Source organism: Streptomyces sp. NPDC087787 (genome assembly GCF_044743035.1).
Classification (GTDB): Bacteria; Actinomycetota; Actinomycetes; order Streptomycetales; family Streptomycetaceae; genus Streptomyces.
This window is the reverse complement of record NZ_JBIUVQ010000004.1, coordinates 57,672-114,283: the sequence shown is the minus strand read 5'-3', so window position 1 is coordinate 114,283 and position 56,612 is coordinate 57,672. Positions and strand designations below refer to the sequence as shown.

Genomic DNA, 56,612 nt, shown 5'->3' with positions numbered 1-56,612 from the left:
ACGCACGTGCGGCACAATGGCCGTGCCCGAAGAAGGTCCAACTCACAAGTGACGGAATCGGCGTGATGAGCAAGACGACAGTCAAACACGTCTCCGCGGAGCCCGAGCCGGAGCGCGCGGTGACCGCGCCGCGGACCGTGGGCGGCAGCCGCGCCTTCGCCCTGCTGCTGGTGATCACCGGAGCGGCCGGTCTGCTCGCCGCGTGGATCATCACGATCGACAAGCAGAAGATCCTCGAGGGCAAGCTCAGCGGCAAGACCTTCACCCCCAGCTGCAGCCTCAACCCGATCGTCTCCTGCGGCAGCGTCATGGAGAGCAAGCAGGCCACCGTCTTCGGGTTCCCCAACCCGCTGCTCGGCCTGGTCGCGTACGGCATCGTCATCTGCGTCGGCATGAGCCTGCTCGGCCGCGCCACCTTCCCGCGCTGGTACTGGCTGACGTTCAACTTCGGCACGCTCTTCGGTGTCTGCTTCGTCACCTGGCTCCAGTTCCAGTCGCTGTACCGCATCAACGCGCTGTGCCTGTGGTGCTCGCTGGCCTGGGCGGCCACGATCGTCATGTTCTGGTACGTGACCTCCTTCAACATCCGCAACGGCTTCCTGCCCGCACCGCGCCCGGTGAAGAACTTCCTCGCCGAGTTCACCTGGGTGCTGCCCGTCACGCACTGCGGTGTCATCGTCATGCTGATCCTGACCCGCTGGGGCAGCAGCCTCTGGGCCTGAGCCGGAGCCGGTGATCCACCGTCCGGCCGCGTTGTCGGCGGTGTGCCATAGGGTTTCAGCGTGGAGCCCGACCTGTTCACCGCCGCAAGTGAAGAACGCCAGGAGAAGGACCCGGCCGCGAGTCCCCTGGCGGTACGGATGCGCCCGCGCACCCTCGACGAGGTCGTGGGCCAGCAGCACCTGCTCAAGCCCGGCTCGCCGCTGCGCCGGCTGGTCGGCGAGAGCGCGGGCGGCCCCGCGGGACCCTCCTCGGTGATCCTGTGGGGCCCGCCCGGCACCGGCAAGACCACCCTGGCGTACGTGGTCTCCAAGGCCACCAACAAGCGGTTCGTGGAGCTGTCGGCCATCACCGCGGGCGTCAAGGAGGTCCGCGCGGTCATCGACGGCGCCCGCCGCGCCTCCGGCGGGTACGGCCAGGAGACCGTCCTCTTCCTGGACGAGATCCACCGTTTCAGCAAGGCGCAGCAGGACTCCCTGCTCCCGGCGGTCGAGAACCGCTGGGTGACGCTGATCGCGGCCACCACGGAGAACCCGTACTTCTCGGTGATCTCCCCGCTGCTCTCCCGTTCGCTCCTGCTCACCCTCGAACCGCTCAGCGACGACGACGTACGCGGTCTGCTGCGCCGCGCGCTCACCGACGAGCGCGGACTGAGGTCGGCCGTCGGCCTCCCCGAGGACACCGAGAACCATCTGCTGCGCATCGCCGGCGGCGACGCCCGCCGCGCCCTGACCGCCCTCGAGGCCGCCGCGGGGGCCGCCCTCGACAAGGGCGAGAGCGAGATCGGCCTGACCACGCTCGAGGAGACCGTCGACCGGGCCGCGGTGAAGTACGACCGTGACGGCGACCAGCACTACGACGTCGCCAGCGCCCTGATCAAGTCCATTCGCGGCTCCGACGTCGACGCCGCCCTGCACTACCTGGCGCGGATGATCGAGGCCGGCGAGGACCCCCGGTTCATCGCCCGCCGCCTGATGATCTCCGCCAGTGAGGACATCGGTCTGGCCGACCCGCACGCGCTGCCCACCGCGGTCGCCGCCGCCCAGGCCGTCGCCATGATCGGTTTCCCCGAGGCAGCCCTCACCCTCAGCCACGCCACCATCGCCCTGGCCCTCGCCCCCAAGTCCAACTCGGCGACGACGGCGATCGGGGCGGCCCTCGACGACGTGCGCAAGGGACTGGCCGGAGCGGTCCCGCCCCATCTGCGGGACGGGCACTACAAGGGCGCGGCCAAGCTCGGGCACGCACAGGGGTACGTCTACCCGCACGACCTGCCCGAGGGCATCGCCGCCCAGCAGTACGCGCCGGACGCCCTGAAGGACCGCGAGTACTACGCCCCGGGCCGGCACGGCGCCGAGGCGCGGTACGCGGACGCGGTGGAGTGGACCCGCAAGCACCTGGGTCGGAAGCGGTCCTGAGCGCCCTGTAGACTGCCTCGAAGCGCTGAGTTCCGTGTCCGGAACCCCGAAAGGGGAACCGGCGCCACCAGAGCGGGACATTCAGCCGGAACTCCGCCGTTCGCAGAGCGGCGGGGATCCAGGAGCGTCGCGCACCGTCGAACGGTGTCGCGGGCAGCCCACCACCACCCGGAGCTCCGGGAACGGCCGGTGGGCCACTCGCGTGCTGCACGTATGTGCCCAGACCAGGGGAGCGGCTGCCCTCCGGCCCGGCAGGGTTCCGGCGGGTTTCCCCGGCTGCGGATGCGACCTCCCCTAACCCTGGTGAAGCCGTATTCGTACAGAAGACAAGAGGTGTTTGGTTCATGGCGAACCAGTCCCGCCCCAAGGTCAAGAAGTCGCGTGCCCTCGGCATCGCGCTGACCCCGAAGGCCGTCAAGTACTTCGAGGCGCGCCCCTACCCGCCGGGTGAGCACGGTCGTGGCCGCAAGCAGAACTCGGACTACAAGGTCCGTCTGCTGGAGAAGCAGCGTCTGCGCGCGCAGTACGACGTCAGCGAGCGTCAGCTCGTCCGCGCCTACGAGCGTGCCGCCAAGACGTCGATGAAGACCGGTGAAGCCCTGGTCATCGACCTCGAGAAGCGTCTTGACGCCCTGGTGCTGCGTTCGGGCATCGCCCGCACGATCTACCAGGCCCGCCAGATGGTCGTCCACGGCCACATCCAGGTCAACGGCAAGAAGGTCGACAAGCCGTCCTTCCAGGTCCGTCCCGACGACGTGGTCCAGGTCCGCGAGCGCAGCCGCGAGAAGACCCTCTTCCAGGTCTCCCGCGAGGGTGGCTTCGCCCCCGACGGCGAGACCCCCCGCTACCTCCAGGTGAACCTCAAGGCCCTGGCGTTCCGCCTGGACCGCGAGCCGAACCGCAAGGAGATCCCGGTGATCTGCGACGAGCAGCTCGTCGTCGAGTACTACGCCCGCTGATCACCGGCAGGCCGTAGCACCGCAGCACCACCCGGCCCGTCGTCTCCCCGCCCTCTCAGGCGGGCGGGACGGCGGGCTCGCTCGTGCCACCGGCACACGGGCGCAAATCCGGTACGGAGCCGCACCCTCGGCGCGATAGGCTCGGTGCACGACTTTCTCGATGTACAGGCACGTTTCAGGGAGCGGGTGCGCACAGTGTCCGGTGGAGAGGTGGCCGGGATCCTGGTGGCCGTCTTCTGGGCGATCCTGGTCTCCTTCCTCGCCGTCGCACTGGCGAGGCTGGCCCAGACGCTCAAGGCGACCACCCGACTCGTCGCGGACGTGACCGACCAGGCCGTCCCGCTGCTGGCCGAGGCCTCCCAGGCGGTGCGTTCCGCGCAGACCCAGATCGACCGCGTCGACGCGATCGCCTCCGACGTCCAGGAGGTCACGTCCAACGCCTCCGCGCTGTCGACCACCGTCGCCTCCACCTTCGGCGGCCCGCTGGTCAAGGTCGCGGCCTTCGGCTACGGCGTGCGCAGGGCACTGGGCGGCCGCAAGGAGGACGCGCCCGGCAAGGCGCCGAGGCGTACCGTGATCGTGGGCCGCACCGTCCCGGCCGCGCGGCGGGGAAAGCGGAACAACCGGGAGAAGTAAGGACTAGCGATGTTCCGCCGTACGTTCTGGTTCACCACCGGTGTCGCCGCCGGAGTGTGGGCCACCACCAAGGTCAACCGCAAACTCAAGCAGCTGACCCCCGAGAGCCTCGCCGTGACCGCGGCGGCCAAGGCGGTCGATGCCGGCCACCGGCTCAAGGACCGCGCCCTCGGCTTCGCGCTCGACGTCCGCGACAACATGGCCCAGCGGGAGGCCGAACTCGGCGAGGCACTGGGCATGAACGCCCCCGTCGGCCCGGAACTGCCCCCGTCCAGGCGGTACACCGCCATCGAGAACCGCAACCACCCGAAGTACGTCGAGGGCCCGGCGTCCTCGGAACACCCGCACACGACGTACTCGTACAACCGGAATGAGGACCACTGATGGAGTCGGCTGAGATCCGCCGCCGCTGGCTGAGCTTCTTCGAGGAGCGCGGGCACACCGTCGTCCCTTCGGCGTCGCTCATCGCGGACGACCCGACTCTGCTCCTCGTCCCGGCCGGCATGGTGCCCTTCAAGCCCTACTTCCTCGGCGAGGTCAAGCCGCCCTTCCCGCGCGCCACCAGCGTGCAGAAGTGCGTGCGCACCCCCGACATCGAAGAGGTCGGCAAGACCACCCGGCACGGCACCTTCTTCCAGATGTGCGGCAACTTCTCCTTCGGCGACTACTTCAAGGAAGGCGCCGTCAAGCTCGCCTGGGAGCTGCTCACCGCGCCCCAGGACAAGGGCGGTTACGGCCTGGAGCCGGAGAAGCTCTGGATCACCGTCTACCAGGACGACGACGAGGCCGAGCGGATCTGGCACGAGGTCGTCGGCGTGCCCAAGGAGCGCATCCAGCGCCTGGGCAAGAAGGACAACTTCTGGTCCATGGGCGTGCCCGGCCCGTGCGGCCCCTGCTCCGAGATCAACTACGACCGCGGTCCCGAGTTCGGCGTCGAGGGCGGCCCCGCCGTCAACGACGAGCGGTACGTGGAGATCTGGAACCTCGTCTTCATGCAGTACGAGCGCGGCGAGGGCACCGGCAAGGACAACTTCGAGATCCTCGGCGACCTGCCGAGCAAGAACATCGACACCGGGCTCGGCCTGGAGCGGCTCGCCATGATTCTGCAGGGCGTGCAGAACATGTACGAGATCGACACGTCCATGGCCGTCATCGACAAGGCCACCGAGCTCACCGGTGTCGCCTACGGCGACGCCCACGACTCCGACGTGTCGCTGCGCGTGGTCACCGACCACATGCGCACCGCCACCATGCTCATCGGTGACGGCGTCACCCCCGGCAACGAGGGCCGCGGCTACGTGCTGCGCCGCATCATGCGCCGCGCGATCCGCAACATGCGCCTGCTCGGCGCCACCGGTCCGGTCGTCAAGGACCTGATCGACGTGGTGATCGGAATGATGGGGCAGCAGTACCCGGAGCTGGTCACCGACCGCGAGCGGATCGAGAAGGTCGCCCTCGCCGAGGAGGCCGCCTTCCTCAAGACGCTGAAGGCCGGCACCAACATCCTCGACACCGCCGTCACCGAGACCAAGCGGGCCGGTGGCAAGGTCCTCTCCGGCGACAAGGCCTTCCTGCTCCACGACACCTGGGGCTTCCCGATCGACCTCACCCTGGAGATGGCCGGCGAACAGGGCCTTTCCGTGGACGAGGAGGGCTTCCGCCGCCTGATGAAGGAGCAGCGGGAGCGCGCCAAGGCCGACGCCCAGGCCAAGAAGACAGGCCACGCCGACCTCGGCGCCTACCGGGAGATCGCCGACTCCGCCGGCGAGACCGACTTCATCGGCTACAGCGACACCGAGGGCGAGTCCACGATCGTCGGCATCCTCGTCGACGGCGCCTCCTCCCCGGCCGCCACCGAGGGCGACGAGGTCGAGATCGTCCTCGACCGCACCCCCTTCTACGCAGAGGGCGGCGGCCAGATCGGCGACACCGGCCGGATCAAGGTGGACTCCGGCGCCGTCATCGAGGTCCGCGACTGCCAGAAGCCGGTCCCGGGCGTGTACGTCCACAAGGGCGTCGTCCAGGTCGGCGAGGTCACCGTCGGCGCCAGGGCCCACGCCTCGATCGACTCGCGCCGCCGCAAGGCCATCGCCCGCGCCCACTCCGCCACGCACCTGACCCACCAGGCGCTGCGCGACGCCCTCGGCCCGACGGCCGCCCAGGCCGGCTCCGAGAACCAGCCCGGCCGGTTCCGTTTCGACTTCGGCTCCCCGTCCGCCGTCCCGACGGCGGTCATGACCGACGTGGAGCAGAAGATCAACGAGGTGCTCGCCCGCGACCTTGACGTGCACGCCGAGGTCATGGGCATCGACGACGCCAAGAAGCAGGGCGCCATCGCCGAGTTCGGCGAGAAGTACGGCGAGCGCGTGCGCGTGGTGACCATCGGCGACTTCTCCAAGGAGCTGTGCGGCGGCACCCACGTCCACAACACCGCCCAGCTCGGCCTGGTGAAGCTGCTCGGCGAGTCGTCGATCGGCTCCGGTGTGCGCCGTATCGAGGCCCTGGTCGGAGTGGACGCCTACAACTTCCTGGCCCGTGAGCACACGGTCGTCGCCCAGCTCCAGGAGCTGGTCAAGGGCCGCCCCGAGGAGCTGCCGGAGAAGATCTCCGCCATGCTCGGCAAGCTGAAGGACGCCGAGAAGGAGATCGAGAAGTTCCGCGCCGAGAAGGTGCTCCAGGCCGCCGCCGGTCTCGCCGAGTCCGCCAAGGACGTCCGCGGTGTGGCCGTCGTCACGGGGCAGGTCCCGGACGGCACCACACCGGACGACCTGCGCAAGCTCGTGCTCGACGTGCGCGGCCGGATCCAGGGCGGCCGGGCCGCCGTGGTCGCCCTGTTCACCGTGAACAACGGCAAGCCGCTCACGGTGATCGCCACCAACGAGGCCGCCCGCGAGCGCGGTCTGAAGGCCGGTGACCTGGTCCGCACGGCCGCCAAGACCCTCGGCGGCGGCGGTGGCGGCAAGCCGGACGTCGCCCAGGGCGGCGGGCAGAACCCGGCCGCCGTGGGCGAGGCCGTGGACGCCGTGGAGCGGCTCGTGGCGGAAACGGCCAAGTGATGCGAAGAGGACGTCGGCTCGCGATCGACGTCGGGGACGCCCGGATCGGGGTCGCCTCGTGCGACCCCGACGGGATCCTCGCCACCCCGGTGGAGACGGTTCCTGGCCGTGACGTTCCCGCGGCCCACCGCCGGCTCCGGCAGCTCGTCGAGGAGTACGAGCCGATCGAGGTCGTCGTCGGGCTCCCGCGTTCCCTCAAGGGGGGCGAGGGCCCGGCCGCGGTCAAGGTCCGCGCCTTCGCCGGCGAGCTGGCCAAGGGCATCGCCCCGGTCCCGGTCCGCCTGGTGGACGAGCGGATGACCACGGTGACGGCCAGTCAGGGGCTGCGGGCCTCGGGCGTGAAGTCCAGGAAGGGACGCTCCGTGATCGACCAGGCCGCGGCCGTCATCATCCTGCAGCAGGCCCTCGAATCCGAACGGGTGTCAGGGAAAGCACCCGGTGAGGGCGTCGAAGTGGTCATCTGATCGCGATACGGTAACGTTCCGCGCGATGCGCCTGTGTTCGAACAGACGACGCAGAGAAAGAGGCGGAACGGAAGCCGGGGCACACGGCCGTGTGACCGCCGCCTCGCGGCTCTAGGGGATCGATGACTGAGTATGGCCGGGACCCAGGTCCCGAACCGTGGCATCCGGAGGACCCGTTGTACGGGGACGGCGGATGGGGAGGACAGCAGGCCCAGGCGGGCCCGCAGTCCCCCTACGGCGGTGGGCCGCAGCACCACCCGCAGCAGTCGCAGCAGGCGCAGTACGGGGACTGGGGTCAGGGTCAGCAGGACGGCTACGGCGGCCAGTACCAGCAGCAGCACTACGACCCGCAGGGTCAGCAGCAGTACGACCAGCAGGGCCAGCAGCAGTACGGGCAGCAAGGTCAGCAACAGTACGGGCAGCAAGGTCAGCAGCAGCACGGCCAGCAGCAGTACGACCAGCAGGGCCAGCAGCAGTACGACCAGCAGTACGCGGGGCACCTTCAGCAGCAGGGCCACGACCAGGGCGGCTGGGACGGCGCCGGCGGACAGCAGCAGCCCGCCTACCCCGCCGACCCGGCGGACCCGTACGGCCAGCAGACCGCGGCCTACGGCGCTGAGCAGCCCGATCTCTACGGCACTCCCGAGGCCTACCCGCCGCCGGAGCCGCCGAGCCGTCGGCGCGCCGAGCCGGAGCCGCGGCCGGACTGGGACCCGGATCCCGAACCCGAGCAGGACGATCACGCGTTCTTCGCGGGCGGAGGCGGCGACGACGAGGACGCCGACGCCGACAGCGACGATCCGAAGGAAGGCCGGGGGCGCGGCGACCGCAAGGGCCGCGGCGGCAAGGGCAAGAGCAAGAAGCGCCGTAGCGGCTGCGCCTGCCTGATCGTCGCCCTGGTGCTCGGCGGTGGCACGGTCGGAGTCGTCTGGTACGGCTACCAGTTCTACGAGAACCGTTTCGGCGCCGCGCCGGACTTCGCGGGCGACGGCAATGCCGAGCAGGTCACGGTCGTCATCCCCAAGGGGGCCGGCGGCTATGTGATCGGGCAGGAGCTGAAGAAGGCGGGCGTCGTCGCGAGCGTGGACGCGTTCGTCTCCGCGCAGGGTGCGAACCCCAACGGCAAGCAGATCCAGGACGGCGTCTACACGCTGAAGAAGCACATGTCGGCCGCGAGCGCGGTCCGGTTGATGCTCAGCCCCGAGAGCCGCAGCAACCTGATCATCGCCGAGGGCCTGCGCAACGCCGACATCTACCAGCTCATCGACAAGCGCCTGGAACTGGACGAGGGCACCACGGCCAAGGTCGCCAAGAGCGAATGGAAGAGCCTCGGTCTGCCCGCTTGGGCGGTGAATCAGAAGAACGTCAAGGATCCGCTGGAGGGCTTCCTCTACCCGTCCAGCTATTCGGCCGCCAAGGGGCAGAAGCCCAAGGACGTTCTGAAGCAGATGGTGGCGCGGGCCGGCGCGGAGTACACGAGCATGGGCCTCGAGAAGGAGTCCAAACGCCTCGGGCTCGACGGCCCGTGGCAACTCCTCACGGTGGCGAGCATCGTCCAGGTGGAAGGCAAGTACCAGCACGACTTCACGAAGGTCGCCCGTGTCATCTACAACCGCCTCAAGCCGGACAATGTCGAGACGGCCGGCCGACTGGAGATGGACTCCACCGTCAACTACCTCAAGGGCCAGAGCACCTTGGACGTCGGCCAGGTGAAGGACCTGCGGCAGATCGACGATCCGTACAATACGTACAACATAAAGGGACTTCCGCCGGGGCCCATCAGCAACCCCGGCAAGGTGGCCGTCGAAGCCGCGATGAAACCGACGCCGGGCCCCTGGTACTACTTCGTGTCGATCAACGAGGACAAGACGGTGTTCTCGGTGACCAACGAAGAGCACAACAGGAACGTGGAAGAATACAAGAAGGAACGGGAAAAATCAGGTCAATGAACACGGCCAAGCGTGCCGCGGTTCTCGGCTCGCCCATCGCGCACTCCTTGTCCCCTGTGCTGCACAGGGCTGCTTACGCGGAGTTGGGTCTCACCGACTGGACGTATGGCCGCTTCGACGTGGACGAGGCGGCGCTGCCCGGTTTCTTCAAGGGACTCGACGCGTCATGGGCGGGGCTGTCCCTCACCATGCCGCTGAAACGAGCGGTCATTCCGCTGCTCGACGAGATCAGTGCGACCGCCCGCTCCGTCGAAGCCGTCAACACGGTCGTCATCACGGATGGCGGGCGCCGCATCGGTGACAACACCGACATCCCCGGCGTGGTCGCCGCGCTGCGGGAGCGGGGTCTGGAAGAGGTGGGGACCGCGGCGATCCTCGGCGCCGGCGCCACGGCATCGTCGGCGCTCGCCGCGCTGGCCGGCATCTGCTCGGGGCCTGTGACCGTCTTCGTCCGGAGCGAGGCGCGCGCCGGCGAGATGCGGGACTGGGGCGGACGTCTCGGCGTGGAGGTGCGGATCGCGGACTGGGCCGATGCGGACCGCGCCCTCGAGGCCCCCCTGGTCATCGCGACCACTCCGGCGGGGGCCACCGATTTCCTGGCTCCGCGTGTGCCCGACCGGCCCGGCACTCTCTTCGACGTGCTGTACGCGCCGTGGCCGACATCCTTGGCTGCAGCCTGGGGGAAACACGGGGGCGCGGTCGTGAGCGGTTTGGATCTCCTGCTCCACCAGGCCGTGCTCCAAGTGGAGCGGATGACAGGGTGTGCACCCGCGCCGCTCGGCGCCATGAGGGCGGCGGGTGAACGGGCACTGAAGGAGACAGGCGTCTGATTTTAGCCATGATCTGACCGGATCTGATGCAGAGCCTGTCAGAAGACGATCTTGCGCGGCTACATTCCCACTCGGCGGTGTCGAGGGACACCGGTGAGGGGAGAGCCATGCGTAAGTCGGTCAGTCGTGTCTGTGCTCTGATGGCGGCAGCTTTCGGGATGTTGCTGGCCGGGTCCGGTGTGGCCCACGCGGCGACACCCGCGGAGCGGGCGGTGGCCGCCTGCGGTTCGAGCTATTACGTGCAGCACAGCTACACCATGGGGTTGGGGCAGAACGTCACCGTCTACCAGCTCTACAGCTCCTCGACGAAGAACAACTGCGTTGTCACCGTCAAGCACGAGAACTCCGGGGCCTACTACGGCACGGCCACCGGCCTCGGTGCCGGAATCCAGGCCGAGGGCGACGTGTGGCACAAGGACGACAAGGACTACAAGTACTACGCGGGTCCCGTGTATCTCTACGCGCCCGGCAAGTGCGTGCGGTTCTGGGCTCACTACGAGGAGATCGGCGCATCCAGCATTCGTGACTGGTACCACACCAGCGCCTTCGCGAACTGCGGCTGACGCGGAGGGCCGGCGGACTCGTGCTCGCCGGTCACCGGGCCCGTCCGTCAGATGGACTGGTGACAGGGCCCGGTTGCCGGACGTGGGAGGATCGGAGGTGGCGGGCCAGGGCCGCGCACCCGGTCGCGTCGTCGCAGTTCCAGGCGCGAGCATGAGGAGCACCGTTGAGCAGGTTGCGCTGGCTGACCGCGGGGGAGTCCCACGGACCCGCACTCGTCGCCACGCTGGAGGGCCTTCCCGCCGGCGTGCCCGTCACCACGGAGATGGTGGCGGACCACCTCGCACGGCGGCGTCTGGGCTATGGGCGCGGCGCCCGGATGAAGTTCGAGCGGGACGAGGTCACCTTCCTCGGCGGCGTCCGGCACGGCCTCACCCTGGGCTCGCCGCTGGCGATCATGGTGGGCAACACCGAGTGGCCCAAGTGGGAGAAGGTCATGGCCGCCGACCCGGTGGATCCGGCGGAGCTGGCCGAGGTGGCGCGCAACGCGCCGCTGACCCGGCCCCGGCCCGGACACGCCGATCTCGCGGGCATGCAGAAATACGGCTTCGACGAGGCCCGGCCGGTGCTGGAGCGGGCCTCCGCGCGGGAGACCGCGGCCCGGGTGGCGCTGGGCGCCGTGGCCCGGTCGTACCTGAAGGAGACGGCCGGCATCGAGATCGTCAGCCATGTCGTCGAGCTGGCCGCGGCCAAGGCGCCCTACGGCGTGTACCCGACCCCGGCGGACGTGGAGAAGCTGGACGCGGACCCGGTGCGCTGCCTGGACGCCGACGCCTCCAAGGCGATGGTCGCGGAGATCGACCAGGCCCACAAGGACGGCGACACGCTCGGCGGCGTGGTGGAGGTGCTGGCCTACGGCGTGCCGGTGGGCCTCGGCTCCCACGTGCACTGGGACCGGAGGCTGGACGCCCGGCTCGCGGCCGCGCTCATGGGCATCCAGGCGATCAAGGGCGTCGAGGTCGGCGACGGCTTCGACCTGGCGCGGGTGCCCGGCTCCAAGGCGCACGACGAGATCGTCACCACCGACGAGGGCATCCGGCGTGCCACGGGCCGCTCCGGCGGCACCGAGGGCGGCCTGACCACGGGTGAGCTGCTGCGGGTGCGGGCCGCGATGAAGCCGATCGCGACCGTGCCGCGGGCCCTGCGGACCGTGGACGTGGCCACCGGCGAGGCCGCGCAGGCCCACCACCAGCGCTCCGACGTGTGCGCGGTGCCGGCCGCCGGCATCGTGGCCGAGGCCATGGTGGCCCTCGTCCTCGCCGACGCCGTCGCGGAGAAGTTCGGCGGCGACAGCGTGCCGGAGACCCGCCGGAACGTGCGGTCCTACCTCGAGAACCTGGCGATCCGGTGAGCGCCGAACCGGTCGTCGTCCTGGTCGGGCCCATGGGCGTCGGCAAGTCCACCGTCGGGCGGATGCTGGCCGACCGCCTCGGGCTCGCCTACCGGGACGTCGACGACGACATCGTCGCGGAGCAGGGCCGCAGCATCGCCGAGATCTTCGTCGACGAGGGCGAGCCGTTCTTCCGCGCCGCGGAGAAGGATGCGGTGCGCCGGGCGCTCGCCGAGCACGACGGCGTACTGGCCCTCGGCGGTGGCGCGATCCTGGATTCGGACACGCGGGCGCTGATCTCCTCGCTGCCGGTCCTGTACCTGTCGATGGACGTCGAGGAGGCCGTCCGGCGCACCGGCCTGAACGTGGCCCGCCCGCTGCTCGCCGTGAACCCGCGCAAGCAGTGGCGCGAGCTGATGGAGGCCCGGCGGCACCTGTACGAGGAGGTGGCCACCGCGGTCGTGCCGACCGATGGGCGCAGCCCCGAAGAGGTCACCCAAGCCGCCCTGGACGCACTGGAGTTGAAGGAAGCATGAGCGAGCCGGTCACGCGGATCCACATCGCCGGCACGGCCGGCACCGAGGCGTACGACGTGCTGGTCGGCCGTCAGCTCCTCGGCGAACTCACGGGTCTGGTCGGTGAGAAGGCCCACCCGTCGCCCACCGCCACCCTCAAGGGAGGCGCTTCGCGCCCAGGCCCTGTTCAAAGGGTCGCCGTGATCCACCCCGAGGCACTCGCCGAGACCGGGGACGCGCTCCGCGCCGACCTGGCCGAGCAGGGCTACGAGGCCGTCGCCATCCAGGTGCCGAACGCGGAGGAGGCCAAGACCGCGGAGGTCGCCGCCTACTGCTGGAAGGCGCTGGGCCAGTGCGGGTTCACCCGCACCGACGTCATCGTGGGCGTGGGCGGCGGCGCCACCACCGACCTGGCCGGATTCGTGGCCGCGACCTGGCTGCGCGGCGTGCGCTGGATCGCCGTCCCGACCACCGTGCTGGCGATGGTGGACGCGGCCGTAGGCGGCAAGACCGGCATCAACACCGCCGAGGGCAAGAACCTCGTGGGCGCCTTCCACCCGCCCGCGGGCGTGCTGTGCGACCTGGCGGCGCTGGACTCCCTCCCGGTCAACGACTACGTCTCCGGGCTCGCGGAGGTCATCAAGGCCGGCTTCATCGCCGACCCGGTGATCCTGGACCTGATCGAGTCCGATCCCGAGGCCGCCCGGACCCCGGCCGGCCCGCACACCGCCGAACTCATCGAGCGGTCCATCAGGGTCAAGGCGGAGGTCGTCTCCGCCGACCTGAAGGAGTCGGGCCTGCGGGAGATCCTCAACTACGGCCACACCCTGGGCCACGCGATCGAGAAGAACGAGCGGTACAAGTGGCGGCACGGCGCGGCGGTCGCCGTCGGCATGCACTTCGCCGCCGAACTCGGTCGCCTGGCCGGGCGGTTGGACGACGCCACGGCCGACCGCCACCGCACGGTCCTGGAATCGGTGGGCCTGCCGCTGCACTACCGCTACGACCAGTGGCCCAAGCTGCTGGAGACGATGAAGGTCGACAAGAAGTCCCGCGGCGACCTGTTGCGCTTCATCGTCCTGGACGGCCTCGCCAAGCCCACCGTCCTGGAGGGACCCGACCCGGCCGTGCTGCTCGGCGCGTACGGCGAGGTCGGACAGTAAGTACCACCGCGCCGGATCCGCCCCGCTCCGCCTGTCGCGCCGGGCACGTCGGACCGTGCCCGGCCGTTCACCAAATGGCGGCCGAGGACGGTACCGTTCGGTAGGCGGCGGGCTCGGGCCCGCCGTCGGCGCCATTTGCCCCGTACGAGACGGAGTCGCACCGGATGCAGGACGCAGTGGGTTCACCGCTGCCGCCGCCCCACCAGCCGGGGCACGGACCGGCCGCCGGCTGGGCGCCGGCCGCGCAACACCCGGACCCGCGGCACCCGAACGCCCCCCAGGGCCCGCCCGCCGCACGGCCCCAGGGCTACCCCGGTCCCCCGAACCACCAGCCGCCGGGCCCGCCTTCCCAGAGTCGGCACCTCCAGGGCCCAACCGCATCGGCACCGCACACACCGGTCGCGCATCCGTCTGCTCCGCATGCCCAGAACCCGCACCTTCAGGGTCCGCCTTCGTCTGCTCCACATGCCCAGAACCCGCGCCTTCAGGGTCCGCCTTCGTCGGCTCCGCATGCCGAGAGCCCGCGCCTTCAGGGCCCACCCGCGGCGGCACCGCAACCGCCGGGACCGCGTGTCCAGAACCCGCGTCCCGAGGCTCCGTCCTCCGCTGCGCCGCCTTCCCTGAGTCAGCACCCTCAGGGTCCGCATCCGTCGGCTCCGCATGTCCAGAACCCGCGCCCGCAGGGCCCGCCCCCAGTGGCGCCGCATGTCCAGGGCCCGCGCCCGCAGGGCCCGCCCCGAGTGGCGCCGCATGTCCAGGGCCCGCGCCCGCAGGGCCCGCCCCCCTCCGCGCCGCATCCCCAAGCCTCGCATTCCCAGGGACCGCCCCCCTCCGTGCCGCACCCCCAGGTTCCCCGACAGCCGGCTCCCGCCGTGCCGCCGCCCGGGGTGCCGTCCGGGGTTGCGCCCGTGCCGGACGGGACCGGGCATGTCCGGCTGCCGCCCGGGGGACCCGTCGGGATGCCCAGTGCGCCACCCGCTCAGAGTGCGCCCGATCCGTCGGCCACCACGCTGGCGGTGCTGTTGATCGGGCCGGCGGGGGCGGGCAAGACGAGCGTCGCCAAGTACTGGGCCGACCACCGCCGCGTGCCCACCGCGCACATCAGCCTCGACGACGTCCGCGAGTGGGTCCGCTCCGGCTTCGCCGACCCGCAGTCGGGATGGAACGACCACTCCGAGGCCCAGTACCGGCTCGCCCGCCGCACCTGCGGCTTCGCCGCCCGCAACTTCCTCGCCAACGGCATCTCGTGCATCCTCGACGACGCCGTCTTCCCCGACCGCCCGGTGGTCGGACTCGGCGGCTGGAAGCGCCATGTCGGCCCCGGCCTGCTCCCGGTCGTGCTGCTGCCCGGCCTCGACATCGTCCTGGAGCGCAACGCCGAGCGCTCCGGCAACCGCCGACTGACCGACGAGGAAGTCGCCCGCATCCACGGCCGCATGGCCGGCTGGTACGGCTCCGGGCTGCCCATCATCGACAACTCCCAGCTCGACGTCCCGGCCACGGCCCGCGTCCTGGACGAGGTCCTGTCCCGGGCCATCGCAAGCCCCCCGAACTGGTAGGACGCGGCCGCGCCCGGCAGCCCCGAGCGGGCCGGGACGGGCCGCGGCCGGGATCCGGCAGACCCACTCGGACCTCTCGAACGGCGATATTGAGCCATGACTCTTACGCTCGGTTCATGTCAGAGGTGTACGCGGCCCGCCGGACCCGGCTGAGGGAGCGCTGCAACGCGGGCGGCAGCGCGGCGGCGCTGGTGACTCGTCCCGCCAATGTGCGGTATCTCGCGGGGGCCGCCCCGCAGGGTGCCGTCCTGCTTCTCGGAAGTCGCGAGGACCTGCTGGTGTGCCAGAGCCCGCCGGACGACCGGCCCTACGAGGGCCGCCCCGACGAGGCACTGCGGGTGCAGGTCCTGCCCCAACCCCCCGGCGGCGACCCGGCCGTCGCCGCCGCCGACCACGCGCGGGCCCAGGGCGCCGACTCGCTCGCCGTGGAGGAGCACCACCTCACGGTGGCCCGCCACCGTGCCCTCGGCTCGGTGGCGGGCCGGCTGCGCCTGGCCGATCTGGGCGGCGCCGTCGAGCAGCTCAGAGTCGTCAAGGACGAGGAGGAGATCTCCTGTCTGAGGATCGGTGCCGAGATCGCCGACCAGGCCCTCGGCGAGCTGCTGGAATCCATCCTGGTCGGCCGCACCGAGCGCCATCTCGCCCTGGAGCTGGAGCGGCGGCTCGTCGACCACGGCGCCGACGGACCCGCGTTCCCCACCTCCGTGGCCACCGGTCCGAACTCCGGCCGCCGCGGCCACCGGCCCACCGACCGGCGGGTCGAGGAGGGTGACTTCCTGACCGTGTGCCTGGGCGCCGCCTACCGCGGCTACCGCTGCGAGATCGGCCGCACTTTCGTGATCGGAACGTCTCCCGCGGACTGGCAGATCCAGCTCTACGACCTCGTCTTCGCAGCCCAGCGCGCCGGACGGGAGGCCCTGGCCCCCGGCGCCGCGTACCGCGAAGTCGACCGCGCCGCACGCCAGGTACTGGATTCGGCCGGGTTCACCGAGAGCCTTCAACCCCTCACCGGACACGGTGTCGGACTCGAAATCGACGAGGACCCGCAGCTGGCCCCTTCGGCCATGGGTAAACTGGACGCTTGCGTGCCGGTCACTGTCGAACCCGGGGTCCACCTCCCGGGCCGGGGCGGTGTCCGGATCGATGACACGCTCGTCGTACGCCCCGAGGCGGACGGCGGACCCGAGCTACTCACCATCACGACCAAGGAGCTCCTCGCGCTCTAGCCTCGCGCTGTGCGCCTGCCCCCGGGTCGTACGTCAGTCCAGGAGATTCCGCAACCGTGGCTTCCACGAACGACCTCAAGAACGGCATGGTGCTCAAGCTCGACGGCGGCCAGCTGTGGTCCGTCGTCGAGTTCCAGCACGTCAAGCCCGGCAAGGGCCCGGCCTTCGTGCGCACCAAGCTCAAGAACGTGCTCTCCGGCAAGACCGTCGACAAGACGTTCAACGCCGGCGTCAAGGTCGAAACGGCCACCGTCGACAAGCGTGACATGCAGTTCTCCTACATGGACGGCGACTACTTCGTCTTCATGGACATGGAGACCTACGACCAGCTCCACATCGACCGCAAGGTCGTCGGCGACACCGCCAACTTCCTGATCGAGGGTTTCGAGGCCACCGTCGCCCAGCACGAGGGCGAGGTGCTCTTCGTCGAGCTGCCCGCCGCCGTCGAGCTGACGGTCGCCGAGACCGAGCCGGGCGTCCAGGGCGACCGCTCCACCGGTGGCACCAAGCCCGCCACCCTGGAGACCGGTCACCAGATCCAGGTCCCGCTCTTCATCACCACCGGTGAGAAGATCAAGGTCGACACCCGCACGAGCGACTACCTCGGCCGGGTGAACAGCTAACCGTGGCTGCCCGCAACACGGCCCGCAAGCGCGCCTTCCAGATCCTCTTCGAGGGCGACCAGCGCGACGCCGACGTCCTGACGGTCCTCGCCGACTGGATCCGGCTCTCCCGGAGCGACACCCGGCAGCCACCGGTGAGCGAGTACACGATGCAGCTCGTCGAGGGCTACGCGGAGCACGCGACCCGGATCGACGAGCTGATCGCGCAGTACGCGGTCGGCTGGACGCTGGACCGCATGCCGGTCGTCGACCGCAACATCCTGCGGCTCGGCGCGTACGAGCTGATCTGGGCCGACGAGACCCCGGACGCCGTGGTGCTGGACGAGATGGTGCAGCTGGCGAAGGAGTTCTCCACGGACGAGTCGCCCTCGTTCGTCAACGGCCTGCTCGGCCGTCTGAAGGAGCTCAAGCCCTCCCTCCGCCGCGATCAGGTGTAGAAGGAGCCGGCCCCGCACAGGCCGGCGCCGGACGGACTCGCAGGGGCCCGCAGCACGACTGCTGCGGGCCTCTCGGCGTCCGTGCGTGCCCCCGGCCCCCCGGCCGTCTGAACGGCCCGCTCAGGCAGGTCCGCGCCCGTCCCTTCAGGGCCACGGAAAAGCCGCCGGGGTGGCCGGAACCAGAAGGTTCTGGCCACCCCGGCGGCACGTTTCTGCTGAACAGGACGAGCGGTCAGCCCTCCTCGTGGGACGCCACCGCGCGGCGCGCGTCCGCGTCCAGCACGCCCCAGCTGATCAGCTGTTCGGTCAGGACCGAGGGCGACTGGTCGTAGATGACGGCGAGTGTGCGCAGGTCGTCCTGGCGGATGGAGAGCACCTTGCCGTTGTAGTCACCGCGCTGCGACTGGATCGTGGCCGCGTACCGCTGGAGGGGGCCCGCCTTCTCGGCCGGCACCGTGGCCAGCCGCTCCAGGTCGAGGACCAGCTTCGGCGGGGGCTCGGCGGCGCCGCCCGGGGTGGTGCCCGGCAGCAGTTCCTGCACGGGGACCCCGTAGAAGTCCGCCAACTCGGCGAGGCGCTGCACGGTCACGGCACGGTCGCCGCGCTCGTACGAACCGACCACGACCGCCTTCCAGCGTCCCTGGCTCTTCTCCTCGACACCGTGGAGGGAAAGGCCCTGCTGGGTGCGGATCGCCCGGAGCTTGGCCCCGAGCTGTTTGGCGTATTCGCTGGACATATGGCTCCCCGGACACTGTGTCGACGCGGCCGGCCTCGCTGCCGCACCGCGCGGCTGGTAACTCACTGTGAGGTTACGCAGCGTTACTCTGCTGCGTCAAGCCGAATGGTCCGGGCCGCCGCTTCCGGGTGGCCGGGGCCGGTTGCGCCAAGGGGGTGAGTGGAGAGGTCTCCGGCACCTGGTAGCGTGTATGGCGCAATTCCGACGTCCTTTAAGGTCCGTCCCGTGAGGCGGAGAAGGAGGTCCGTTTCGTATGGACACGCACGCCGACGCGCAAGCGTCCGAAGCCCGGCCCGTTCTCGAGGGCCCCGACATCGCGCGGGTACTGACCCGCATCGCCCACGAGATCGTCGAGCGCGCCAAGGGTGCCGACGACGTGGTGCTCCTCGGCATTCCGACCCGGGGCGTCTTCCTCGCCGAGCGGCTCGCCGCCAAGCTCGAGCAGATCACCGAGCGCAAGGTCCCGCACGGATCGCTCGACATCACCATGTACCGCGACGACCTGCGCATGCAGCCTCCGCGTGCGCTGGCCCGCACCGAGATCCCCGGTGACGGCATCGACGGCCGCCTGGTCGTCCTCGTCGACGACGTCCTCTTCTCCGGCCGCACGATCCGCGCCGCCCTCGACGCCCTGAACGACATCGGGCGCCCGCGCGCGGTGCAGCTCGCCGTCCTCGTCGACCGCGGCCACCGTGAACTGCCGATCCGCGCCGACTACGTCGGCAAGAACCTCCCCACGTCGCTGCGGGAGACGGTCAAGGTCCTGCTCGCCGAGGAGGACGGTCGCGACACCGTGCTGCTCGGCGCCACGCCGGCCGCCCAGGGCGAACACCCGTAACGCGCGCGCGTACGCATCGCCGTACGCCCCGCGCGTGTGCCCTCGCACGCGCCAGTCTGCCCCTTTTCTCCCGTTCTCCCGAATGAACCGCCTTACGGAGCCTGACAGATGCAGCGTCATCTCATCTCGGCCGCCGACCTCACCCGTGACGACGCCGTCCTGATCCTCGACACCGCCGAGGAGATGGCCCGGGTCGCCGACCGGCCGATCAAAAAGCTGCCGACCCTGCGCGGCCGCACCGTCGTCAACCTCTTCTTCGAGGACTCCACCCGCACCCGGATCTCCTTCGAGGCCGCGGAGAAGCGGCTGTCCGCGGACGTCATCAACTTCACCGCCAAGGGATCCTCGGTGTCCAAGGGCGAGTCCCTGAAGGACACCGCCCAGACCCTGGAGGCCATGGGCGTCGACGCCGTGGTCATCCGGCACGGCGCCTCCGGGGCCCCGTACCGGCTGGCCAACTCCGGCTGGATCGACGCCGCCGTCATCAACGCGGGCGACGGAACCCACCAGCACCCCACCCAGGCCCTGCTCGACGCCTTCACCGTGCGCCGCCGGCTGGTCGGCCGGGACGCGGGCCTCGGCCAGGACCTGTCCGGCAGGCGCGTCACCCTCGTGGGCGACGTGCTGCACAGCCGGGTGGCCCGGTCCAACGTCGACCTGCTGCACACTCTCGGCGCCGACGTCACCCTGGTCGCCCCGCCGACCCTGCTGCCGGTCGGCGTCGAGGCCTGGCCCTGCGAGGTCTCCTACGACCTCGACGCCACCCTGCCCAAGTCCGACGCGGTGATGATGCTCCGCGTGCAGCGCGAGCGGATGAACGCCGCCTTCTTCCCGACCGAGCGCGAGTACGCGCGGCGCTACGGCCTGGACGGCGAACGGATGGCGAGGATGCCCGAGCACGCCATCGTGATGCACCCCGGCCCGATGGTCCGCGGCATGGAGATCACCGCCGAGGTCGCCGACTCCGACCGCTGCACCGCCGTCGAGCAGGTCACCAACGGCGTCTCCATCCGCATGGCCGTGCTGTACCTGCTGCTCGGCGGCAACGAGCCCGCCCTTCAAGCCCGCACCACCGAGGAGAAGTAAGACACATGAGCAAGATCCTGATCCGAGGTGCCAAGGTGCTCGGCGGCGCGCCGCAGGACGTCCTGATCGACGGCGAGGCCGTCGAGGCGGTCGGCACCGGGCTGTCCGCCGAGGGCGCCGAGATCGTCGAGGCCGACGGCAAGGTGCTGCTGCCGGGCCTGGTCGACCTGCACACCCACCTGCGCGAACCGGGCCGCGAGGACTCCGAGACCGTCCTGACCGGCACCCGCGCGGCCGCCTCCGGCGGCTACACCGCCGTGTTCGCCATGGCCAACACCTTCCCGGTGGCCGACACCGCCGGCGTCGTCGAGCAGGTCTGGCGTCTGGGCCGGGAGCACGGCTACTGCGACGTGCAGCCAATCGGCGCCGTCACGGTCGGCCTGGAGGGCAGGAAGCTCGCCGAACTCGGCGCCATGCACGAGTCGGCCGCCGGGGTCACCGTCTTCTCCGACGACGGCAAGTGCGTCGACGACGCGGTGATCATGCGCCGCGCGCTGGAGTACGTGAAGGCCTTCGGCGGCCTCGTCGCCCAGCACGCCCAGGAGCCGCGGCTGACCGAGGGCGCCCAGATGAACGAGGGCGTCGTCTCCGCCGAGCTGGGTCTCGGCGGCTGGCCCGCCGTCGCCGAGGAGTCGGTCATCGCCCGGGACGTCCTGCTCGCCGAGCACGTCGGCTCCCGAGTCCACATCTGCCACCTGTCGACCGCGGGCAGCGTCGAGATCGTCCGCTGGGCCAAGTCCCGCGGCATCCAGGTCACCGCCGAGGTCACCCCGCACCACCTGCTCCTCACCGACGAGCTGGTGCGCACCTACAACCCGGTCTACAAGGTCAACCCGCCGCTGCGCACCGAGCGGGACGTGCGCGCCCTGCGCGAGGCACTCGCCGACGGCACGATCGACATCGTCGCCACCGACCACGCCCCGCACCCGCACGAGGACAAGGACTGCGAGTGGGCCGCGGCCGCCATGGGCATGGTCGGCCTGGAGACCGCCCTGTCGGTGGTCCAGGAGACCATGGTCGACACCGGCCTGCTGGACTGGGCGGGCGTCGCGGACCGCATGTCCTTCGCGCCGGCCCGGATCGGACGGGCCACCGGCCACGGCCGCCCCGTCTCGGCAGGTGAGCCCGCCAACCTCACGCTGGTCGACACGGCATACCGTGGGCAGGTGGACCCCGCGGGCTTCGCCTCGCGCAGCCGGAACACGCCCTACGAGGGACGCGAGCTGCCGGGCCGTGTCACCCACACGTGGCTCCGGGGCAAGGCCACGCTCGTCGACGGGAAGCTCACGTGACACCTGCACCTCTGCTCGCGGCCGGGATCGCGACCGACATCGCCGCGGAAGGGAAATCGGCCGCGGTCACCGACTGGGCCGCCCGCGTCGGCTGGCTGGTCGGCCTGCTCATGTTCATCGCCCTCGTCTACTGGCTGATGCGCGAGGGCTGGAAGTGGCGCGCCACCCTGCAGGGCGACCTGCCCGAGCTGCCGGACGCGCCCGGGGAGCCCGGCCCGGCGGCCCTGACGATGACCGGCCGCTACCACGGCTCCACCACCGCCGGACAGTGGCTGGACCGCATCGTGGCGCGTGGCCTGGGCACCCGCAGCCGGGCCGAGCTGACCCTGACCGACGCGGGCCTGGACGTGGTGCGCCCCGGAGCGGCCGACTTCTTCGTGCCGGCCGCGCGGCTGCGCGGGGCCCGGCTCGACAAGGGCATCGCCGGCAAGGTGCTCACCGAGGGCGGTCTGCTCGTCGTGACCTGGGAGCACGGCGACCGGCTGATCGACTCCGGGTTCCGCTCCGACCGGGCGGCCGAGCACACCGAGTGGGTCGAGGCCCTCAACTCCATGATCGAGAAGAACACCACGGAAGGCGCCGAACGATGACCACCTCCAGCCAGGGGACCGCCTCGCAGAGGCACAGGGCGGTTCCCGCCGTACTCGTCCTCGAGGACGGCCGGATCTTCCGCGGCCGTGCCTACGGGGCCGTGGGGGAGACGTTCGGCGAGGCCGTGTTCTCCACCGGCATGACCGGCTACCAGGAGACCCTCACCGACCCGTCGTACCACCGCCAGGTCGTCGTCATGACGGCGCCGCACGTCGGCAACACCGGCGTCAACGACGAGGACCCCGAGTCGAAGCGGATCTGGGTCTCGGGCTACGTCGTGCGCGACCCCGCCCGCCGGCCCTCCAACTGGCGTGCCCGGCGCACCCTGGACGAGGAGCTCGCCGCGCAGGGCGTCGTCGGCATCAGCGGCATCGACACCCGCGCCCTCACCCGCCACCTGCGCGAGCGCGGCGCCATGCGCGTCGGCGTCTTCAGCGGGGAGGCCGTCCAGGACGACGCCACGCTGCTGGCCCGGGTCCTCGAGTCCCCCCGGATGGAGGGCGCGGACCTGTCCGCCGAGGTGGCCACCGAGGAGGCGTACGTCGTCCCCGCGATCGGCGACAAGAAGTTCACCGTCGCCGCCGTCGACCTCGGCATCAAGGGCATGACCCCGCACCGCATGGCCGAACGCGGCATCGAGGTGCATGTGCTGCCCGCCACGGCCACGGTCGAGGACGTCTACGCGGTCGGGCCCGACGGAGTGTTCTTCTCCAACGGCCCCGGCGACCCGGCCACCGCCGACCACGCCGTCTCCGTCATGCGGGGCGTCCTGGAGCGCGGCACGCCGCTGTTCGGCATCTGCTTCGGCAACCAGATCCTCGGCCGCGCCCTCGGCTTCGGCACCTACAAGCTGAAGTACGGCCACCGCGGCATCAACCAGCCGGTGCAGGACCGTACGACCGGCAAGGTCGAGGTCACCGCGCACAACCACGGATTCGCCGTCGACGCCCCCATCGACCGGGTCTCCGACACCCCCTTCGGCCGTGTCGAGGTCTCCCATGTCTGCCTCAATGACAACGTGGTGGAAGGCCTCCAGCTGCTCGACAAGCCGGCCTTCAGCGTCCAGTACCACCCCGAAGCGGCCGCGGGACCCCACGACGCCACCTACCTGTTCGACCGCTTCACGTCTTTGATGAGCACAGTCCTGATGGAGGGCCAGCGTGCCTAAGCGCACCGATATCCAGTCCGTCCTGGTCATCGGCTCCGGCCCGATCGTCATCGGCCAGGCCGCCGAGTTCGACTACTCCGGCACCCAGGCGTGCCGGGTCCTGAAGGCCGAGGGCCTCCGGGTCCTCCTGGTCAACTCCAACCCCGCGACGATCATGACCGACCCGGAGATCGCCGACGCCACCTACGTCGAGCCGATCACCCCGGACTTCGTCGAGAAGATCATCGCCAAGGAGCGCCCCGACGCCCTGCTGCCCACCCTGGGCGGCCAGACCGCGCTCAACACCGCCATCGCGCTGCACGACAACGGTGTCCTGGAGAAGTACGGCGTCGAGCTGATCGGCGCCAACGTCGAGGCCATCCACAAGGGCGAGGACCGCGACCAGTTCAAGGCGGTCGTGGAGGCCGTCCGCCGGAAGACCGGGCACGGCGAGTCCGCCCGCTCGGTGATCTGCCACACCATGGACGAGGTCCTGGCCGGCGTCGACGAGCTCGGCGGCTACCCGGTCGTGGTCCGCCCCTCGTTCACCATGGGCGGCGCCGGCTCCGGCTTCGCCCACGACGAGGACGAGCTGCGCCGCATCGCGGGCACCGGCCTCACGCTCTCCCCGACCACCGAGGTGCTCCTCGAGGAGTCCATCCTCGGCTGGAAGGAGTACGAGCTGGAGCTGATGCGCGACAAGCACGACAACGTCGTGGTCGTCTGCTCCATCGAGAACTTCGACCCGATGGGCGTGCACACCGGCGACTCCATCACCGTCGCCCCGGCGATGACGCTCACCGACCGCGAGTACCAGATCCTGCGGGACATCGGCATCGCCGTCATCCGCGAGGTCGGCGTCGACACCGGCGGCTGCAACATCCAGTTCGCGGTGAACCCCGAGGACGGCCGGGTCATCGTCATCGAGATGAACCCGCGCGTGTCGCGCTCCTCGGCGCTCGCCTCCAAGGCGACCGGCTTCCCCATCGCCAAGATCGCCGCCAAGCTCGCCGTCGGCTACACCCTCGACGAGATCCCCAACGACATCACGCAGGAGACCCCGGCCTCCTTCGAGCCGACCCTCGACTACGTGGTCGTCAAGGCGCCCCGGTTCGCCTTCGAGAAGTTCCCGCAGGCCGACTCCACGCTGACCACGACCATGAAGTCGGTCGGCGAGGCGATGGCCATCGGCCGCAACTTCACCGAGGCCCTCCAGAAGGCCCTGCGCTCGCTGGAGAAGAAGGGCAGCCGGTTCACGTTCACCGGCGACCACGGCGACAAGCACGAGATGCTGCGCGAGGCGGTCCGCCCGACCGACGGCCGGATCAACGCGGTGATGCAGGCCATCCGCGCGGGCGCCACGCCCGAGGAGGTCTTCGACGCCACGAAGATCGACCCGTGGTTCGTCGACCAGCTGTTCCTGATCAAGGAGATCGCCGACGAGCTGGCCGAGGCGCCCGAGCTGACCGCGGAACTGCTGGCCGAGGCCAAGCGGCACGGCTTCTCCGACCAGCAGATCGGCGAGATCCGCGGCCTGCGCGAGGACGTGGTCCGCGAGGTGCGGCACGCCCTCGGCATCCGCCCGGTCTACAAGACCGTCGACACCTGCGCCGCCGAGTTCGCCGCGAGGACGCCGTACTTCTACTCCTCCTACGACGAGGAGAACGAGGTCGCCCCGCGCGAGAAGCCCGCGGTGATCATCCTGGGCTCCGGCCCCAACCGCATCGGCCAGGGCATCGAGTTCGACTACTCCTGCGTCCACGCCTCCTTCGCGCTGCACGACGCCGGGTACGAGACCGTGATGGTCAACTGCAACCCGGAGACCGTCTCCACCGACTACGACACCTCCGACCGGCTGTACTTCGAGCCGCTCACCCTGGAGGACGTCCTGGAGGTCGTCCACGCGGAGCGGCAGGCCGGCCCGGTCGCCGGTGTCGTCGTCCAGCTCGGCGGCCAGACCCCGCTGGGCCTGGCGCAGGCGCTGAAGGACAACGGCGTGCCGATCGTCGGCACCCCGCCCGAGGCGATCCACGCCGCCGAGGACCGGGGCGCCTTCGGACAGGTGCTGGCCGAGGCGGGCCTGCCCGCCCCCAAGCACGGCACCGCCACCACCTTCGCCCAGGCCAAGACCATCGCCGACGAGATCGGCTACCCGGTCCTGGTCCGCCCGTCCTACGTCCTGGGCGGCCGCGGCATGGAGATCGTGTACGACGAGGCGCGCCTGGAGACGTACATCGCCGAGTCGACCGAGATCAGCCCCTCCCGTCCGGTGCTTGTCGACCGGTTCCTCGACGACGCCATAGAGATCGACGTCGACGCCCTCTACGACGGCGAGGAGCTGTACCTCGGCGGCGTCATGGAGCACATCGAGGAGGCCGGCATCCACTCCGGCGACTCGGCGTGCGCGCTGCCTCCCATCACGCTCGGCGGGTACGACATCAAGCGGCTGCGGGCCTCCACCGAGGCCATCGCCCGCGGTGTCGGGGTGCGCGGCCTGATCAACATCCAGTTCGCGCTGTCCGGCGACATCCTCTACGTCCTGGAGGCCAACCCGCGCGCGTCCCGTACGGTCCCCTTCACCTCCAAGGCGACCGCGGTGCCGTTGGCCAAGGCCGCCGCCCGGATCTCGCTGGGCGCGACCATCGCCGAGCTGCGCGACGAGGGGCTGCTGCCGAAGAACGGCGACGGCGGCACACTGCCGCTGGACGCGCCGATCTCCGTCAAGGAGGCCGTGCTGCCCTGGAGCCGCTTCCGGGACACCTCGGGACGCGGCGTGGACACCGTCCTCGGCCCCGAGATGCGCTCCACCGGCGAGGTCATGGGCATCGACTCCGTCTTCGGCACCGCGTACGCCAAGTCGCAGGCCGGGGCCTACGGACCGCTGCCGACCAAGGGGCGCGCCTTCATCTCGGTCGCCAACCGGGACAAGCGGTCGATGATCTTCCCGGCCCGTGAGCTGGTCGCCCACGGCTTCGAACTGCTCGCCACCTCCGGCACCGCCGAGGTGCTCAAGCGCAACGGCATCAACGCCACGGTGGTGCGCAAGCAGTCCCAGGGCAGCGGGCCGAACGGCGAGCGGACCATCGTCCAGCTCATCCACGACGGCGAGGTCGACCTCATCGTCAACACCCCGTACGGCACCGGCGGCCGTCTGGACGGCTACGAGATCCGCACCGCGGCCGTGGCACGCTCCGTGCCGTGCCTGACGACGGTCCAGGCGCTCGCCGCGGCGGTGCAGGGCATCGACGCCCTGCACCGGGGCGAGGTGGGTGTCCGTTCCCTCCAGGAACACGCGGGATTCCTGACCGCGACCCGCGACTAGCGGCCCCGAGGGGGACACCGGAAACGGTGTCCCCCTCTTCACGAGCACCAGGGGGACCCATGAGGCCCCGAGGACACCCGAGGACTCAGTGACTCAGTGATGTACAAGCTTTTCTTCCGTCTGTTCTTCCAGCGGATGGACCCGGAACAGGCGCACCACCTGGCCTTCCGCTGGATCCGGCTCGCCGCCCGCGTCCCGGTGCTGCGCACGTTCGCCGCCGCCGCCCTCGCCCCCCGCCACGAGGAACTGCGCACCGAGGCCCTCGGGCTGCGGATGCACGGCCCCTTCGGCCTCGCCGCCGGCTTCGACAAGAACGCCGTGGCGATCGACGGGATGTCGATGCTCGGCTTCGACCACGTCGAGATCGGCACGGTCACGGGCGAGCCGCAGCCCGGCAACCCGAAGAAGCGGCTGTTCCGGCTGGTCAAGGACCGCGCGCTGATCAACCGCATGGGCTTCAACAACGACGGCTCGCTCGCCGTCGCCGCGCGCCTCGCCTCGCGCACGCCCGTGTTCAGGACCGTCGTGGGCGTCAACATCGGCAAGACCAAGGTCGTCCCGGAGGAGGAGGCCGTCGGCGACTACGTGAAGTCCGCCGAGCGGCTGGCCCCGTACGCCGACTACCTGGTCGTCAACGTCTCCTCGCCGAACACTCCCGGACTGCGCGACCTCCAGGCCACCGAGGCGCTGCGTCCGCTCCTGGCCGCCGTGCGCGAGGCCGCCGACCGGGTCGTGCCCGGGCGCCGGGTGCCGCTCCTGGTGAAGATCGCGCCGGACCTCGCCGACGAGGACGTCGACGCGGTCGCCGACCTCGCCGTGGAACTGGTCCTGGACGGGATCATCGCCACCAACACCACCATCGCGCGCGAGGGACTCGGGCTGGCGTCCGCGCCCTCGCTGGTGAAGGAGACCGGCGGGCTCTCGGGCGCGCCGCTGAAGGCGCGCTCACTCCAGGTGCTGCGCCGCCTCTACGCGCGCGTGGGCGACCGCATCACGCTGGTCGGCGTCGGCGGCATCGAGAACGCCGAGGACGTCTGGCAGCGCATCCTGGCCGGCGCCACCCTGGTCCAGGGCTACAGCGCCTTCGTCTACCAGGGGCCCTTCTGGAGCCGTGCGATCCACAAGGGGCTCGCCGCACGCCTGCGGACCAGCCCGTACGCCACGCTCGCCGACGCGGTCGGCGCCGATGTGAGGAAGGCGGGGGAGACGGCATGAGCCCGTTGGAACCCTTCGGCGCGCGGCTGCGCCGTGCCATGGACGAGCGCGGCCCGCTGTGCGTCGGCATCGACCCGCACGCCTCCCTGCTCGCCGAGTGGGGCCTGAACGACGACGTGGCCGGTCTGGAGCGGTTCAGCCGCACCGTGGTGGAGGCGCTGGCCGGCCGGGTGGCCGCCCTGAAGCCGCAGAGCGCCTTCTACGAGCGTTTCGGCTCGCGCGGTCTCGCCGTGCTGGAGAAGTCGGTCGAGGAGGCCAGGGCGGCCGGCGCGCTGGTCGTCATGGACGCCAAGCGCGGTGACATCGGCTCCACCATGGCCGCCTACGCCGAGTCGTTCCTGCGCGAGGACGCGCCCCTGTTCTCGGACGCGCTCACGGTCTCGCCGTACCTCGGCTACGGGTCGCTGAGGCCCGCGGTCGACCTTGCCCGGGAGAGCGGCGCGGGCCTGTTCGTGCTGGCGCTGACCTCCAACCCGGAGGGCGCCGAGGTCCAGCACGCGGTGCGGCCCGACGGCCGCAGCGTCGCCGCGACCGTACTGGCGCACCTCGCCGAGGAGAACGCGGGGCAGGCTCCGCTCGGCTCCTTCGGCGCGGTGGTGGGAGCCACGCTGGGCGATCTGTCGTCGTACGACCTGGACATGGGCGGGCCGCTGCTCGCGCCCGGGATCGGCGCGCAGGGAGCGACGCCGGCCGACCTTCCCCGGGTGTTCGGCCCCGCCGTGCGCAACGTGGTCCCGAGCGTCAGCCGGGGTGTTCTGCGTCACGGTCCCGAGGTGGGTGCGCTGCGCGGCGCCGCGCAGCGCTTCGCGGAGGAGATCAGGAACGCGGTGACCGGCGGCTGAGTGCCCCGGCGGGCGGTCCGGGTCGCGCCTCAGCCTGGATACATCCTCAAATCCGGGGCATTATGTCCTAAATGCCCGGCCTGGCGGAGGCTGACCAGGACTTTTCCGCTGTTCTCGCTGACTCCGGCGGACTGGACCGCTAGTCTCCGTCGAGTGGGGGCGCCTCCCACGCCCTCAAGGTAGTGGGGGAGAACGGGCAAGCGTGTTGCTCGTGGCTCCCCAGGTGTGGGGCGACTAGGTTCCTCACCGGTCCGTATCCGACAGTTCGACATCCGAGGTGACGTAGGCGTGGCTCTTCCGCCCCTAACCCCTGAACAGCGCGCAGCCGCGCTCGAAAAGGCCGCCGCGGCTCGCCGGGAGCGGGCCGAGGTCAAGAATCGACTCAAGCACTCCGGCGCCTCTCTGCACGAGGTCATCAAGCAGGGCCAGGAGAACGACGTCATCGGCAAGATGAAGGTCTCCGCGCTCCTTGAGTCCCTGCCGGGCGTGGGCAAGGTCCGCGCCAAGCAGATCATGGAGCGGCTCGGCATCTCCGAGAGCCGCCGCGTGCGCGGCCTCGGGTCCAACCAGATCGCCTCCCTGGAGCGCGAGTTCGGCAGCACCGGCTCCTGATTCCGGCGGCTCCGGACAGGAGTCCCGGGCACTGCGCGATTGCTGGAATAATCGCCGCATGGCTGTAACACCCCGGGGCGCGACCCCCGTACCCCCGGACGCACGTCCGCGGCTGACCGTGCTCTCCGGCCCCTCCGGGGTCGGCAAGAGCACGGTCGTCGCCCATATGCGCAAGGAACACCCCGAGGTCTGGCTGTCGGTGTCGGCGACGACCCGCAAGCCCCGCCCCGGTGAGCAGCACGGCGTCCACTACTTCTTCGTCACCGACGACGAGATGGACAAGATGATCGCCAACGGCGAGCTGCTGGAATGGGCCGAGTTCGCGGGCAACCGCTACGGCACCCCGCGCGCCGCCGTGCTGGAGCACCTGGAGGCCGGCGTGCCGGTGCTGTTGGAGATCGACCTCCAGGGCGCCCGGCAGGTCCGTGAGTCCATGCCCGAGGGCCGGCTGGTGTTCCTCGCTCCGCCCTCCTGGGAGGAGCTCGTGCGCAGGCTCACCGGGCGGGGGACCGAGCCGCCCGAGGTCATCGAGCGGCGGCTGGAGGCGGCGAAGATCGAACTCGCGGCCGAACCGGAGTTCGACGAGACCCTGGTCAACACCTCCGTCGAGGACGTGGCTCGCGAGCTGCTAGCCTTGATGGACGTTGTGTGATCGTGACAGTGAACGTGACGGTCGCACCGACTGATTCTTTCCCATCCATCGGAAGGTAGAGCGTGTCCTCTTCCATCTCCGCGCCCGAGGGCATCATCAACCCGCCGATCGACGAGCTCCTCGAGGCCACCGACTCGAAGTACAGCCTCGTGATCTACGCGGCCAAGCGGGCCCGCCAGATCAACGCGTACTACTCGCAGCTCGGCGAGGGCCTCCTCGAGTACGTCGGTCCGCTCGTCGACACCCACGTCCACGAGAAGCCGCTCTCCATCGCGCTGCGCGAGATCAACGCGGGTCTGCTGACGTCCGAGGCCGTCGAGGGCCCGGGTCAGTAGTCCGCCAGCAGTCCCCGCGGTTCTTCATATCTGAAGATCGCGGCAGGTTTTTCCACAGGCCCGGCAGCGCGACTGCCGGGCCTGTGGTGTGCTCGGGGGGTGCGGGAGCCGATCCCGCGATGATGCAGCATGGACGCGTACGCCGACGAGCCGCGGCGTACGTGTGTCGAGTGAGGGGAGGCCCGGTGAGCAAGCCCAAGGTCGTTCTGGGGGTCGGTGGCGGCATCGCCGCCTACAAGGCGTGCGAGCTGCTGCGCAGGCTGACCGAGTCCGGTCACGACGTGCGCGTGGTGCCGACCGCCTCCGCGCTGCACTTCGTCGGCGCCGCGACCTGGTCGGCCCTGTCCGGCCACCGCGTCTCCACCGAGGTCTGGGACGACGTCCACGAGGTCCCGCACGTGCGCATCGGGCAGCAGGCCGACCTGGTGGTCGTCGCCCCCGCCACCGCCGACATGCTCGCCAGGGCCGCCCACGGCCTCGCCGACGACCTGCTGACCAACACCCTGCTCACCGCCCGCTGCCCGGTGGTCTTCGCCCCCGCGATGCACACCGAGATGTGGGAGCACCCGGCCACCCAGGCCAACGTGGCGACGCTGCGCCGCCGCGGCGCCGTCGTCATCGAACCGGCGGTCGGCCGGCTGACCGGCGTCGACACCGGCAAGGGCCGGCTGCCGGAACCTGCGGAGATCTTCGAGGTCTGCCGCCGTGTGCTGGCCCGGGGCGCGAGCGAGCCCGACCTCGCCGGACGGCACGTCGTCGTCAGCGCCGGCGGCACCCGCGAGCCCCTCGACCCCGTCCGCTTCCTGGGCAACCGCTCCTCCGGCAAGCAGGGCTACGCCCTCGCCCGGACGGCGGCGGCCCGCGGCGCCCGGGTCACGCTCGTCGCCGCCAACACCGCCCTGCCGGACCCGGCGGGCGTGGACCTCGTCCGGGTCGGTACGGCCGTGCAGTTGCGGGAGGCCGTGCTGAAGGCCGCCGCGGACGCCGACGCGGTGGTCATGGCCGCCGCGGTCGCCGACTTCCGTCCGGCGGCCTACGCGACCGGCAAGATCAAGAAAAAGGACGGCGAGGACCCCGAGCCCGTCGCGCTGGTGCGGAATCCGGACATCCTCGCCGAGATATCAGCCGAACGGGCGCGGCCCGGACAGGTGATCGTGGGATTCGCCGCCGAGACCGACGACGTCCTCGCCAACGGGCGCAAGAAGCTCGCCCGCAAGGGCTGCGACCTGCTCGTGGTCAACGAGGTGGGGGAGCGCAGGACCTTCGGCGCGGAGGACAACGAGGCCGTGGTGCTGGCCGCCGACGGCGTCGAGACACCCGTGCCGCACGGACCGAAGGAGGCCCTGGCCGAGACCGTGTGGGACCTGGTGGCCGCCCGGCTCGGCTGAGCGCCCCCGGCCCGTACGGCCCCGCCGAACTTCGAAGCCCGGCGCGTGGCGGCTCTGGTCAAGGTCGCCGGGCTTCGGCACAATGCCCGTGCCGCAGGTCACAGCACTCCCGAGAGGCGAGACAGGTGGGCCGGCGGCCGAGCGCGACCGATAAACTGTTCTCGGACGACGCCGGCGCAGCCCCGTGCCCGTCCGCCAATGATCAGCCAGCAGCCGCTGCAACCACAGGGAGCGTTGTGTCCCGTCGCCTGTTCACCTCGGAGTCCGTGACCGAGGGTCACCCCGACAAGATCGCTGACCAGATCAGCGACACCATTCTCGACGCGCTTCTGCGCGAGGACCCGACCTCCCGGGTCGCCGTGGAGACACTGATCACCACCGGCCTGGTGCACGTGGCCGGCGAGGTCACCACCAAGACCTACGCGGACATCGCGACCCTGGTCCGCGACAAGATCCTCGAGATCGGCTACGACTCCTCCAAGAAGGGCTTCGACGGCGCCTCCTGCGGTGTGTCCGTCTCCATCGGCGCGCAGTCCCCGGACATCGCCCAGGGCGTGGACGCGGCGTACGAGCAGCGGGTCGAGGGCGACGAGGACGAGCTGGACCAGCAGGGCGCGGGCGACCAGGGCCTGATGTTCGGCTACGCCTCCGACGAGACGCCGACGCTGATGCCGCTGCCGATCTTCCTGGCGCACCGGCTGTCCAAGCGCCTGTCGGACGTGCGCAAGAACGGCACGATCCCCTACCTGCGCCCGGACGGCAAGACCCAGGTCACCATCGAGTACGACGGCGACAAGGCGGTCCGCCTGGACACCGTGGTGGTCTCCTCGCAGCACGCCTCCGACATCGACCTGGACTCGCTGCTGGCGCCCGACATCCGCGAGTTCGTCGTCGAGCCGGAGCTGAAGGCGCTGCTGGACGACGGCATCAAGCTGGAGACCGAGAGCTACCGGCTGCTGGTCAACCCGACCGGCCGGTTCGAGATCGGCGGCCCGATGGGCGACGCGGGCCTGACCGGCCGGAAGATCATCATCGACACCTACGGCGGCATGGCCCGCCACGGCGGTGGTGCCTTCTCGGGCAAGGACCCGTCCAAGGTGGACCGCTCGGCCGCGTACGCGATGCGCTGGGTCGCCAAGAACGTGGTGGCGGCGGGTCTGGCCGCCCGCTGCGAGGTCCAGGTCGCCTACGCGATCGGCAAGGCCGAGCCGGTGGGCCTGTTCGTGGAGACCTTCGGTACCCACAAGGTGGAGCCCGAGAAGATCGAGAAGGCGATCGACGACGTCTTCGACCTGCGTCCGGCCGCCATCATCCGCGACCTCGACCTGCTCCGCCCGATCTACGCCCAGACCGCCGCGTACGGCCACTTCGGCCGTGAGCTGCCCGACTTCACCTGGGAGCGCACGGACCGCGTGGACGCGCTGCGCGAGGCGGCGGGCCTGTAGGGCCGGGGCCACAAGGCCCCCCGGCCGCCGCGAGACCTGAGCGAGGCCCGGACCCCACGTGGGTCCGGGCCTCGCTCGCCGTCGGTTGTCGGTCCCGTTTGGTAAGAATGCAAGCGTGAGCAGCGAGAACGGGACGGGGGACGGCGGGGCCGCGGGGGCGCCGCCGGAGCAGCTTGCGCTCATCCGGGAGACCGTGCGCAAGGCGAAGGAGCCACGGGCCAAGCCGCGCACCTGGCGCGGTGCCGCGCTCGCCGGGCAACTCCCCGTGGCGCGCGTACTGGTCGACAAGGGCGCACTGCACCTCGACCGGTACTTCGACTACGCCGTACCCGCCGAACTGGACGCGGACGCACAGCCCGGAGTGCGCGTGCGCGTGCGGTTCGGAGCCGGACGGCACCGGGTGCGCGAGGGGCGGCGCGAGGGCGGCGGACTCATCGACGGGTACCTGATCGAGCGCCGGGCCGAGTCCGACTACGCGGGGCCGCTCGCCGCGCTCGCCCAGGTCGTCTCGCCCGAGCCCGTGCTCGGCGAGGAACTGCTCGGCCTGGCCCGGGCCGTTGCCGACCGGTACGCGGGCAGCCTCGCCGACGTGCTCCAACTCGCCGTGCCGCCGCGCAGGGCGCGCGCCGAGGAACGGCCCTCGCCCGCACCGCTGCCGCCGCCGTCCGCACCCGACGCGGGCTCCTGGGCCCGTTACGAACGGGGGGCCGCGTTCGTGCGGGCCCTGGCCGCGGGCGGCTCGCCGCGCGCCGTGTGGAACGCGTTGCCCGGACCCGAGTGGAGCGAGGAACTGGCCCGCGCCGTCGCCGCCGCGCTCGCCTCGGGACGCGGCGCGCTCGTCGTCGTCCCGGACGGGCGGGCCGCTGCCCGGGTCGACGCCGCGCTGACGGCCCTCCTCGGCGAGGGACGGCACGCGCTGCTCACCGCCGACGCGGGGCCGGAGAAGCGGTACCGGCAGTGGCTCGCCGTACGCCGGGGCTCGGTGCGGGCCGTCGTCGGCACCCGGGCCGCCATGTTCGCGCCCGTGCGGGACCTCGGCCTGGTCGCCCTGTGGGACGACGGGGACGACAGCCACAGCGAGCAGCACGCGCCGCAGCCGCACGCCCGCGAGGTGCTGCTGCTGCGCGCCGCGCAGGACAACTGCGGTTTCCTGCTGGGCGGTTGGAGCTGCACGGTGGAGGCGGCGCAGCTCGTCGAGAGCCGCTGGGCCGGGCCGCTCGTCGCCGCGAGGGAACAGGTGCGGCGGGCGGCACCGCTCGTGCGCACGGTGGGCGACGCCGAACTCGCCCGGGACGAGGCCGCGCGGGCGGCCCGGCTGCCCTCGCTCGCCTGGCAGGCGGCCCGGGAGGGGCTGCGGCACGGGCCCGTGCTGGTGCAGGTGCCCCGCCGGGGCTATGTGCCGCGGATGGCCTGCGCGCAGTGCCGGGCGCCCGCGCGGTGCCGGCACTGCGCGGGACCCCTCCAGGGGCAGGACGCCGGGGCGCTCGGCTGCGGCTGGTGCGGGCGGGAGGAGCCGGGCTGGCACTGCCCGGAGTGCGGCTCGTTCCGGCTGCGGGCCCAGATCGTCGGGGCGCGGCGGACCGCCGAGGAACTGGGCCGGGCGTTCCCGTCCGTGCCGGTGCGGACCTCGGGGCGCGAGCATGTGCTGGACACGGTGCCGGGGACACCGGCGCTGGTGGTGAGCACCCCGGGCGCGGAGCCGGTCGCCGAGGGCGGGTACGCGGCGGCGCTGCTCCTGGACGGCTGGGCCATGCTCGGGCGGCCCGATCTGCGCGCCGGTGAGGACGCGCTGCGGCGGTGGACGGCGGCCGCCGCGCTGGTCCGGCCCCAGCCGGAGGGCGGCACCGTGGTCGTCGTGGCCGAACCGACCCTGCGGCCGGTGCAGGCGCTGGTGCGCTGGGACCCTGTCGGCCACGCCCTGCGAGAGCTGTCCGAGCGCGCCGAACTGGGGTTCCCGCCGGTGTCCCGCATGGCGGCCGTGTCGGGCCCGGCGGAGGCGGTGTCGGACTTCCTTCCCACCGTCGAACTACCGCGGGAGGCAGAGGTTCTGGGACCTGTCCCGCTGCCGGTCACGCCTGCCGGCCGCCCCCGCCGCTCCGGCGCGCCCCCACCCGGCGAGCACTGGACGCGCGCCCTGATCCGCGTTCCGCCCGGCACCGGGGCCGCCTTGGCCTCCGCCCTGAAATCCGCCCAGGCGACCCGCCTGACCCGCGGAACTGCCGACCCGGTCTGGATCCGCGTCGACCCACCGGACATCGGCTGACGCCTCCGCCTGGGCCCTCCCGGGTGCCGGCCGGGAGGGCCCAGCGGCCGGGAGGGGGTGTCAGCCGTTGCGAGGGCCGGGGAAGGCGGTGGGGCGGGGGTCGTCGCGGAGGACCGGGCTGCCGACCGTCGGCTGGGTGGGCATGGAGCGGGCCGCGGGGACCGTGGGGATGCCGGTGCCGACGTTGACCGCACGGGTGCCCGCCGGGTCCGGGGCCCGCTCGGCCTCGGCCGCCGCCTGGGCCGCCACGCGGCGGGCGCCGTAGCGCCGGTGGACCGCCTGCTTGGTGACACCGAGGGCCGAGCCCACGGCGTCCCACGAGAAGCCGAGCGAGCGGTCGAAGTCCACGGCGGCCGTCACCAGGGTCTCGACGCTGTCCCGCAGCTCCTGGGCGAGACGGACGGTCGGGGCTGGGGCACGTCCGTAGACGACGAAGCCCGTGGAGGGGCCGGAGCGGCGCGGACGGTAGACGTTGCCGAGCTGGGCCGTGAGCGTGCGCAGCGCGTCCACCTGCCGGCGGACCCGCTCGATGTCCCGCACCAGCAAGTGAAGGCTGGCCCGGGCCTGGGCGTCGTGGGTTGCGTGGTCGGCCATGAACAAGCCTCTCGAACCGGCGTTGAAAGGAATCGGGCCGAACAGCGGCCCGCTGTGGTCAACTCTTTCTTGACCAACGCGCTCGCGCTCCACGGGTCACGGTGTGGGGGCGTAGGGATACATACGTACGCCCCTGTGCGCCGGACGCGCGCTGCGCGGCCAGTACGTGGTCATAGACTGGTGCGCTGCCCGCCGTCCATCCCGCCCGAGAGGCCCAAGCCACCCCATGAAGCTCGTCTTCGCCGGTACCCCCGAGGTCGCCGTTCCCGCTCTGGACGCACTGCTCGCCTCCGGGCGGCACGAGGTGGCCGCCGTCGTCACCAGGCCCGACGCACCGGCCGGGCGCGGGCGCAGGCTGGTCGCGAGCCCGGTGGCCGAACGGGCGGAGGAGGCCGGGATCGAGGTGCTCAAGCCGCTCAAGCCGCGGGACCCGGAGTTCCTGGAGCGGCTGAGGGAGATCGCCCCGGACTGCTGCCCGGTCGTCGCCTACGGCGCCCTGCTGCCCAGGGTGGCCCTCGACATCCCCGCCCACGGCTGGGTCAACCTGCACTTCTCGCTGCTGCCCGCCTGGCGCGGCGCCGCCCCCGCGCAGCACGCGCTCATGGCCGGGGACGAGATCACCGGCGCGTCCACCTTCCTCATCGAGGAAGGACTCGACTCCGGCCCGGTCTACGGCACCGTCACCGAGGTGATCCGGCCCACCGACACCAGCGGCGACCTGCTCACCCGGCTCGCCCTCGCCGGCGCCGGACTGCTCGCCGCGACCATGGACGGCATCGAGGACGGCACCCTCAAGGCCGTGCCGCAGCCGGCCGAGGGCGTGACCCTCGCCCCCAAGATCACCGTGGAGGACGCCCGGGTCGACTGGACGGCCCCCGCCCTGCGCGTGGACCGCGTGGTACGCGGCTGCACACCGGCGCCCGGCGCCTGGACCACGTTCCGCGGCGAGCGGCTCAAGCTGATCCACGCCGCCCCGGCGCCGCAGCGCACCGACCTCGCCCCTGGCGCGCTCGCGGTCGGCAAGAACGACGTCCACGTCGGCACCGGCTCGTACGCCGTCGAGCTGCTGTGGGTCCAGGCGCAGGGCAAGAAGCCGATGCGGGCGGCGGACTGGGCGCGCGGCGCGCGCATCGCCGAGGGCGAGACGCTCGGGGGCTGACCGGGCGGCACGGACCGGGACGTAGGCTGGGAGCACCGCGTGTCCGAGCGCGGCGCACCCAGACAACCGGAGCACCTTTTTCGTGAGCGACACCCGTCGGCCCCGCAGGCCCGCCAAGCCCTACCGCCGGCCCCAGAAGGACCCCGTCCGCATCCTCGCCTTCGAGGCGCTGCGCGCCGTGGACGAGCGGGACGCCTACGCCAACCTCGTCCTGCCCCCGCTGCTGCGCAAGGCGCGCGAGAAGGGCGATTTCGACGGCCGTGACGCCGCGCTGGCCACCGAGCTGGTGTACGGCACGCTGCGCCGCCAGGGGACGTACGACGCGGTCATCGAGGCCTGCGTCGACCGCCCGCTGCGGGAGGTCGACCCGCCCGTCCTGGACGTGCTGTCGCTCGGCGCCCACCAGCTGCTCGGGACACGCATCCCGAGCCACGCCGCGGTGTCCGCCACCGTCGAGCTCGCCCGGGTCGTCCTCGGCGACGGGCGGGCCAAGTTCGTCAACGCCGTGCTCCGCAAGGTCGCGCGCAACGACCTCGACGGATGGCTGGAGAAGGTCGCCCCGCCCTACGACGACGACCCCGAGGACCACCTCGCCGTCGTCCACTCCCACCCCCGCTGGGTCGTCTCCGCCCTGTGGGACTCCCTCGGCGGCCCACGCGCCGGGATCGAGGACCTGCTGGAGGCAGACAACGAGCGGCCGGAGGTCACACTGGTCGCCCGGCCCGGACGGGCCACCACCGAGGAGCTGCTGCGCGAGGAGGCCGCGGTGCCGGGCCGCTGGTCGCCGTACGCCGTGCGGCTGACCGAGGGTGGCGAACCCGGAGCCGTGGACGCGGTACGGGAGGGCCGGGCCGGCGTCCAGGACGAGGGCAGCCAGCTCGTCGCGCTCGCCCTGGCGAACGCCCCCCTCGACGGTCCCGACGGCAAGTGGCTCGACGGATGCGCGGGCCCCGGCGGCAAGGCGGCCCTGCTGGCCGCGCTGGCCGCCGAGCGCGGAGCCGTCCTGCTCGCCTCCGAGAAGCAGCCCCACCGGGCCGGACTCGTGGCCAAGGCACTGGCGGGCAACCCCGGTCCTTACCAGGTGATCGCCGCCGACGGCACGCGCCCCGCGTGGCGGCCCGACAGTTTCGACCGTGTCCTCGTCGACGTCCCCTGCACCGGCCTCGGTGCCCTGCGCAGGCGTCCCGAGGCCCGGTGGCGGCGCCGCCCGGAGGACCTGGACGGTTTCGCCCCGCTCCAGCGCGGCCTGCTGCGCACGGCCCTGGAGTCGGTGCGCGTCGGCGGTGTGGTCGGCTACGCGACCTGCTCCCCGCACCTGGCCGAGACCCGTGCCGTGGTCGGCGACGTGCTCAAGCAGTTCCCCGAGACCGAGCTGATCGACGCCCGCCCCCTGCTGCCGGGCGTCGGGGCCCTCGGCGACGGCCCCGACGTACAGCTGTGGCCGCATCTGCACGGAACCGACGCGATGTACCTGGCCCTGATCCGCCGCACCGGCTGACCGGCCCCGCCGCCTCGCGGACCCTCCGTGGAGCGGGCCCTTCGCGGGGGCGGGCCGGGCGCGCCGCCCCCGATCCGCCCCCGCGGAGGGCGGCCCCGTCCGGGCACCATCGCCGCCGTCTCCCGGATTCGGATTCCAGTGGGGTACCGGGGCGGACCGGAGGGCCGGGACATGGCACGCTTGGGGCATGGCCGTGCAGATCAACCCCAGCATCCTGTCCGCCGACTTCGCGCGCCTCGCCGAGGAGGCCAAGGCGGTCGAAGGGGCCGACTGGCTCCACGTGGACGTCATGGACAACCACTTCGTCCCGAACCTCACGCTCGGCGTGCCCGTCGTGGAGTCCCTGGCCCGGGCTACGGACACCCCGCTGGACTGCCACCTGATGATCGAGCAGCCCGACCGCTGGGCGCCGCAGTACGTCGAGGCGGGCGCCTCCTCCGTGACGTTCCACGTCGAGGCGGCCGCCGCCCCCGTCCGGCTGGCCCGTGAGATCCGCGCCAAGGGTGCCCGGGCCTCGATGGCACTCAAGCCCGCCACCCCCATCGAGCCGTACGAGGACCTGCTTCCCGAGCTCGACATGCTCCTGATCATGACGGTGGAGCCGGGCTTCGGCGGCCAGGCCTTCCTCGACATCATGCTGCCCAAGATCCGCCGCACCCGTGAGCTGATCGGCAAGCACGGCCTTCAGCTGTGGCTCCAGGTGGACGGCGGGGTGTCGGCCTCGACGATCGAGCGGTGCGCGGAGGCCGGCGCGGACGTGTTCGTCGCCGGCTCGGCGGTCTACGGTGCCGAGGACCCCGCGGAAGCGGTGCGTGTCCTGCGCGGTCAGGCAGAATCGGCCACCGCCAAGGGGTCCTGGGCATGCGGCCACTGAACAACGGCTGCGTGAACGGCAACCATCAGGGCTGATCAAGCGCGCCGCATCTGCAAGGATGAACGGTGAATCCAGAGTGTGAACAGCAGTGAGGAGATCGCCGTGTCGGGTATGTCGGCGGGCCGGTCAGCCATGCGGATGGGGCCCGCTGAGCTGGTGCAGGCGGCGGCCATGGCCCGCCGTTTCTACCTCGAGGGCAAATCGAAGATCCAGATCGCCGAGGAGTTCGGCGTCAGCCGCTTCAAGGTGGCCCGGGTCCTCGAGACCGCTCTCGAACGGGATCTCGTGCGCATCGAGATCCGCGTGCCCGCCGAGCTGGACGCCGAGCGCTCCGACGCGCTCCGCGCCCGCTACGGCCTCAGGCACGCCGTCGTGGTCGAGTCCCCGGCCGAGGCAGAGGAGACGCCGGACCCCGAGAACCTCGGCGAAGTGGCCGCCGATCTGCTCGGCGAGCTCGTCGACGAGGGAGACGTGCTGGGTCTGGCCTGGGGCCGGTCCACCATCCACATGGCGGCGGCCCTGAACCGGCTGCCGCCGTGCACGGTGGTGCAGCTGACCGGCGTGTACGACGCCGGGACCTCGGAGCGCGGCTCGGTGGAGGCCGTGCGCCGCGCCGCCCAGGTCTCGGGCGGCGACGCCCACCCCATCTACGCGCCGATGCTGCTGCCGGACGCGGCCACCGCGACCGCGCTGCGCCACCAGACCGGAATCGCGCGCGCCTTCGAATACTTCGACAAGGTCACGGTCGCCTGCGTGTCCATCGGTTCCTGGGAGCCGGGCATCTCGACGGTGCACGACATGCTCAGCGACGAGGAGCGGGCCCACTACGCCTCGCTCGGCGTCGCCGCCGAGATGGCCGCGCACCTCTTCGACGCCGAGGGCCGCCGGATCGGACGGGACCTGGGGGAGCGGTGCATCACCGTCAAGGCCGACCAGTTGCGCCGTATCCCCGAGGTCGTCGCGATCGCGGGCGGGCAGCGCAAGGCGGCCGCGATCGACGCGGTGCTGCGGTCCGGCCTGGTCACCAGCCTCGTCACGGACACCTCGGCCGCGGACTATCTGATGACGGCGGGCCCCGCCCCCCGGTCCGCTCTCAACAGGGCGGACCCGGACGGCACCTGACGAGCACACGGCGGGGCGGCCGTGGGAGCATCGTCGGCATGCTGCTGCGGTTCGTCCCCCGTGTGTTCGCGGGGCTCCTCGTCACGCTCGCCGTCCTCCTGACGGGCTGCTCGCCCTCCGGGCAGGCCGGTTCCGACCCCTCCGCGCCGTCGTGGGCCCGCGGGATGGCCACGGTCAGCCGGTCCCGGCTGCCGGCCGAGGCCCGGCAGACCCTCGACCTCATCGACAGGGGCGGCCCCTACCCGTACCGGCAGGACAACACCGTGTTCGGCAACTTCGAGGGGCGGCTGCCCAAGGAGCCGCGCGGCTACTACCACGAGTACACAGTGCGGACCCCGGGGTCGCGCGACCGCGGGGCCAGACGCGTCGTCGCCGGTCAGGGCGGGGAGTTCTACTACACCGATGATCACTACAACACGTTCCGGGCGGTACTGAGATGAGCGAAGACCTGGCGAACCGGGTCGTGGTCACGCTGGACCTCGACGGTGTCACGGACAAGGCAGGGCTGATGGACCGCGCCGTCCGTGACCTCGCGCTGCCCGACTGGTTCGGACGGAACTGGGACGCGCTGGCCGACAGCCTCGGTGACGAGACCCTCTGGCCCGCCGAGGCCGTGAAGCGCGGAATGCTGGTCGTGGTCCGGGACTGGCAGGCGTACGCGCAGGCCAGGCCGGAGGAGTGGGAGATCGCCGAGGAGGTGTTCGCCTCCGCGAGGGGCGGCCGGCCCGAGCTGGACGTCGCCCTCGCGCTTGGAGGTTCCTCCTAGCCGGCCGGCGGCCGGCCTGGACGTTCCGTCCGGGCAGGGCACGCTCCCCGCCATGGGAGAATGAAGTACGTGCTCTTTCCCCCTGACGGACCTGTCCGGGGGTCACCTCTGATCGACTGGGATGTGCGGCACGTGCGTTTCCTCAATGACATCCAGCCCGCGTACGACCTGACGTACGACGACGTCTTCATGGTGCCGAGCCGCAGTGCGGTCGGCTCACGTCAGGGCGTGGACCTCGGTTCACCGGACGGCACGGGCACCACCATCCCGCTCGTCGTCGCCAACATGACCGCCATCGCCGGGCGCCGCATGGCCGAGACCGTGGCCCGCCGCGGCGGCCTCGTGGTCCTCCCGCAGGACATCCCGATCGACGTCGTCACCGACGTGATCTCCTGGGTCAAGAGCCGCCACCTGGTCCTGGACACCCCGATCGTGCTGGCCCCGCACCAGACCGTCGCCGACGCCCTGGCCCTGCTGCCCAAGCGCGCGCACAACGCCGGCGTCGTCGTCGACGAGCAGCACCGGCCGGTCGGCGTGGTCACCGACCGGGACCTGACCGGCGTCGACCGCTTCACCCAGCTCGAAGTGGTCATGAGCAAGGACCTGCTCCTGCTGGACGCGGACATCGACCCGCGCGAGGCCTTCAACACCCTGGACGGGGCCAACCGCCGGTACGCGCCCGCCGTGGACAGGGACGGCAGGCTCGCCGGCATCCTCACCCGCAAGGGCGCCCTGCGCGCCACGCTGTACAGCCCGGCCACCGACGCGCAGGGCAAGCTGCGCATCGCCGCCGCCGTGGGCATCAACGGCGACGTGGCCGGCAAGGCCGAGCAGCTGCTCGGCGCGGGCGTCGACACCCTCGTCATCGACACCGCGCACGGCCACCAGGAGTCGATGATCAACGCCGTCAAGCTGGTGCGCGACCTCGACCCGCGGGTGCCCGTCGCCGCCGGCAACATCGTCTCCGCCGAGGGCGTCAAGGACCTGATCGAGGCGGGCGCGGACATCGTCAAGGTCGGTGTGGGACCGGGCGCCATGTGCACCACCCGCATGATGACCGGCGTGGGCCGCCCGCAGTTCTCCGCGGTCCTGGAGTGCGCAGCCGAGGCGAGGAAGTACGGCAAGCACGTCTGGGCCGACGGCGGTGTCCGCCACCCGCGCGACGTGGCGATGGCGCTCGCGGCCGGCGCTTCCAACGTGATGATCGGCTCCTGGTTCGCGGGCACCTACGAGTCGCCGGGTGACCTCCAGCACGACGCCAACGGCCGTCCCTACAAGGAGTCGTTCGGCATGGCCTCCGCGCGCGCGGTGCGCAACCGCACCTCCGAGGAGTCGGCGTACGACCGCGCCCGCAAGGCGCTGTTCGAGGAGGGCATCTCCACCTCCCGGATGTTCCTCGACCCGGCCATGCCGGGCGTCGAGGACCTGATCGACTCGATCATCGCGGGCGTCCGCTCCTCGTGCACCTACGCCGGGGCCGGCTCCCTGGAGGAGTTCGCCGACAAGGCCATCGTCGGCATCCAGAGCGCGGCCGGCTACGCCGAGGGCAAGCCGCTGCACGCCAGCTGGAACTGAGCCCGCCGAGTACCCGAGAAGTGAACCACCGACAGTGCTGAACGATCTCGACGAACGCATCGTGCACGCCCTCGCCGAGGACGCCCGCCGCTCCTATTCGGACATCGGGCAACTGGTCGGCCTGTCCGCGCCCGCCGTGAAGCGGCGCGTGGACCGGCTGCGCGCCACCGGGGCCATCACCGGTTTCACCGTCCGGGTCGACCCGGCGGCACTCGGCTGGGAGACCGAGGGGTTCGTCGAGATCTACTGCCGGCGCCATACTTCGCCGGAGACGATCCAGCGGGGCCTGGAGCGCTACCAGGAGGTCGTGTCCGCCTCCACCGTCACCGGTGAGGCGGACGCGATCGTCCAGGTCTTCGCCGCCGACATGCGCCACTTCGAGCGCGTCCTGGAGCGCATCGCCGGCGAGCCCTTCGTGGAACGGACGAAGTCCGTCCTGGTGCTCTCCCCCCTGCTGCGCCGCTTCTCGTCGGGCGCGCCGGGTTAGGCCTCCCGCTCGGACCATGCCGGGTTCGCGGGCCCCGATGCCTGATCCGGCCTGATCCGAACGGAAGACCCCGGGTCAGGGGCGGCAGCGCGTCGTCGACTTCCGGTCGATCGCCGAGAGCAGGCGCCGCATGCCCATCGCATGCCCGCCCGTGGAGACCAGTCGCCGGTAGAGGGCTCCGGCCGGGCCGGGGAAGGCGGCCCGGGTCTCGGCGCACAGCCGCGAACGCCCGGGACCGGCCGGTTCGAGGCGGAACGTCAGCGCGTACGACGAGAAGCGGTGGCATCCGGTGAGGACCAGCTCCCGGCCCGTGTCGGCGGCGACCACCCGGAACCCGGGGAGAGTCGAGCCCTCCGCGAAGGGGCGCGGTCCGGACAGCGCGCGGTCGGCGCACCCAGGTCCTCGACTCCCCGGACGTACGTCAGGGGCACCCCGAGGCCGGCGCGGCGCGTGGCGAGTGCCCGGGGGGTCGGCCCGGAGCCGTCGCGGGAGGCCGCGGGGCGGCTGCGGGGCCCGTGCTGCGACCTCGTCGCGCGGGGGCGCAACGAATCGCCGTTCATCCTGGTTGCACGCAACGATTCGCTCACCGGCGCGCAACGGCTCCTGCTTGTCCGCCGAAGACGGCCGAACATACGGTCTAAGCGACCCCCGACGCCCCGTACCGCTGAGGAACATCCATGCGCACCGCCCTGCTCCAGAGCTCCGGCCGTCCCGGCTCCGTCGGCGAGAACCTCAAGGTCCTCGACGCCGCCGCCGGCCGGGCCGCCGCCGCCGGGGCCGGGCTGCTGGCGACGTCGGAGCTGTTCCTGACCGGATACGCGATCGGCGACGACATCGGCCGGCTCGCCGAGCCCGCCGACGGCGACTGGGCGGACGCGGTCGCCGAACTGGCCTGCCGGCACGGACTGGCCGTCGCCTACGGCTACCCGGAGCGGGAGGGCGAGACGGTCCACAACTCCGTCCAGCTGATCTCCGCCGACGGCACCCGCCTCGCCAACTACCGCAAGACGCACCTGTTCGGCGACTTCGAGCACGCCCAGTTCACACCGGGCGAGCAGCCGGTCGTCCAGGCGGAGCTGAACGGACTGACCGTCGGCCTGATCATCTGCTACGACGTGGAGTTCCCGGAGAACGTACGCGCCCACGCCCTCGCCGGCACCGACCTCCTCGTCGTCCCGACGGCGCTGATGCACCCGTTCCAGTTCGTCGCCGAATCCCTGGTCCCGGTGCGCGCCTTCGAGAACCAGATGTACATCGCCTACGTCAACCGGGTCGGAACCGAGGGCGAGTTCGAGTTCGTCGGGCTCTCCGCCCTGGCCGGCCCGGACGGGGTGGCCCGCACCCGCGCCGGACGGTCCGAGGAACTGGTCCTCGCGGACGCCGGTCCCGCGTTCCTCGCCGCCTCCCGCGAGACCAACCCGTATCTGGAGGGCCGCCGCCCCGGCCTCTACGGGTCCCTCGTCTGAACCACCCGAACCCCCCACCCCAGTTCTTTCGCGCAAGGAGTCCGTACCCCATGACGTCCACGGTGCCCAACGCCGTCGAGCACGCAGGCGAGCAGCAGCCGCCGATCACCATGTTCGGCCCGGACTTCCCGTACGCGTACGACGACTTCCTCGCCCACCCGGCGGGTCTCGGCCAGGTCCCCGCGACCGAGCACGGCACCGAGGTCGCGATCATCGGCGGCGGCCTGTCCGGCCTCGTCGCCGCCTACGAGCTGATGAAGATGGGCCTCAAGCCCGTCGTCTACGAGGCCGACAGGATCGGCGGCCGGCTGCGCACCGTCGGTTTCGAGGGCTGCGACGAGTCGCTGACCGCCGAGATGGGCGCCATGCGCTTCCCGCCGTCCTCGACCGCCCTCCAGCACTACATCGACCTGGTGGGCCTCGAAACCCGGCCCTTCCCCAACCCGCTGGCCGAGGCGACCCCGTCCACCGTCGTCGACCTCAAGGGCGAGTCGCACTACGCCGAGACCATCGACGACCTGCCGCAGGTCTACCGGGACGTGGCGGACGCCTGGAACAGATGCCTGGAGGAGGGCGCCGACTTCTCCGACATGAACCGCGCCCTGCGCGAGCGCGATGTGCCGCGCATCCGCGAGATCTGGTCCCGGCTGGTGGAGAAGCTCGACAACCAGACCTTCTACGGTTTCCTGTGCGACTCCGCGGCCTTCCGGTCCTTCCGGCACCGGGAGATCTTCGGCCAGGTCGGCTTCGGCACCGGCGGCTGGGACACAGACTTCCCCAACTCCATCCTGGAGATCCTGCGCGTCGTCTACACCGAGGCCGACGACCACCACCGCGGCATCGTGGGCGGCTCGCAGCAACTGCCTCTGCGGCTGTGGGAGCGCGAACCGGAGAAGATCGTGCACTGGCCCTACGGCACGTCGCTGAGGTCCCTGCACGTGGACGGCGAACCGCGCCCCGCCGTGACCCGGCTGCACCGCACCGCGAACAACCACATCACGGTGACGGACGCGAACGGCGACATCCGCACCTACAAGGCCGCCATCTTCACCGCCCAGTCCTGGATGCTGCTGTCCAAGGTCCAGTGCGACGACGCGCTCTTCCCGATCGACCACTGGACCGCGATCGAGCGCACCCACTACATGGAGTCCAGCAAGCTGTTCGTGCCCGTGGACCGGCCCTTCTGGCTGGACAAGGCCGTCGACGACAAGGGCGAGCCGACCGGCCGGGACGTGATGTCGATGACGCTCACCGACCGCATGACCCGCGGCACCTACCTGCTCGACGACGGCCCGGACAGGCCCGCCGTCATCTGCCTCTCCTACACCTGGTGCGACGACAGCCTGAAGTGGCTGCCGCTGTCCGCGAACGAGCGGATGGAGGTCATGCTGAAGTCACTGTCCGAGATCTATCCGAACGTCGACATCCGAAAGCACATCATCGGCAGCCCGGTGACCGTGTCCTGGGAGAACGAGCCCTACTTCATGGGCGCGTTCAAGGCCAACCTGCCCGGCCACTACCGCTACCAGCGGCGCCTGTTCACCCACTTCATGCAGGACCGGCTGCCCGAGGACAAGCGGGGTGTCTTCCTCGCCGGCGACGACATCTCCTGGACGGCCGGGTGGGCCGAGGGCGCCGTGCAGACCGCGCTGAACGCGGTCTGGGGTGTCATGCACCAGTTCGGCGGCGGCACCGACCCGGCCAACCCCGGCCCCGGCGACGTCTACGACGAGATCGCTCCGGTCGAACTCCCGGAGGACTGAGGGGAGTTGAGGGCGGTCACACCCCGGCCGCCCGCGCAGCCCCGAACACCTCCGCGGCGACGTCCTTGAGCTCCTCGGCGTCCCGCAGGCGGCCCTGCACATCGATCAGGATCTCCTCCATGCCGATCGCCGCGTACGCGAGGAGGTCCTCGGCGATCTGGGCCGCGCTGCCCTGGAAGGGCCGGCGCCCGGCACCGTCGTACGCCTTGGCCGAGTACGCCGCGTTCACCCGCAGCACCGTGCGGATCGGCTGCTGCCGGCCCCGCTCGGCGGCCAGGTCCCGCACCGCGTCCCACTCGCTCGCGAGCCGCTCGGCGCCGCCCGCGGCCACCGGCAGCCAGCCGTCGGCGTGCTCGACGAGCCGCTCCCTGGCCTTTCGGGTGCTCGCGGCCAGCAGGATCGGGATCGGCCGGGCCGGCTTGGGGCCCACCACGGCCGACTCGATCTTCGTGATACGGCCGTCGTAGCGCACCGGGTCGGGCCCCCACACGGCCCTGCAGACGTCGATCACCTCGTCCAGCACCCGGCCGCGCTCCTTGATCGGCCGGATCCCCGTCGCCGCGTACTCGTCCAGCGACCAGCCCGTGCCGAAGCCGGCGATCACCCGGCCGCCCGAGGCCGCGTCCAGCGAGGCGAGGGACCGGGCGAGCTGGAACGGCACGTGCAGCGGCGCGACCAGCACGCTGGTGCCCAGCCCGACCCGCTCGGTGGCCGCCGCGGCCAGGGCGAGGGTCACCAGCGGGTCGGCCACGTGCCGGTAGGAGTCGGGCCAGGGCACGCCCTCCATGCCGTACAGCCCCTGCGTGGCGGGCTCCGGGAACAGGGCCCGCTCGTAGACCCACACGCTGTCGTAGCCGACGCGCTCGACGGCGCGTGCCACGTCGGGCACGTCCCTGCCGAGGTCGTACTGACGGTTCTGCGGAAGGCCGATTCCCAGCCGGGTCGCCATGACGGTGCGCTCCTTCGTGATCGTCCGTGTCCCATGGTCAACGTACAGTGATCATGAGGCTGTTCCGGGAAGGTGCCCGCGGATGTCCGGATCAGCCGGACAGCGGAGTGAGCATCATGCGGCAGTCGAAGCCGACCGCCGTGTCCAGCCGCCGGGCGAACTCCTCGGCCACGTCGGGCAGTCGGCGCAGGGCCCACAGCGCCCGCGCCGCCGACCAGCTCGCCTCCCGCGCCCGCTCCAGGTCCCATGAACCGAGCAGGTGGGTGAGGGGGTCGGTGATCCGGAGCAGTTCGGGACCGGGCGTCAGGTCCTCGCGGACGCGTTCCTCCAGCGCCAGGAGGAAGTCGCCGACGCGGTCGAACTCGCCCTCCAGGTCGACCGGTTCGCACCGCGCCGCCCGGCAGGCGTCCAGCACGGCGAGGGCCAGGTCGTGGCCGATGTGGGCGTGGAGGCCCGCCAGCGCGAACTGCGCCGGCCGTACCCCGGGGTGCCGGCGGAACTGGAGCACCGGCCGCCAGCAGGCGGGTGTCCGCCGCGCGTCGGCGGCCGCGTCCACGGCGGCGAGGTACCGCCCGGCGAGCGGCGCGTCCAGCGTGGTCGCCGGCCACCGGCGGGCCGCCTCGGTGACGGCGAGGTACACACGGTGGAAGACCGCGATCCCGTCGCGCTCGGGCAGCGCGGCGGCCAGGTCGCGCATCCGGACGACCGTCGCGTCCACCGCGCCGCCTGGGCCCGGACCGCCATGGGTGAGTTGTGCCGATTGCCCCATGGAGGCAGCGTCCCAGGCCCCGGCCGGCCCGGGCGCCGACGGGCCCGGCGCGTCCCCGGAACGAGGGAACGCGCCCGCCGACGGAACGGGCGGGGCGCTCCCACGGGGCAGGCGGGGCGGCGGCCTACGAGGCCGGCCGGGTGCCCTCGGCCTCCTCGCCGTACGACGACGTGCCCTCGTCCAGCAGCGGCTCCTGCCGCTTGAGGTGGGCCGGCGCGAAGGCGCGCAGCGCGTGGTAGCCCGTGATGACGACCAGGGTGCCGAGCGCGATGCCGCTGAGGGAGAAGGTGTCGCTGAACTTCAGGCTGACGTTGCCCACGCCGATGATGATGCCCGCCGCGGCCGGCACCAGGTTCAGCGGATTGCGCAGGTCGACCTTGGCGTTGATCCAGATCTGCGCGCCGAGCAGACCGATCATGCCGTACAGGATGACGGTGATGCCGCCGAGGACACCGCCCGGGATCGCGGCCACTACCGCGCCGAACTTGGGGCAGACGCCGAACAGCAGCGCGAATCCCGCGGCGGCCCAGTACGCGGCGGTGGAGTAGACGCGGGTCGCGGCCATCACGCCGATGTTCTCGGAGTAGGTGGTGTTCGGCGGACCGCCCACCGCGGTCGACAGCATGGAGGCCACACCGTCCGCCGAGATCGCGGTGCCGAGCTTGTCGTCCAGCGGGTCGCCGGTCATCTCGCCGACCGCCTTCACATGCCCCGCGTTCTCCGCGACCAGCGCGATGACGACGGGCAGTGCCACGAGGATCGCCGACCACTGGAAGCTGGGTCCGTGGAAGGACGGCAGCCCGATCCAGTCGGCCTTGCCCACACCCGAGAGGTCCAGGCGCCAGTGGTCGGTGAGCCTGCCGCCCGCGTCCACGGAGTGGATCTTTCCGAGGACCCGGTCGAACACCCAGGAGATGCCGTAGCCGAAGACCAGCCCGAGGAAGATCGCGATCCGGGACCAGAAGCCGCGCAGGCACACGACGGCCAGACCGGTGAACAGCATGACGAGCAGGGCCGTCCACTGGTCCTGCGGCCAGTAGGTGGAGGCGGTGACGGGAGCGAGGTTGAAGCCGATCAGCATGACGACCGCGCCGGTGACGATCGGCGGCATCGCGGCGTGGATGATCCGTGCCCCGAAGCGCTGCACGGCGAGACCGACCAGGAACAGCGCGGCACCGACGACGAACACCGCGCCGGTCACGGTGGCGCTGGTGCCGCCCTGCGCCCGGATGACCGCGGCGACGCCCACGAAGGAGAGCGAGCAGCCCAGATAGCTGGGCACCCGGCCGCGGGTGGCGAGCAGGAAGATCACGGTCGCGACGCCCGACATCATGATCGCGAGGTTGGGGTCGAGGCCCATGAGCACGGGGGCGACGAAGGATGCGCCGAACATGGCCACGACGTGCTGCGCGCCGAGTCCTGCCGTGCGGGGCCAGGAGAGTCGTTCGTCGGGCCGTACCACCGCTCCGGGTGCGGGCGTGCGCCCGTCACCGTGCAGCTTCCAGCGCACGCCGAGGTCCATGGTGGGATTTCGCTTTCTCTGTACGTGGAGCCTGTCCGCACCATTGTCGGGGGTGCCGGAGGGTCCCGTCCCCACCCGCCCCTGCTCAGCGCCGTCGAGGCCGCGCTCAGGCGCCGCTCAGGGCCGCGGGTCGGGCACCGCGTGGCTCGCGGGGCCGGTCTTCGTCCGGTTCCGGTCGCCCGCCCTGAGCACTCCCGCGAAGGCGACCAGACCGCACGCGAGGAGGGTCACCAGGCCGAAGGAGACCACCAGGCTGGTCGCCTGGGCAAGTCCGCCGATCGCGCTCGGCGCGACGAGCCCGGAGGTGTATGTGATGGTCGCGACACCGGCGATGGCCTGGCTGGGGTTCGGGCCGCTGCGGCCGGCCGCGGCGAAGCACAGCGGTACGACGACCGCGATACCCAGGCCCATCAGCGCGAATCCGGTCATCGCCACCGCCGGATGGCCCCCGGTGACGACGAGCAGGCCGCCGAGCACCGCCAGCACGCCGCTCGCCCGCACCGTGCGCACGGCGCCGAACCGGTCCACCACCCGGTCGCCTGCGATCCGCGCGATCGCCATGGTGAGGGTGAAGCCCGTGGTGCAGGCCGCCGCGAGCCCGGCCGAGGTCTCCAGCTGGTGCCGCAGATAGACCGCGGACCAGTCCAGGCTGGCGCCCTCCGCGAACACCGCGCAGAACCCGATCGCGCCGATCAGCAGCGCCGACTTCGGCGGCAGCGCGAACCGGGGCGGCGGCTCCTCGTCCTGCGCGGGCTGGAGGTCCAGCACCCAGGTGCAGGCGGCCACGCCCAGCACGGTCAGCACGGCGGCTGCCAGCAGATGGTGCAGCCGCGCGTCCGAGCCGAGGTGGGCTGCCACCGTGCCGGCCGCCGAGCCGACCAGGGCGCCCGCGCTCCACATGCCGTGCAGGCCGGACATGATCGAGCGGTCGAGCCGGTTCTCGACCTCCACCCCGAGGGCGTTCATCGCGACGTCCGCCATGCCCGCCGTGGCGCCGTAGAGGAAGAGGCCGAGGCACAGGGTCAGGAGGTTCGGCGCGAGGGAGGGCAGGACGAGTGCGAGCGTCCACAGCGCGATCAGGCCGCGCAGCGCGTTGCGGGCGCCGAAGCGGTGGCTGATGCCGCCCGCGAGCGGCATCGCGAGGGACGCGCCGAGCGCCGGGAAGGCCAGCGCGAGGCCGAGCTGCCCGGCGCTGACCCCGGTGTGGTCCTGGATCCACGGCACACGGGTCGCGAACGAGCCGGTGACGGCGCCGTGCACGGCGAAGACGGCGGCCACGGCGTACCGGGCGCGCCGTACCTCGCGCTGTTCGTAGACCACTGCGCTCATTGTCCGGCCCCTCCCGGGCTGACCGTCGTTGCCCCTCGCGCTCTCGCGCCGACGTAAACTATCAGGGAACCTGCCTGATAGATAGCCGATATCGCGGACGGCAGCAGCCCGCAGATCTGGGAGGATTCCCGGCATGCCCGCATCCCCGAGCACCGCCCGGGCCATCAACGACCGGCTCGCCCTGCGGCTGCTTCAGCAGCAAGGGCCTCTGACGGCAGGGCAGTTGAAGCAGCTCACCGGCCTGTCCCGGCCCACCGTCGCCGACCTCGTCGAGCGACTGACGGCCTCCGGCCTGATCGCCGTGGTCGGTGAGTCCGGCGAGCAGCGGCGCGGGCCCAACGCGCGGCTGTACGGCATCGTCGCCGACCGCGCCCATCTGGCCGCCCTCGACGTCCGCACGGACAGCGTGTCCGTGACCGTCGCCGACCTGCTGGGCCGGGAACTGGCCGCGGAGTCCGTGCCGATCGGCGGCGACGCGGGCACCGGGCCCGCGCTGGAGCAGGCGGTCGGTCTGGTGGAGCGGGTGGTCAAGGAGGCGGGGGCGGAGCGGCTGCACACGGTCGGCATTGGCGCGCCGGGCCTGATCGATCCGGTCACCGGTGAACTCCGCGACTCCACGGGACTGCCCGAATGGCACCGCCGGCTGGTGGCCGCCCTGCAGGAGCGGCTGCCGCGGGCCCGGGTCATCGTCGAGAACGAGACCAACCTCGCGGCGCTGGCGGAGCAGCGCGACGGGGCCGCCCGGGGCCGGGACACGTTCGTCCTGCTGTGGCTCGGCCACGGCACCGGCGCGGCCGTCGTCCTGGACGGAACCCTGCGCCGCGGTGCCTCCGGAGGCACCGGCGAGATCGGCTTCCTGCCCGTCCCGGGCACCGAGGGCCTGCCCTCGGCGACGGGCTGCGCGGACGGCTTCCACTCCCTGGCCGGCGCCGCGGCGGTGACGGAACTGGCCGAGCGGCACGGGCTGTCGGCCAACGGAACCGGCTCGGACCGCGCGGGGGGAACGGGTGCGGAGCCGGTCGCGGCGGAACTGGTGCGGGCGGCGGCACGGGCGACCACGGGGGCCGCCGGCTCCGCGGCGGCCTCGCGCTTCCTCGACGCCCTGGCCGACCGCGTCGTCCTCGGGGTGGCCTCCGTGGTGGCCGTTCTCGATCCCGGGTGCGTGGTCCTCGGGGGCGAGATCGGGCAGGCCGGAGGCGATGTGCTCGCCGCGCGCGTGGCGGAGCGCGTGGCCCGGATGTCCCCGCTGCCCACCGAGGTGAGGGCGGGCACGCTCGGCGGCCGGGCGGTGCTGCGCGGCGCGCTCGTGACCGCCCGCGACTGCGCCCAGGACGACCTGTTCGCCCCACCGGAGCGCTGAGGCCGCCCGGAGTCGGCTCGGCATCGCCAGGAAGCCGGCTCGGCGCCTCACGGAAGACGACTTGACGCCGCACGGGTGTCGGCCCGGCGTCGCGCGGAAGTCGGCCGGCGTCCCACGGCATCGGCCTGGCGCCGTGAGGAAGCCGGGCCCGGCGGCTCCACGGAGTCGGACCGGCGCTCCACCGAGTCAGACCGACGTTCCACGGAGTCTGCTTGGCGCTCCACGGAGACTGCCTGGCGTCCTACGGAGTCAGACCGGCGCTCCACGGAGTCAGCCCGGCGTTCTACGGAGTCGGCGTGGCGCCTCACGGAATCGGGCCGGGACCTCCGGCATCGGCCCGGCGCCGTAAGGGAGTCGGGCCCAGCCCCGTGCGAACTGCGCAGCTCGGGGCGGGCGTTCGGGACGGTGGGGTGGAACTTGCTTGCCCCATGCATCTGTTGACCTGTCTGGTCTAGTCCATTTAGGGTCGGACTGCGGCGCAGACCGGTCCGGCGGCGGTGACGACGGCCCTTGCCCGCCGCCGGACCTCCACGCCCGCGCACCGCCCCGCGGGCGGTACGTTCTGTGAGCCACCCCACACACTTCGTCCGTGGTCACGCCGATCGGGCGTGGCACACTGGCTCTGTACCAGTAGCAGCGCACTCCGGGGTCGGTGAAAGTCCGAACCGGCGGTTACAGTCCGCGACCCGGTCGCTTCCAGCGGCCGGTTGACCAGGTGGAATTCCTGGACCGACGGTTAAAGTCCGGATGGGAGGCAGTGCGCGGCGAGCGAGCACATCCGTGTGCGCCGCCGTCTCTGGGCTCGCCCTCCGCGGGCGGGTCCCGTCCGGCGTCGTCCTCCGAGTGTCCTCGTTCGTGCAGTCTGTCGACGTCGGCAGCCCCCGGAGTCCGTGCCCGAAGAGGCAGGAGGACCCGGGAAGTGTTCACCGGAATCGTCGAAGAGCTGGGCGAAGTCACCGCCGTGGAGGACCTCGGCGACGCCGCCCGCTTCCGGCTCCGCGGCCCCGTCGTGACCGAGGGCGCGCGGCATGGCGACTCCATCGCCGTGAACGGCGTCTGTCTCACCGTCGTCGAGCACGAGGGCGACGAGTTCACCGCCGACGTGATGGCGGAGACGCTCAAGCGCTCCAGCCTCGGCGTCCTCACCACCGGCTCCCGCGTCAACCTCGAACGCCCCACCGCCGTCGGCGCCCGCCTCGGCGGCCACATCGTGCAGGGCCACGTCGACGGCACCGGCACGATCCTGGAGCGCACCCCCTCCGAGCACTGGGAGATCGTGAAGATCTCGCTGCCGGCGGACCTCGCGCGCTACGTCGTCGAGAAGGGCTCCATCACCGTCGACGGCATCAGCCTCACCGTCGTCGAGGCCGGCGACGCGCACTTCACCGTCAGCCTCATCCCCACCACCCTGGCCCTGACCACCCTCGGCCTGAAGCAGCCGGGCGACCCGGTCAACCTCGAGGTGGACGTCGTCGCCAAGTACGTCGAGCGGCTGCTCGGCGACCGTTCCCGAGGAGCCGGACGGTGAACTGGCTCAACTCCGAGGCGTTCACCCTCCTCGGCCAGCACATCAAGTGGTCGGACATGACCGGCAACGTCATCGGGCTGCTCGGCCTGGCGTTCGGCTGGCGGCGCTCCATCTGGAGCTGGCCCACCCAGTTCCCGTCCGGCCTGATCCTGTTCGCCGCGTTCTCCACCGCCCACCTCTCGGGCAGCGCGGGCAAGCAGATCGTCGTCATGGTCGTCGCCGTCTTCGGCTGGTGGCAGTGGAACCGCGGCAAGGGCGGGGCGGCGGACGGCCACATCGCCGTACGGTTCGCCACCTGGCGCGAGCGTGCCGTACTGCTCGGCGCCGCCGCGGTCGGCACGGTCGCCGTCGCCGGACTGTTCCAGGCCTACCCGTCGCTGTCCTGGGACCCCTGGCCCGACGCCTACATCTTCGTCGGCACCGTCGTCGCCATGTACGCGCAGGCGCGCGGCATGGTCGAGTTCTGGTTCGCCTGGCTGCTCGTCGACGTCGTCGGCGTACCGCTCAACTTCGCCAACGGCTTCGCCTTCTCCGGCTTCGTCTACATCATCTACGGCGCGCTCGTCCTGTGGGGCATGCGCGACTGGTGGCTGCGCACCCGCACGGACGCGCGGCCGGTCCTGGAAGGAGCGCCCGCATGACAGCGGCACCCGTCCTCTACGGCACCGACACCATGGAGGACTTCACCCTCGACCCCGTCGAGCAGGCCGTCGCCGACATCGCGGCCGGACGCCCGGTCGTGGTCGTCGACGACGAGGACCGCGAGAACGAGGGCGACCTCGTCATCGCCGCCGAGAAGGCGACTCCCGAGATCGTCGCCTTCATGATGAGCGAGTGCCGCGGCCTGATCTGCGCCCCCATGGAGGGCGAGGAGCTGGACCGGCTGAAGCTGCCGCAGATGGTCGAGGAGAACACCGAGTCGATGAAGACCGCCTTCACGGTCTCCGTCGACGCCGGCGCCGCCCACGGCGTCACCACCGGCATCTCCGCCTCCGACCGGGCCACCACCCTCCAGCTGCTGGCGAGCGGCACAGCGCAGCCCGCCGACCTGGTCCGCCCCGGCCACGTCTTCCCGCTGCGCGCCCGCCCCGGCGGGGTGCTCGTCCGCCCCGGCCACACCGAGGCGGCCGTCGACCTCGCCCGGCTCGCGGGGCTCCGTCCGGCCGGCGCGATCGTCGAGATCGCCGGCGAGGACGGCCGGATGCTCCGCCTGCCCGAACTGATCGTCTTCGCCCGCAAGCACGGCCTGACGATCATCTCCATCGAGGACCTGATCGCGCACCGCCGCTCGCCCGGACTCCCGGACTTGCCCGAGCAGGGGGAACGGCTGTCCCAGCCCGCGGTCCTCCGCGAGGCCGAGGTCCGCCTGCCCACCGCGCACGGCGTCTTCACCGCGTACGGCTACCGCTCCACCGCCGACGGCGTCGAGCACGTGGCCCTGGTGCACGGCGAGATCGGCGACGGCGAGGACGTCCTGGTCCGCGTCCACTCCGAGTGCCTCACCGGAGACGTCTTCGGCTCCCAGCGCTGCGACTGCGGCCCCCAGCTGGACACCTCCCTGGAACGCATCCAGCAGGAGGGCCGCGGAGTGGTGGTCTACCTGCGCGGCCACGAGGGGCGCGGCATCGGCCTGATGTCCAAGCTGCGCGCCTACGAGCTCCAGGAGCGCGGCCGGGACACCCTCGACGCCAACCTCGAACTCGGACTGCCCGCCGACGCCCGCGACTACGGCGCCGGCGCGCGGATCCTCCAGGACCTCGGGGTGACGAGCGTCCGCCTGCTGACCAACAACCCCGACAAGACCGACGCCCTGCTCCACCACGGCCTGAAGGTCACCGGACGGGAGCCGATGCCCGTCCAGGCCGGCGAGCACAACCTCCGGTACCTGCGCACCAAGCGGGACCGGATGGGGCACGACCTGCCCTGGCTGGACACCACCGCCGTGTCCACCTGCGGCAACCAGTAAGCGAACAGACGCGAGGAGACACGTGAGCGGCAAGGGTGCACCGGAACTGTCCGTCCAGAACGTCGGGGACCTCAGGGTCGCCGTCGTCGCGGCGCAGTGGCACGAGAAGGTGATGGACGGACTGGTGGACGGGGCCCTGCGCGCCCTGCACGAACTGGGGATCGACGAGCCGACCCTGCTGCGGGTCCCCGGCAGCTTCGAGCTCCCGGTGGTGGCGAAGGTCCTGGCCGGCCGCGGCTACGACGCGATCGTCGCCCTCGGCGTCGTCATCCGCGGCGGAACCCCCCACTTCGACTACGTGTGCCAGGGAGTCACGGTCGGCCTGACCCAGGTGTCGGTCGACACCGGCGTCCCGGTCGGCTTCGGCGTGCTCACGTGCGACACCGAGGAGCAGGCCCTGGACCGGGCGGGCCTCGAGGGGTCCAGCGAGGACAAGGGCCACGAGGCGGTCACCGCGGCGGTCGCGACCGCCGCCACGCTCCGCTCGGTATCCGAACCCTGGCGGTGAGCAGCCGCCCGGAGCGCGTAGGGTTGGCACCACCATGTCCAAGAAGACGTTCGAGGAGCTCTTCACCGAGCTCCAGCACAAGGCAGCCGACGGCGACCCCGCCACCTCCCGCACCGCCGAACTGGTCGGCAAGGGCGTCCATGCCATCGGCAAGAAGGTCGTCGAGG

General features: G+C 71.8%; 53 protein-coding genes, 1 pseudogene and 1 riboswitch (1 of these 55 only partly in view). Of the genes and pseudogenes, 47 read left to right on the top strand and 7 right to left on the bottom strand.

Features of this window, described 5'->3' with window-relative positions:
- Positions 1-65 precede the first annotated feature (65 nt).
- From ACIOWN_RS08375 to nusB, 17 genes are all read left to right on the top strand, one after another.
- Positions 66-722: a vitamin K epoxide reductase family protein gene (locus ACIOWN_RS08375; protein WP_362347073.1), complete on the top strand. Its 657-nt coding sequence runs from the start codon at positions 66-68 to the stop codon at positions 720-722.
- 60 nt (positions 723-782) lie between these two features.
- Complete coding sequence (locus ACIOWN_RS08370) at positions 783-2,138, top strand: replication-associated recombination protein A (RefSeq protein WP_362347075.1); 1,356 nt, start codon at positions 783-785, stop codon at positions 2,136-2,138.
- A 344-nt stretch (positions 2,139-2,482) separates the two neighbouring features.
- The gene (rpsD, locus tag ACIOWN_RS08365; protein ID WP_100567868.1) at positions 2,483-3,097 is read left to right on the top strand and encodes a 30S ribosomal protein S4; all 615 of its coding nucleotides are present in this window, start codon (positions 2,483-2,485) and stop codon (positions 3,095-3,097) included.
- A gap of 186 nt (positions 3,098-3,283) precedes the next feature.
- Positions 3,284-3,733: a DUF948 domain-containing protein gene (locus ACIOWN_RS08360; RefSeq protein ID WP_362347077.1), complete on the top strand. Its 450-nt coding sequence runs from the start codon at positions 3,284-3,286 to the stop codon at positions 3,731-3,733.
- Between the two features lie 9 nt (positions 3,734-3,742).
- Positions 3,743-4,117, top strand: a complete 375-nt coding sequence (locus ACIOWN_RS08355; protein ID WP_362347079.1) for a hypothetical protein — start codon at positions 3,743-3,745, stop codon at positions 4,115-4,117.
- A complete protein-coding gene (gene alaS, locus ACIOWN_RS08350) occupies positions 4,117-6,789 on the top strand; it encodes an alanine--tRNA ligase (protein WP_362347080.1) in 2,673 nt (890 codons plus the stop codon). The genes ACIOWN_RS08355 and alaS overlap by 1 nt, the downstream gene beginning before the upstream one ends.
- Entirely contained in the window at positions 6,789-7,253 is a 465-nt protein-coding gene (gene ruvX / locus ACIOWN_RS08345; RefSeq protein ID WP_362347082.1) for a Holliday junction resolvase RuvX, read from the top strand. Before alaS ends, ruvX begins: the two co-directional genes overlap by 1 nt.
- Positions 7,254-7,375: 122 nt before the next feature.
- Entirely contained in the window at positions 7,376-9,202 is a 1,827-nt protein-coding gene (gene mltG / locus ACIOWN_RS08340) for an endolytic transglycosylase MltG (protein ID WP_401981164.1), read from the top strand.
- Positions 9,199-10,032, top strand: coding sequence for a shikimate dehydrogenase (locus tag ACIOWN_RS08335; protein WP_401981161.1), 834 nt, complete (start codon positions 9,199-9,201; stop codon positions 10,030-10,032). The genes mltG and ACIOWN_RS08335 overlap by 4 nt, the downstream gene beginning before the upstream one ends.
- Before the next feature lie 140 nt (positions 10,033-10,172).
- The gene (locus ACIOWN_RS08330; protein ID WP_401981160.1) at positions 10,173-10,595 is read left to right on the top strand and encodes a serine/threonine protein kinase; all 423 of its coding nucleotides are present in this window, start codon (positions 10,173-10,175) and stop codon (positions 10,593-10,595) included.
- Positions 10,596-10,759: 164 nt separating this feature from the next.
- On the top strand, positions 10,760-11,944 hold the full coding sequence (gene aroC / locus ACIOWN_RS08325) for a chorismate synthase (RefSeq protein ID WP_100567875.1): 1,185 nt from the start codon (positions 10,760-10,762) through the stop codon (positions 11,942-11,944).
- Positions 11,941-12,459: a shikimate kinase gene (locus ACIOWN_RS08320; RefSeq protein ID WP_401981158.1), complete on the top strand. Its 519-nt coding sequence runs from the start codon at positions 11,941-11,943 to the stop codon at positions 12,457-12,459. Before aroC ends, ACIOWN_RS08320 begins: the two co-directional genes overlap by 4 nt.
- The gene (aroB, locus tag ACIOWN_RS08315; protein ID WP_362347093.1) at positions 12,456-13,601 is read left to right on the top strand and encodes a 3-dehydroquinate synthase; all 1,146 of its coding nucleotides are present in this window, start codon (positions 12,456-12,458) and stop codon (positions 13,599-13,601) included. Before ACIOWN_RS08320 ends, aroB begins: the two co-directional genes overlap by 4 nt.
- A 695-nt stretch (positions 13,602-14,296) precedes the next feature.
- Positions 14,297-15,160, top strand: coding sequence for an AAA family ATPase (locus tag ACIOWN_RS08310; protein WP_401981155.1), 864 nt, complete (start codon positions 14,297-14,299; stop codon positions 15,158-15,160).
- Positions 15,161-15,276: 116 nt separating this feature from the next.
- The gene (locus tag ACIOWN_RS08305; protein WP_362347096.1) at positions 15,277-16,386 is read left to right on the top strand and encodes an aminopeptidase P family protein; all 1,110 of its coding nucleotides are present in this window, start codon (positions 15,277-15,279) and stop codon (positions 16,384-16,386) included.
- A gap of 56 nt (positions 16,387-16,442) precedes the next feature.
- Positions 16,443-17,009, top strand: a complete 567-nt coding sequence (efp, locus tag ACIOWN_RS08300) for an elongation factor P (protein ID WP_141362778.1) — start codon at positions 16,443-16,445, stop codon at positions 17,007-17,009.
- 2 nt (positions 17,010-17,011) lie between these two features.
- Positions 17,012-17,446: a transcription antitermination factor NusB gene (gene nusB, locus ACIOWN_RS08295; RefSeq protein WP_362347098.1), complete on the top strand. Its 435-nt coding sequence runs from the start codon at positions 17,012-17,014 to the stop codon at positions 17,444-17,446.
- A gap of 232 nt (positions 17,447-17,678) precedes the next feature.
- Here nusB and bldD read toward each other — a convergent pair whose 3' ends face one another.
- Positions 17,679-18,182 (bottom strand): transcriptional regulator BldD, encoded by a 504-nt coding sequence (gene bldD, locus ACIOWN_RS08290; protein ID WP_030166512.1) that lies wholly within the window; start codon positions 18,180-18,182, stop codon positions 17,679-17,681.
- Positions 18,183-18,435: 253 nt separating this feature from the next.
- On the opposite strand from bldD, the gene pyrR reads away from it, so the two are divergent.
- The 14 genes from pyrR to ACIOWN_RS08220 all read left to right on the top strand — a co-directional run bounded on the left by pyrR (position 18,436) and on the right by ACIOWN_RS08220 (position 35,210).
- Positions 18,436-19,020 carry a bifunctional pyr operon transcriptional regulator/uracil phosphoribosyltransferase PyrR gene (gene pyrR, locus ACIOWN_RS08285; protein WP_362347100.1) on the top strand — a complete coding sequence of 195 codons (585 nt, stop codon included), beginning with the start codon at positions 18,436-18,438 and terminating at the stop codon, positions 19,018-19,020.
- 108 nt (positions 19,021-19,128) lie between these two features.
- Entirely contained in the window at positions 19,129-20,106 is a 978-nt protein-coding gene (locus ACIOWN_RS08280) for an aspartate carbamoyltransferase catalytic subunit (protein ID WP_362347102.1), read from the top strand.
- Positions 20,107-20,111: 5 nt separating this feature from the next.
- On the top strand, positions 20,112-21,398 hold the full coding sequence (locus ACIOWN_RS08275) for a dihydroorotase (protein ID WP_362347104.1): 1,287 nt from the start codon (positions 20,112-20,114) through the stop codon (positions 21,396-21,398).
- Entirely contained in the window at positions 21,395-21,988 is a 594-nt protein-coding gene (locus ACIOWN_RS08270; protein ID WP_362347106.1) for a hypothetical protein, read from the top strand. The genes ACIOWN_RS08275 and ACIOWN_RS08270 overlap by 4 nt, the downstream gene beginning before the upstream one ends.
- Positions 21,985-23,157, top strand: a complete 1,173-nt coding sequence (carA, locus tag ACIOWN_RS08265) for a glutamine-hydrolyzing carbamoyl-phosphate synthase small subunit (protein ID WP_401981150.1) — start codon at positions 21,985-21,987, stop codon at positions 23,155-23,157. The genes ACIOWN_RS08270 and carA overlap by 4 nt, the downstream gene beginning before the upstream one ends.
- Positions 23,150-26,458: a carbamoyl-phosphate synthase large subunit gene (gene carB, locus ACIOWN_RS08260; protein ID WP_362347110.1), complete on the top strand. Its 3,309-nt coding sequence runs from the start codon at positions 23,150-23,152 to the stop codon at positions 26,456-26,458. The genes carA and carB overlap by 8 nt, the downstream gene beginning before the upstream one ends.
- 99 nt (positions 26,459-26,557) lie before the next feature.
- Positions 26,558-27,673, top strand: a complete 1,116-nt coding sequence (locus tag ACIOWN_RS08255; protein ID WP_401981384.1) for a quinone-dependent dihydroorotate dehydrogenase — start codon at positions 26,558-26,560, stop codon at positions 27,671-27,673.
- On the top strand, positions 27,670-28,515 hold the full coding sequence (pyrF, locus tag ACIOWN_RS08250; protein WP_362347113.1) for an orotidine-5'-phosphate decarboxylase: 846 nt from the start codon (positions 27,670-27,672) through the stop codon (positions 28,513-28,515). Before ACIOWN_RS08255 ends, pyrF begins: the two co-directional genes overlap by 4 nt.
- Before the next feature lie 288 nt (positions 28,516-28,803).
- A complete protein-coding gene (locus tag ACIOWN_RS08245; RefSeq protein ID WP_003977346.1) occupies positions 28,804-29,127 on the top strand; it encodes an integration host factor in 324 nt (107 codons plus the stop codon).
- Between the two features lie 58 nt (positions 29,128-29,185).
- Complete coding sequence (gmk, locus tag ACIOWN_RS08240; protein ID WP_362347115.1) at positions 29,186-29,779, top strand: guanylate kinase; 594 nt, start codon at positions 29,186-29,188, stop codon at positions 29,777-29,779.
- A gap of 62 nt (positions 29,780-29,841) precedes the next feature.
- Positions 29,842-30,114: a DNA-directed RNA polymerase subunit omega gene (gene rpoZ / locus ACIOWN_RS08235; protein WP_004933985.1), complete on the top strand. Its 273-nt coding sequence runs from the start codon at positions 29,842-29,844 to the stop codon at positions 30,112-30,114.
- A 185-nt stretch (positions 30,115-30,299) separates the two neighbouring features.
- Entirely contained in the window at positions 30,300-31,502 is a 1,203-nt protein-coding gene (gene coaBC / locus ACIOWN_RS08230; RefSeq protein ID WP_362347117.1) for a bifunctional phosphopantothenoylcysteine decarboxylase/phosphopantothenate--cysteine ligase CoaBC, read from the top strand.
- Between the two features lie 236 nt (positions 31,503-31,738).
- A complete protein-coding gene (metK, locus tag ACIOWN_RS08225; RefSeq protein WP_362347119.1) occupies positions 31,739-32,947 on the top strand; it encodes a methionine adenosyltransferase in 1,209 nt (402 codons plus the stop codon).
- Positions 32,948-33,062: 115 nt separating this feature from the next.
- Complete coding sequence (locus ACIOWN_RS08220; protein WP_362347121.1) at positions 33,063-35,210, top strand: primosomal protein N'; 2,148 nt, start codon at positions 33,063-33,065, stop codon at positions 35,208-35,210.
- 60 nt (positions 35,211-35,270) lie between these two features.
- Here ACIOWN_RS08220 and ACIOWN_RS08215 read toward each other — a convergent pair whose 3' ends face one another.
- Positions 35,271-35,804 (bottom strand): hypothetical protein, encoded by a 534-nt coding sequence (locus tag ACIOWN_RS08215; protein ID WP_362347123.1) that lies wholly within the window; start codon positions 35,802-35,804, stop codon positions 35,271-35,273.
- Positions 35,805-36,030: 226 nt separating this feature from the next.
- Between ACIOWN_RS08215 and fmt the strand changes: the two genes are divergently transcribed.
- The 8 genes from fmt to ACIOWN_RS08175 all read left to right on the top strand — a co-directional run bounded on the left by fmt (position 36,031) and on the right by ACIOWN_RS08175 (position 43,285).
- Positions 36,031-36,963: a methionyl-tRNA formyltransferase gene (gene fmt / locus ACIOWN_RS08210; protein WP_362347125.1), complete on the top strand. Its 933-nt coding sequence runs from the start codon at positions 36,031-36,033 to the stop codon at positions 36,961-36,963.
- A gap of 82 nt (positions 36,964-37,045) precedes the next feature.
- A complete protein-coding gene (locus tag ACIOWN_RS08205; protein ID WP_362347127.1) occupies positions 37,046-38,461 on the top strand; it encodes a transcription antitermination factor NusB in 1,416 nt (471 codons plus the stop codon).
- A gap of 187 nt (positions 38,462-38,648) precedes the next feature.
- Positions 38,649-39,335, top strand: a complete 687-nt coding sequence (gene rpe / locus ACIOWN_RS08200; protein WP_362347129.1) for a ribulose-phosphate 3-epimerase — start codon at positions 38,649-38,651, stop codon at positions 39,333-39,335.
- Between the two features lie 78 nt (positions 39,336-39,413).
- Positions 39,414-40,457: a sugar-binding domain-containing protein gene (locus ACIOWN_RS08195; RefSeq protein ID WP_362347131.1), complete on the top strand. Its 1,044-nt coding sequence runs from the start codon at positions 39,414-39,416 to the stop codon at positions 40,455-40,457.
- A gap of 38 nt (positions 40,458-40,495) precedes the next feature.
- Positions 40,496-40,897, top strand: a complete 402-nt coding sequence (locus ACIOWN_RS08190) for a ribonuclease domain-containing protein (RefSeq protein ID WP_362347133.1) — start codon at positions 40,496-40,498, stop codon at positions 40,895-40,897.
- Positions 40,894-41,223 carry a barstar family protein gene (locus ACIOWN_RS08185; protein ID WP_362347135.1) on the top strand — a complete coding sequence of 110 codons (330 nt, stop codon included), beginning with the start codon at positions 40,894-40,896 and terminating at the stop codon, positions 41,221-41,223. Before ACIOWN_RS08190 ends, ACIOWN_RS08185 begins: the two co-directional genes overlap by 4 nt.
- A 132-nt stretch (positions 41,224-41,355) precedes the next feature.
- On the top strand, positions 41,356-42,798 hold the full coding sequence (locus ACIOWN_RS08180; protein ID WP_401981140.1) for a GuaB1 family IMP dehydrogenase-related protein: 1,443 nt from the start codon (positions 41,356-41,358) through the stop codon (positions 42,796-42,798).
- 34 nt (positions 42,799-42,832) lie between these two features.
- A complete protein-coding gene (locus ACIOWN_RS08175; RefSeq protein ID WP_326801655.1) occupies positions 42,833-43,285 on the top strand; it encodes an Lrp/AsnC family transcriptional regulator in 453 nt (150 codons plus the stop codon).
- A gap of 75 nt (positions 43,286-43,360) precedes the next feature.
- On the opposite strand, the pseudogene ACIOWN_RS08170 reads toward ACIOWN_RS08175, so the two are convergent.
- A pseudogene (locus tag ACIOWN_RS08170) lies at positions 43,361-43,681 on the bottom strand (hypothetical protein); the annotation flags it as partial.
- 281 nt (positions 43,682-43,962) lie between these two features.
- On the opposite strand from ACIOWN_RS08170, the gene ACIOWN_RS08165 reads away from it, so the two are divergent.
- A complete protein-coding gene (locus ACIOWN_RS08165) occupies positions 43,963-44,751 on the top strand; it encodes a carbon-nitrogen hydrolase family protein (protein ID WP_362347141.1) in 789 nt (262 codons plus the stop codon).
- Positions 44,752-44,801: 50 nt separating this feature from the next.
- Complete coding sequence (locus ACIOWN_RS08160; protein ID WP_362347143.1) at positions 44,802-46,514, top strand: NAD(P)/FAD-dependent oxidoreductase; 1,713 nt, start codon at positions 44,802-44,804, stop codon at positions 46,512-46,514.
- Positions 46,515-46,530: 16 nt separating this feature from the next.
- Here the strand turns inward: ACIOWN_RS08160 and ACIOWN_RS08155 are convergent, their stop codons facing one another.
- The 4 genes from ACIOWN_RS08155 to ACIOWN_RS08140 form a co-directional block, all read right to left on the bottom strand.
- The gene (locus ACIOWN_RS08155; RefSeq protein WP_362347145.1) at positions 46,531-47,463 is read right to left on the bottom strand and encodes a TIGR03619 family F420-dependent LLM class oxidoreductase; all 933 of its coding nucleotides are present in this window, start codon (positions 47,461-47,463) and stop codon (positions 46,531-46,533) included.
- A gap of 91 nt (positions 47,464-47,554) precedes the next feature.
- Positions 47,555-48,232 (bottom strand): DUF5995 family protein, encoded by a 678-nt coding sequence (locus ACIOWN_RS08150; RefSeq protein ID WP_401981136.1) that lies wholly within the window; start codon positions 48,230-48,232, stop codon positions 47,555-47,557.
- A 124-nt stretch (positions 48,233-48,356) separates the two neighbouring features.
- The gene (locus ACIOWN_RS08145; RefSeq protein WP_362347149.1) at positions 48,357-49,754 is read right to left on the bottom strand and encodes a solute carrier family 23 protein; all 1,398 of its coding nucleotides are present in this window, start codon (positions 49,752-49,754) and stop codon (positions 48,357-48,359) included.
- Between the two features lie 117 nt (positions 49,755-49,871).
- The gene (locus tag ACIOWN_RS08140) at positions 49,872-51,083 is read right to left on the bottom strand and encodes an MFS transporter (protein WP_362347150.1); all 1,212 of its coding nucleotides are present in this window, start codon (positions 51,081-51,083) and stop codon (positions 49,872-49,874) included.
- 133 nt (positions 51,084-51,216) lie between these two features.
- On the opposite strand from ACIOWN_RS08140, the gene ACIOWN_RS08135 reads away from it, so the two are divergent.
- The 6 genes from ACIOWN_RS08135 to ACIOWN_RS08110 all read left to right on the top strand — a co-directional run.
- Positions 51,217-52,443, top strand: coding sequence for an ROK family transcriptional regulator (locus ACIOWN_RS08135; protein WP_401981134.1), 1,227 nt, complete (start codon positions 51,217-51,219; stop codon positions 52,441-52,443).
- Between the two features lie 634 nt (positions 52,444-53,077).
- Positions 53,078-53,208: riboswitch (FMN riboswitch) on the top strand.
- Positions 53,209-53,362: 154 nt separating this feature from the next.
- Positions 53,363-53,971 (top strand): riboflavin synthase, encoded by a 609-nt coding sequence (locus ACIOWN_RS08130; protein ID WP_401981131.1) that lies wholly within the window; start codon positions 53,363-53,365, stop codon positions 53,969-53,971.
- Positions 53,968-54,612, top strand: a complete 645-nt coding sequence (locus ACIOWN_RS08125) for a nicotinamide riboside transporter PnuC (protein WP_401981130.1) — start codon at positions 53,968-53,970, stop codon at positions 54,610-54,612. The genes ACIOWN_RS08130 and ACIOWN_RS08125 overlap by 4 nt, the downstream gene beginning before the upstream one ends.
- Positions 54,609-55,937: a bifunctional 3,4-dihydroxy-2-butanone-4-phosphate synthase/GTP cyclohydrolase II gene (locus tag ACIOWN_RS08120; protein ID WP_362347156.1), complete on the top strand. Its 1,329-nt coding sequence runs from the start codon at positions 54,609-54,611 to the stop codon at positions 55,935-55,937. Before ACIOWN_RS08125 ends, ACIOWN_RS08120 begins: the two co-directional genes overlap by 4 nt.
- A 22-nt stretch (positions 55,938-55,959) precedes the next feature.
- Positions 55,960-56,445 carry a 6,7-dimethyl-8-ribityllumazine synthase gene (gene ribH, locus ACIOWN_RS08115; protein ID WP_362347158.1) on the top strand — a complete coding sequence of 162 codons (486 nt, stop codon included), beginning with the start codon at positions 55,960-55,962 and terminating at the stop codon, positions 56,443-56,445.
- Positions 56,446-56,479: 34 nt separating this feature from the next.
- Positions 56,480-56,612: the 5' end (the start) of a phosphoribosyl-ATP diphosphatase gene (locus tag ACIOWN_RS08110; protein ID WP_362347160.1), read on the top strand. The gene runs 140 nt beyond the window's last position; the window shows 133 of its 273 coding nt (coding positions 1-133); its start codon is at positions 56,480-56,482; its stop codon lies off the right edge, out of view.

Coding starts and splice junctions, on each gene's coding strand:
- ACIOWN_RS08375 (WP_362347073.1), top strand. CDS start 66: ATGAGCAAGACGACAGTCAAACACGTCTCCGCGGAGCCCGAGCCGGAG.
- rpsD (WP_100567868.1), top strand. CDS start 2,483: ATGGCGAACCAGTCCCGCCCCAAGGTCAAGAAGTCGCGTGCCCTCGGC.
- ACIOWN_RS08355 (WP_362347079.1), top strand. CDS start 3,743: ATGTTCCGCCGTACGTTCTGGTTCACCACCGGTGTCGCCGCCGGAGTG.
- alaS (WP_362347080.1), top strand. CDS start 4,117: ATGGAGTCGGCTGAGATCCGCCGCCGCTGGCTGAGCTTCTTCGAGGAG.
- ruvX (WP_362347082.1), top strand. CDS start 6,789: ATGCGAAGAGGACGTCGGCTCGCGATCGACGTCGGGGACGCCCGGATC.
- mltG (WP_401981164.1), top strand. CDS start 7,376: ATGACTGAGTATGGCCGGGACCCAGGTCCCGAACCGTGGCATCCGGAG.
- ACIOWN_RS08335 (WP_401981161.1), top strand. CDS start 9,199: ATGAACACGGCCAAGCGTGCCGCGGTTCTCGGCTCGCCCATCGCGCAC.
- ACIOWN_RS08330 (WP_401981160.1), top strand. CDS start 10,173: ATGGCGGCAGCTTTCGGGATGTTGCTGGCCGGGTCCGGTGTGGCCCAC.
- aroB (WP_362347093.1), top strand. CDS start 12,456: ATGAGCGAGCCGGTCACGCGGATCCACATCGCCGGCACGGCCGGCACC.
- ACIOWN_RS08305 (WP_362347096.1), top strand. CDS start 15,277: ATGTCAGAGGTGTACGCGGCCCGCCGGACCCGGCTGAGGGAGCGCTGC.
- bldD (WP_030166512.1), bottom strand. CDS start 18,182: ATGTCCAGCGAATACGCCAAACAGCTCGGGGCCAAGCTCCGGGCGATC.
- pyrR (WP_362347100.1), top strand. CDS start 18,436: ATGGACACGCACGCCGACGCGCAAGCGTCCGAAGCCCGGCCCGTTCTC.
- ACIOWN_RS08280 (WP_362347102.1), top strand. CDS start 19,129: ATGCAGCGTCATCTCATCTCGGCCGCCGACCTCACCCGTGACGACGCC.
- ACIOWN_RS08275 (WP_362347104.1), top strand. CDS start 20,112: ATGAGCAAGATCCTGATCCGAGGTGCCAAGGTGCTCGGCGGCGCGCCG.
- carA (WP_401981150.1), top strand. CDS start 21,985: ATGACCACCTCCAGCCAGGGGACCGCCTCGCAGAGGCACAGGGCGGTT.
- ACIOWN_RS08255 (WP_401981384.1), top strand. CDS start 26,558: ATGTACAAGCTTTTCTTCCGTCTGTTCTTCCAGCGGATGGACCCGGAA.
- pyrF (WP_362347113.1), top strand. CDS start 27,670: ATGAGCCCGTTGGAACCCTTCGGCGCGCGGCTGCGCCGTGCCATGGAC.
- gmk (WP_362347115.1), top strand. CDS start 29,186: ATGGCTGTAACACCCCGGGGCGCGACCCCCGTACCCCCGGACGCACGT.
- ACIOWN_RS08215 (WP_362347123.1), bottom strand. CDS start 35,804: ATGGCCGACCACGCAACCCACGACGCCCAGGCCCGGGCCAGCCTTCAC.
- fmt (WP_362347125.1), top strand. CDS start 36,031: ATGAAGCTCGTCTTCGCCGGTACCCCCGAGGTCGCCGTTCCCGCTCTG.
- rpe (WP_362347129.1), top strand. CDS start 38,649: ATGGCCGTGCAGATCAACCCCAGCATCCTGTCCGCCGACTTCGCGCGC.
- ACIOWN_RS08190 (WP_362347133.1), top strand. CDS start 40,496: ATGCTGCTGCGGTTCGTCCCCCGTGTGTTCGCGGGGCTCCTCGTCACG.
- ACIOWN_RS08185 (WP_362347135.1), top strand. CDS start 40,894: ATGAGCGAAGACCTGGCGAACCGGGTCGTGGTCACGCTGGACCTCGAC.
- ACIOWN_RS08165 (WP_362347141.1), top strand. CDS start 43,963: ATGCGCACCGCCCTGCTCCAGAGCTCCGGCCGTCCCGGCTCCGTCGGC.
- ACIOWN_RS08160 (WP_362347143.1), top strand. CDS start 44,802: ATGACGTCCACGGTGCCCAACGCCGTCGAGCACGCAGGCGAGCAGCAG.
- ACIOWN_RS08155 (WP_362347145.1), bottom strand. CDS start 47,463: ATGGCGACCCGGCTGGGAATCGGCCTTCCGCAGAACCGTCAGTACGAC.
- ACIOWN_RS08150 (WP_401981136.1), bottom strand. CDS start 48,232: ATGGGGCAATCGGCACAACTCACCCATGGCGGTCCGGGCCCAGGCGGC.
- ACIOWN_RS08145 (WP_362347149.1), bottom strand. CDS start 49,754: ATGGACCTCGGCGTGCGCTGGAAGCTGCACGGTGACGGGCGCACGCCC.
- ACIOWN_RS08140 (WP_362347150.1), bottom strand. CDS start 51,083: ATGAGCGCAGTGGTCTACGAACAGCGCGAGGTACGGCGCGCCCGGTAC.
- ACIOWN_RS08135 (WP_401981134.1), top strand. CDS start 51,217: ATGCCCGCATCCCCGAGCACCGCCCGGGCCATCAACGACCGGCTCGCC.
- ACIOWN_RS08120 (WP_362347156.1), top strand. CDS start 54,609: ATGACAGCGGCACCCGTCCTCTACGGCACCGACACCATGGAGGACTTC.